The organism is Glycomyces artemisiae, from assembly GCF_003002955.1.
GTDB lineage: Bacteria > Actinomycetota > Actinomycetes > Mycobacteriales > Micromonosporaceae > Glycomyces > Glycomyces artemisiae.
This window is the reverse complement of record NZ_PVTJ01000004.1, coordinates 342,944-398,214: the sequence shown is the minus strand read 5'-3', so window position 1 is coordinate 398,214 and position 55,271 is coordinate 342,944. Positions and strand designations below refer to the sequence as shown.

The 55,271-nt window shown below is 69.5% G+C and carries 50 protein-coding genes, 2 tRNA genes and 2 pseudogenes (2 of these 54 running past the window's edge); 25 read left to right on the top strand and 29 right to left on the bottom strand.

Annotated features, from left to right (window positions below; genetic code table 11):
• Together B0I28_RS13205 and B0I28_RS13200 are read left to right on the top strand one after the other, a co-directional pair.
• A protein-coding gene (locus B0I28_RS13205; RefSeq protein WP_106364286.1) for a LacI family DNA-binding transcriptional regulator crosses the window boundary here: on the top strand, positions 1–634 show its 3' portion. It extends 368 nt beyond the left edge of the window; the window shows 634 of its 1,002 coding nt (coding positions 369–1,002); its start codon lies off the left edge, out of view; it ends in the stop codon at positions 632–634.
• 15 nt (positions 635–649) lie between these two features.
• Entirely contained in the window at positions 650–2,197 is a 1,548-nt protein-coding gene (locus B0I28_RS13200) for a glycoside hydrolase family 13 protein (protein ID WP_106364285.1), read from the top strand.
• Between the two features lie 54 nt (positions 2,198–2,251).
• On the opposite strand, the gene B0I28_RS13195 is transcribed toward B0I28_RS13200, so the two are convergent.
• On the bottom strand, positions 2,252–2,815 hold the full coding sequence (locus B0I28_RS13195) for a Uma2 family endonuclease (protein WP_106364284.1): 564 nt from the start codon (positions 2,813–2,815) through the stop codon (positions 2,252–2,254).
• 92 nt (positions 2,816–2,907) lie between these two features.
• The gene (gene fbaA, locus B0I28_RS13190) at positions 2,908–3,930 is read right to left on the bottom strand and encodes a class II fructose-bisphosphate aldolase (RefSeq protein WP_106364283.1); all 1,023 of its coding nucleotides are present in this window, start codon (positions 3,928–3,930) and stop codon (positions 2,908–2,910) included.
• A gap of 184 nt (positions 3,931–4,114) precedes the next feature.
• Here fbaA and B0I28_RS13185 point away from each other — a divergent pair, with 184 nt between their 5' ends.
• Positions 4,115–4,318 carry a hypothetical protein gene (locus B0I28_RS13185; RefSeq protein ID WP_106364282.1) on the top strand — a complete coding sequence of 68 codons (204 nt, stop codon included), beginning with the start codon at positions 4,115–4,117 and terminating at the stop codon, positions 4,316–4,318.
• A gap of 64 nt (positions 4,319–4,382) precedes the next feature.
• Here the strand turns inward: B0I28_RS13185 and B0I28_RS13180 are convergent, their stop codons facing one another.
• Positions 4,383–6,461 carry a S9 family peptidase gene (locus tag B0I28_RS13180; protein WP_106364281.1) on the bottom strand — a complete coding sequence of 693 codons (2,079 nt, stop codon included), beginning with the start codon at positions 6,459–6,461 and terminating at the stop codon, positions 4,383–4,385.
• A 150-nt stretch (positions 6,462–6,611) separates the two neighbouring features.
• On the opposite strand from B0I28_RS13180, the gene B0I28_RS13175 reads away from it, so the two are divergent.
• On the top strand, positions 6,612–7,532 hold the full coding sequence (locus B0I28_RS13175) for an ATP-binding cassette domain-containing protein (RefSeq protein WP_106364280.1): 921 nt from the start codon (positions 6,612–6,614) through the stop codon (positions 7,530–7,532).
• Positions 7,529–9,388 (top strand): YhgE/Pip domain-containing protein, encoded by a 1,860-nt coding sequence (locus B0I28_RS13170; RefSeq protein WP_106364279.1) that lies wholly within the window; start codon positions 7,529–7,531, stop codon positions 9,386–9,388. Before B0I28_RS13175 ends, B0I28_RS13170 begins: the two co-directional genes overlap by 4 nt.
• 52 nt (positions 9,389–9,440) lie before the next feature.
• On the opposite strand, the gene B0I28_RS13165 is transcribed toward B0I28_RS13170, so the two are convergent.
• Positions 9,441–10,187, bottom strand: coding sequence for a TetR/AcrR family transcriptional regulator C-terminal domain-containing protein (locus B0I28_RS13165; protein ID WP_106364278.1), 747 nt, complete (start codon positions 10,185–10,187; stop codon positions 9,441–9,443).
• A 102-nt stretch (positions 10,188–10,289) separates the two neighbouring features.
• Between B0I28_RS13165 and B0I28_RS13160 the strand changes: the two are divergent.
• Positions 10,290–10,661, top strand: a pseudogene (locus B0I28_RS13160) (VOC family protein); the annotation flags it as partial.
• A gap of 359 nt (positions 10,662–11,020) precedes the next feature.
• Here the strand turns inward: B0I28_RS13160 and B0I28_RS13155 are convergent.
• Positions 11,021–12,268, bottom strand: coding sequence for a glycoside hydrolase family 27 protein (locus tag B0I28_RS13155; protein ID WP_219926737.1), 1,248 nt, complete (start codon positions 12,266–12,268; stop codon positions 11,021–11,023).
• 283 nt (positions 12,269–12,551) lie between these two features.
• Between B0I28_RS13155 and B0I28_RS13150 the strand changes: the two genes are divergently transcribed.
• Positions 12,552–12,625 (top strand) — tRNA-Phe (locus B0I28_RS13150).
• Between the two features lie 184 nt (positions 12,626–12,809).
• On the opposite strand, the gene B0I28_RS13145 is transcribed toward B0I28_RS13150, so the two are convergent.
• Together B0I28_RS13145 and B0I28_RS13140 are read right to left on the bottom strand one after the other, a co-directional pair.
• Positions 12,810–13,931, bottom strand: coding sequence for a hypothetical protein (locus B0I28_RS13145; protein ID WP_106364275.1), 1,122 nt, complete (start codon positions 13,929–13,931; stop codon positions 12,810–12,812).
• 501 nt (positions 13,932–14,432) lie between these two features.
• Positions 14,433–15,686, bottom strand: coding sequence for a hypothetical protein (locus B0I28_RS13140; RefSeq protein ID WP_146148087.1), 1,254 nt, complete (start codon positions 15,684–15,686; stop codon positions 14,433–14,435).
• Positions 15,687–16,276: 590 nt separating this feature from the next.
• Between B0I28_RS13140 and B0I28_RS27265 the strand changes: the two genes are divergently transcribed.
• Positions 16,277–16,816, top strand: coding sequence for a PH domain-containing protein (locus tag B0I28_RS27265; protein ID WP_181245774.1), 540 nt, complete (start codon positions 16,277–16,279; stop codon positions 16,814–16,816).
• 128 nt (positions 16,817–16,944) lie between these two features.
• On the opposite strand, the gene B0I28_RS26895 is transcribed toward B0I28_RS27265, so the two are convergent.
• Together B0I28_RS26895 and B0I28_RS13120 are read right to left on the bottom strand one after the other, a co-directional pair.
• Positions 16,945–17,745 (bottom strand): J domain-containing protein, encoded by an 801-nt coding sequence (locus B0I28_RS26895; RefSeq protein ID WP_146148086.1) that lies wholly within the window; start codon positions 17,743–17,745, stop codon positions 16,945–16,947.
• Positions 17,746–17,872: 127 nt separating this feature from the next.
• Entirely contained in the window at positions 17,873–20,248 is a 2,376-nt protein-coding gene (locus B0I28_RS13120; protein ID WP_106364270.1) for an Hsp70 family protein, read from the bottom strand.
• Positions 20,249–20,501: 253 nt separating this feature from the next.
• Here B0I28_RS13120 and B0I28_RS13110 point away from each other — a divergent pair, with 253 nt between their 5' ends.
• The 3 genes and pseudogenes from B0I28_RS13110 to B0I28_RS13100 form a co-directional block, all read left to right on the top strand.
• Positions 20,502–21,824 (top strand): PQQ-binding-like beta-propeller repeat protein, encoded by a 1,323-nt coding sequence (locus B0I28_RS13110; RefSeq protein WP_146148085.1) that lies wholly within the window; start codon positions 20,502–20,504, stop codon positions 21,822–21,824.
• A 4-nt stretch (positions 21,825–21,828) separates the two neighbouring features.
• Positions 21,829–22,128, top strand: coding sequence for a hypothetical protein (locus B0I28_RS13105; protein WP_106364267.1), 300 nt, complete (start codon positions 21,829–21,831; stop codon positions 22,126–22,128).
• A 175-nt stretch (positions 22,129–22,303) separates the two neighbouring features.
• A pseudogene (locus B0I28_RS13100) lies at positions 22,304–22,702 on the top strand (DDE-type integrase/transposase/recombinase); the annotation flags it as partial.
• A gap of 835 nt (positions 22,703–23,537) precedes the next feature.
• Here the strand turns inward: B0I28_RS13100 and B0I28_RS13095 are convergent.
• The 3 genes from B0I28_RS13095 to B0I28_RS13085 all read right to left on the bottom strand — a co-directional run bounded on the left by B0I28_RS13095 (position 23,538) and on the right by B0I28_RS13085 (position 26,238).
• Entirely contained in the window at positions 23,538–24,251 is a 714-nt protein-coding gene (locus B0I28_RS13095) for a hypothetical protein (protein ID WP_219926736.1), read from the bottom strand.
• A gap of 295 nt (positions 24,252–24,546) precedes the next feature.
• Positions 24,547–24,951 (bottom strand): hypothetical protein, encoded by a 405-nt coding sequence (locus B0I28_RS26890; RefSeq protein WP_146148083.1) that lies wholly within the window; start codon positions 24,949–24,951, stop codon positions 24,547–24,549.
• A gap of 876 nt (positions 24,952–25,827) precedes the next feature.
• The gene (locus B0I28_RS13085; protein WP_146148082.1) at positions 25,828–26,238 is read right to left on the bottom strand and encodes a hypothetical protein; all 411 of its coding nucleotides are present in this window, start codon (positions 26,236–26,238) and stop codon (positions 25,828–25,830) included.
• A gap of 205 nt (positions 26,239–26,443) precedes the next feature.
• On the opposite strand from B0I28_RS13085, the gene B0I28_RS13080 reads away from it, so the two are divergent.
• Positions 26,444–27,019: a hypothetical protein gene (locus tag B0I28_RS13080; protein WP_106364263.1), complete on the top strand. Its 576-nt coding sequence runs from the start codon at positions 26,444–26,446 to the stop codon at positions 27,017–27,019.
• 1 nt (position 27,020) lies between these two features.
• On the opposite strand, the gene B0I28_RS13075 is transcribed toward B0I28_RS13080, so the two are convergent.
• The 6 genes from B0I28_RS13075 to B0I28_RS13050 form a co-directional block, all read right to left on the bottom strand.
• Positions 27,021–27,497 carry a MerR family transcriptional regulator gene (locus B0I28_RS13075; RefSeq protein ID WP_106364262.1) on the bottom strand — a complete coding sequence of 159 codons (477 nt, stop codon included), beginning with the start codon at positions 27,495–27,497 and terminating at the stop codon, positions 27,021–27,023.
• Between the two features lie 9 nt (positions 27,498–27,506).
• Positions 27,507–28,361, bottom strand: coding sequence for an SDR family oxidoreductase (locus B0I28_RS13070; protein WP_106364261.1), 855 nt, complete (start codon positions 28,359–28,361; stop codon positions 27,507–27,509).
• A 79-nt stretch (positions 28,362–28,440) separates the two neighbouring features.
• Entirely contained in the window at positions 28,441–29,625 is a 1,185-nt protein-coding gene (locus B0I28_RS13065; protein WP_106364260.1) for a sulfotransferase family protein, read from the bottom strand.
• Between the two features lie 326 nt (positions 29,626–29,951).
• Positions 29,952–30,857, bottom strand: a complete 906-nt coding sequence (locus tag B0I28_RS13060; RefSeq protein ID WP_106364259.1) for a haloalkane dehalogenase — start codon at positions 30,855–30,857, stop codon at positions 29,952–29,954.
• A 12-nt stretch (positions 30,858–30,869) separates the two neighbouring features.
• Entirely contained in the window at positions 30,870–31,304 is a 435-nt protein-coding gene (locus B0I28_RS13055) for a nuclear transport factor 2 family protein (protein ID WP_106364258.1), read from the bottom strand.
• A 54-nt stretch (positions 31,305–31,358) separates the two neighbouring features.
• Complete coding sequence (locus tag B0I28_RS13050) at positions 31,359–31,790, bottom strand: nuclear transport factor 2 family protein (RefSeq protein ID WP_106364257.1); 432 nt, start codon at positions 31,788–31,790, stop codon at positions 31,359–31,361.
• Between the two features lie 95 nt (positions 31,791–31,885).
• Here B0I28_RS13050 and B0I28_RS13045 point away from each other — a divergent pair, with 95 nt between their 5' ends.
• Complete coding sequence (locus B0I28_RS13045; RefSeq protein WP_106364256.1) at positions 31,886–32,380, top strand: MarR family winged helix-turn-helix transcriptional regulator; 495 nt, start codon at positions 31,886–31,888, stop codon at positions 32,378–32,380.
• Here the strand turns inward: B0I28_RS13045 and B0I28_RS13040 are convergent.
• Positions 32,349–33,740, bottom strand: coding sequence for an aldehyde dehydrogenase family protein (locus B0I28_RS13040; RefSeq protein WP_106364255.1), 1,392 nt, complete (start codon positions 33,738–33,740; stop codon positions 32,349–32,351). The two genes, B0I28_RS13045 and B0I28_RS13040, sit on opposite strands and share 32 nt — an antisense overlap.
• 150 nt (positions 33,741–33,890) lie before the next feature.
• Here B0I28_RS13040 and B0I28_RS13035 point away from each other — a divergent pair, with 150 nt between their 5' ends.
• Positions 33,891–34,988, top strand: a complete 1,098-nt coding sequence (locus tag B0I28_RS13035) for a calcium:cation antiporter (RefSeq protein WP_106364254.1) — start codon at positions 33,891–33,893, stop codon at positions 34,986–34,988.
• Here the strand turns inward: B0I28_RS13035 and B0I28_RS13030 are convergent.
• Positions 34,985–35,761 carry a TSUP family transporter gene (locus B0I28_RS13030; protein ID WP_106364379.1) on the bottom strand — a complete coding sequence of 259 codons (777 nt, stop codon included), beginning with the start codon at positions 35,759–35,761 and terminating at the stop codon, positions 34,985–34,987. The genes B0I28_RS13035 and B0I28_RS13030 overlap by 4 nt on opposite strands.
• 107 nt (positions 35,762–35,868) lie before the next feature.
• Between B0I28_RS13030 and B0I28_RS13025 the strand changes: the two genes are divergently transcribed.
• The 4 genes from B0I28_RS13025 to B0I28_RS13010 all read left to right on the top strand — a co-directional run bounded on the left by B0I28_RS13025 (position 35,869) and on the right by B0I28_RS13010 (position 38,996).
• Positions 35,869–36,459 carry a helix-turn-helix domain-containing protein gene (locus B0I28_RS13025; protein WP_181245772.1) on the top strand — a complete coding sequence of 197 codons (591 nt, stop codon included), beginning with the start codon at positions 35,869–35,871 and terminating at the stop codon, positions 36,457–36,459.
• 189 nt (positions 36,460–36,648) lie between these two features.
• Complete coding sequence (locus B0I28_RS13020; protein ID WP_106364252.1) at positions 36,649–37,068, top strand: Fur family transcriptional regulator; 420 nt, start codon at positions 36,649–36,651, stop codon at positions 37,066–37,068.
• Between the two features lie 72 nt (positions 37,069–37,140).
• Positions 37,141–38,574 carry a Na+/H+ antiporter NhaA gene (nhaA, locus tag B0I28_RS13015; protein WP_106364251.1) on the top strand — a complete coding sequence of 478 codons (1,434 nt, stop codon included), beginning with the start codon at positions 37,141–37,143 and terminating at the stop codon, positions 38,572–38,574.
• A gap of 32 nt (positions 38,575–38,606) precedes the next feature.
• The gene (locus tag B0I28_RS13010; protein WP_106364250.1) at positions 38,607–38,996 is read left to right on the top strand and encodes a DUF3151 domain-containing protein; all 390 of its coding nucleotides are present in this window, start codon (positions 38,607–38,609) and stop codon (positions 38,994–38,996) included.
• 58 nt (positions 38,997–39,054) lie between these two features.
• Here B0I28_RS13010 and B0I28_RS13005 read toward each other — a convergent pair whose 3' ends face one another.
• From B0I28_RS13005 to B0I28_RS12995, 3 genes are all read right to left on the bottom strand, one after another.
• Positions 39,055–39,537, bottom strand: a complete 483-nt coding sequence (locus B0I28_RS13005) for a Rieske (2Fe-2S) protein (RefSeq protein ID WP_106364249.1) — start codon at positions 39,535–39,537, stop codon at positions 39,055–39,057.
• 194 nt (positions 39,538–39,731) lie between these two features.
• Positions 39,732–40,859, bottom strand: coding sequence for an acyl-CoA dehydrogenase family protein (locus B0I28_RS13000; RefSeq protein WP_106364248.1), 1,128 nt, complete (start codon positions 40,857–40,859; stop codon positions 39,732–39,734).
• 13 nt (positions 40,860–40,872) lie between these two features.
• Complete coding sequence (locus tag B0I28_RS12995; RefSeq protein WP_106364247.1) at positions 40,873–42,396, bottom strand: acyl-CoA carboxylase subunit beta; 1,524 nt, start codon at positions 42,394–42,396, stop codon at positions 40,873–40,875.
• A gap of 156 nt (positions 42,397–42,552) precedes the next feature.
• Between B0I28_RS12995 and B0I28_RS12990 the strand changes: the two genes are divergently transcribed.
• Positions 42,553–44,619, top strand: a complete 2,067-nt coding sequence (locus B0I28_RS12990; protein ID WP_106364246.1) for an acyltransferase family protein — start codon at positions 42,553–42,555, stop codon at positions 44,617–44,619.
• 44 nt (positions 44,620–44,663) lie between these two features.
• On the opposite strand, the gene deoD is transcribed toward B0I28_RS12990, so the two are convergent.
• Positions 44,664–45,371: a purine-nucleoside phosphorylase gene (deoD, locus tag B0I28_RS12985; RefSeq protein WP_106364245.1), complete on the bottom strand. Its 708-nt coding sequence runs from the start codon at positions 45,369–45,371 to the stop codon at positions 44,664–44,666.
• A gap of 109 nt (positions 45,372–45,480) precedes the next feature.
• Here deoD and B0I28_RS12980 point away from each other — a divergent pair.
• The 3 genes from B0I28_RS12980 to B0I28_RS12970 all read left to right on the top strand — a co-directional run bounded on the left by B0I28_RS12980 (position 45,481) and on the right by B0I28_RS12970 (position 47,469).
• Positions 45,481–45,571: transfer RNA gene (locus B0I28_RS12980), tRNA-Ser, on the top strand.
• A 119-nt stretch (positions 45,572–45,690) separates the two neighbouring features.
• On the top strand, positions 45,691–46,617 hold the full coding sequence (locus tag B0I28_RS12975; RefSeq protein WP_106364244.1) for an endonuclease/exonuclease/phosphatase family protein: 927 nt from the start codon (positions 45,691–45,693) through the stop codon (positions 46,615–46,617).
• Positions 46,618–46,800: 183 nt separating this feature from the next.
• Positions 46,801–47,469, top strand: coding sequence for an ATP-binding cassette domain-containing protein (locus tag B0I28_RS12970; protein ID WP_106364378.1), 669 nt, complete (start codon positions 46,801–46,803; stop codon positions 47,467–47,469).
• A gap of 88 nt (positions 47,470–47,557) precedes the next feature.
• Here the strand turns inward: B0I28_RS12970 and B0I28_RS12965 are convergent, their stop codons facing one another.
• Positions 47,558–49,990, bottom strand: coding sequence for a transglycosylase domain-containing protein (locus B0I28_RS12965; protein ID WP_146148081.1), 2,433 nt, complete (start codon positions 49,988–49,990; stop codon positions 47,558–47,560).
• Positions 49,991–50,331: 341 nt separating this feature from the next.
• Between B0I28_RS12965 and B0I28_RS12960 the strand changes: the two genes are divergently transcribed.
• Positions 50,332–50,658 (top strand): WhiB family transcriptional regulator, encoded by a 327-nt coding sequence (locus tag B0I28_RS12960; protein ID WP_106364377.1) that lies wholly within the window; start codon positions 50,332–50,334, stop codon positions 50,656–50,658.
• Here the strand turns inward: B0I28_RS12960 and B0I28_RS12955 are convergent.
• From B0I28_RS12955 to B0I28_RS12945, 3 genes are read right to left on the bottom strand one after another with little or no spacing between them, the layout of a single operon-like run.
• Positions 50,648–51,892 (bottom strand): ArsA family ATPase, encoded by a 1,245-nt coding sequence (locus B0I28_RS12955; protein ID WP_106364242.1) that lies wholly within the window; start codon positions 51,890–51,892, stop codon positions 50,648–50,650. The two genes, B0I28_RS12960 and B0I28_RS12955, sit on opposite strands and share 11 nt — an antisense overlap.
• Positions 51,889–52,836, bottom strand: coding sequence for an ArsA-related P-loop ATPase (locus tag B0I28_RS12950; RefSeq protein WP_106364241.1), 948 nt, complete (start codon positions 52,834–52,836; stop codon positions 51,889–51,891). Before B0I28_RS12950 ends, B0I28_RS12955 begins: the two co-directional genes overlap by 4 nt.
• Before the next feature lie 14 nt (positions 52,837–52,850).
• Positions 52,851–53,426 (bottom strand): hypothetical protein, encoded by a 576-nt coding sequence (locus B0I28_RS12945; RefSeq protein WP_146148080.1) that lies wholly within the window; start codon positions 53,424–53,426, stop codon positions 52,851–52,853.
• Between the two features lie 115 nt (positions 53,427–53,541).
• Here B0I28_RS12945 and sp36 point away from each other — a divergent pair, with 115 nt between their 5' ends.
• Together sp36 and B0I28_RS12940 are read left to right on the top strand one after the other, a co-directional pair.
• A complete protein-coding gene (gene sp36, locus B0I28_RS27260; RefSeq protein ID WP_181245771.1) occupies positions 53,542–53,700 on the top strand; it encodes a Sp36 family protein in 159 nt (52 codons plus the stop codon).
• Positions 53,700–54,182, top strand: a complete 483-nt coding sequence (locus B0I28_RS12940) for a RidA family protein (RefSeq protein ID WP_106364239.1) — start codon at positions 53,700–53,702, stop codon at positions 54,180–54,182. Before sp36 ends, B0I28_RS12940 begins: the two co-directional genes overlap by 1 nt.
• A 55-nt stretch (positions 54,183–54,237) precedes the next feature.
• On the opposite strand, the gene B0I28_RS12935 is transcribed toward B0I28_RS12940, so the two are convergent.
• Positions 54,238–55,271: the 3' portion of a fumarylacetoacetate hydrolase family protein gene (locus B0I28_RS12935; protein ID WP_106364238.1), read on the bottom strand. 76 nt of this gene lie beyond the right edge of the window; only the last 1,034 of its 1,110 coding nucleotides appear in the window; its start codon lies off the right edge, out of view; the stop codon is at positions 54,238–54,240.

Below are 55,271 nucleotides of genomic sequence, written 5' to 3'. Positions count from 1 at the left end.
GCACGCGGACACGGCCGCGAGCACCGAACGCTACCAAGAGCTCAAGGACAAGCGGCTCCCGGTGGCCTTCGTCACCGGCCACCCCGAGGGCGTGGAGGCCGCCTCGTTCTCCTGCGACGACACGGTCGCGGCCCGCATCGCGGTCGAGCACCTGGCCGGCCTGGGCCACAAGAGGATCGGCCTCGTCTCGGGCCCGGACCGGTACTGGCCGGTGCGCCGCAAGATCTCCGGCTACCGCGCCGCCATGCAGCACGTCGGCCCCGAGCTCATCGAGCTGACCCTCTTCGGCGAGCAGGGCGGGCACGCCGCCGCGTCGCGCCTCATCGACCGCGGCGCGACCGCCGTGGTCTGCGGCTCGGACATGATGGCGCTCGGCGCGATCCGCGCCGCCGAGGAGCGCGGCCTCAACGTCCCGCAAGACTTTTCAGTCGTGGGCTACGACGACTCGCCGCTCATCGCCCACACCAACCCCCCGCTCACGACCGTGCGGCAGCCGGTGCGCGACATCGCCACCGCCGCCGCGCGGGCCCTGCTCGACGAGATCGCCGGGCAGCCCACCCCGTCGTCGGAATACCTGTTCCGGCCCGAACTGGTCGTACGCGGGTCCACCGGTGCGGCACCCCGAGAAGACTGAAAGGGAATCCCCCCGATGAGTGAACACTGGTGGCGCGACGCGGTCATCTACCAGGTGTACCCGCGCTCCTTCGCCGACGCGGACGGCGACGGCATGGGCGATCTGGAGGGCATCCGCTCCCGGATCCCCTACCTCGCGGCGCTCGGCGTCGACGCCGTGTGGCTGTCGCCGTGCTTCGCCTCGCCCCAGAAGGACGCGGGCTACGACGTGTCCGACTACCGCCGCATCGACCCGCGCTTCGGCGACCTCGACGACTTCGACCGGATGCTCGCCGACGCGCACGCCGCGGGCATCCGCCTCATCGTGGACCTCGTCCCCAACCACACCTCCTCGGAGCACGCGTGGTTCCAGGCCGCGCTCGCTGCGGCACCCGGCTCGCCGGAGCGAGAGCGCTACCACTTCCGCGACGTCGTCGATCCCGAGGTGCCGCCGAACAACTGGCAGTCGATCTTCGGCGGCCCGGCGTGGACGAAGACCGACGACGGCAAGCAGTGGTACCTGCACCTGTTCGACGCCTCGCAGCCGGACCTGAACTGGGACAACCCGGAGGTCCACGCCGAGTTCCAGTCGGTGCTGCGGTTCTGGCTCGACCGGGGCGTGGACGGCTTCCGCATCGACGTCGCGCACGGCATGGTCAAGGCCGACGGCCTCCCGGACACCGGCGGCGACGGCACGATCGAGATGATCGGCACGACGCAGGCCCCGTTCTTCGACCAGGACGGCGTGCACGACATCTACCGCTCGTGGCGCCCGATCATCGAGGAGTACGACGGGGACCGGATCTTCGTCGCGGAGGCGTGGACCGACTCGGCCGAGCGCCGCTCCCTGTACCTGCGGCCCGACGAGCTGCACCAGGCGTTCAACTTCGACCTCGTGCTCGCCCCGTTCAGCGCCGCGGACTTCCGCAAGGCCATCGACTCCGAGATCGCGAACAACGCGGGGGTCGGCGCGCCGTGCACGTGGGTGCTGTCGAACCACGACGTGCAGCGCCACGTCACCCGCTACGGCGGCGGCGAGCTCGGCCTGGCCCGCGCGAAGGCCGCGACGCAGCTGCTGCTGTCGCTCCCGGGCGTCGTGTACGTCTACCAGGGCGAGGAGCTGGGCCTGAACGAGGTCCTCGACCTGCCCGCGGAGGTCCGCGAGGACCCGACGTTCTTCCGCACGGGCGGCGCCCAGATCGGCCGCGACGGCTGCCGCGTGCCGCTGCCGTGGACCCGCGAGGGCTCCTCGTTCGGCTTCGGCGCCAATGGGTCCTGGCTCCCGCAGCCCGCGGACTGGGGCGCGCTCTCGGCCGAGGCCGAGGACGGCGTGCCCGGCTCGACCCTGGAGTTCTACCGCTCGGCCATCGCGCTCCGCAAAGCGCACAAGGCCACCGGCCTGACCTGGCTGGCCGACCCGGGCGAGGACGCGTTCGCGTTCGACAACGGCGCGCTCGTCGCGGTCGTCAACTTCGGCGCCGAGCCCGTCCCGGTCGCCGGGTACGGCACCGAGGTTCTCCTGGCCAGCAGCCCGATCACCGACGGCCTGCTCCCGGGAGGCTCGACGGCCTGGTTCAACAAGTAAGCGGCGCAAACGAAAACGGCCCGGAGCGTACGCTCAGGGCCGTTTTCGCGTCGCTCAGCGTCGTCGATCCGTCCGGATCTCCTCGTCGATGCGGACCGGCTCGTCGAGGACGAGGCGCCCGCGGTACTCACTGGCGAGTTCGTACTCGCCGTTATCGAGCCGGTAGTGGAGCAGCATCGGCGTGAACCCGTCGCATTCCTCCACACGCAGGTAGTGCGGGATCCCGGCTTGGGCGTACACGATCGGTTTCAACTCACGGTCGAAGGCCCGTGTCTCCTCCGACTCAACCTCCACCACCAGGGAGACGTCCTCGGGCCGGAACCACTTCGTATTCGGACCGTAGTCGAGTTCAGGGGCCACCAAGAGCAGGTCCGGCTCGGGCCCGTTCTGATCGTCGACCCTTATGGTCATGTCCTGCGCAACGAACCAATCGGATCCGCGAGCGGCTTCCAGCGCGATCCGGAGCCGGTGCACCGTCTGGCTGTGCCCGGCGCTCTGCGGTCGCTTCACGCGCCCGAGGGTCCCGGCGATGAGTTCGACATGTTCGGAGAGGCCGCTGCGGTCCAGGTCGTCGAATTCCCAGCCGGAGTCGCGCGGCGGCGGAAGTGCTTCGAACATCGGGGTCCTTTCGCGGAGGCGGACACCCGGATAACGACCGAGCCCGGATCGAGGAACGATCCGGGCCCTGTCGTTCGCCTTGCGGCGCCTGCCTACTTGATCTTGGTGCCCGCGGAGCGGAGCTGCTGGCAGGCCTCGATGATGCGGGCGGCCATGCCGGCCTCGGCGAGCTTGCCGTAGGCGCGCGGGTCGTACGCCTTCTTGTTGCCGACCTCGCCTTCGACCTTGAGCACGCCGTCGTAGTTCTTGAAGATGTGGTCGACGATCGGGCGGGTGAACGCGTACTGCGTGTCCGTGTCGATGTTCATCTTGATGACGCCGTAGTCGACGGCGTCGGAGATCTCCTGCGCGGTGGAGCCGGAGCCGCCGTGGAAGACCAGGTCGAACGGCTTGTCCTTGCCGGTCTCCTTGCCGATCTCGTCCTGGATCTCCTTGAGGATCTCCGGGCGCAGGTGCACGTTGCCGGGCTTGTACACGCCGTGGACGTTGCCGAAGGTCAGCGCGGTCATGTAGCGGCCGTTCTCGCCGGCGCCGAGGGCGGCGACGGTGGCGCGGGCGTCCTCGACGGTGGTGTACAGCTGCTCGTTGATCTCGGCCTCGACGCCGTCCTCCTCGCCGCCGACGACGCCGATCTCGACTTCGAGGACGACCTTCGCCTTGGAGGTGCGGGCCAGCAGGTCCTGCGCGATCTCCAGGTTCTCGGCGAGCGGCACGGCCGAGCCGTCCCACATGTGCGACTGGAACAGGGGCTCCTCGCCGCGGGCCACGCGCTCCTCGGAGATGGCGAGGAGGGGGCGGACGAAGCCGTCGAGGTGGTTCTTCGGGCAGTGGTCGGTGTGCAGGGCGACCTTGACCGGGTAGTTCTTGGCGATCTCGTGCGCGGCGGCGGCGAGCGCGGCGGCGCCGGTGACCTTGTCCTTGATGGTGGGGCCGGAGAGGTATTCGGCGCCGCCGGTGGAGACCTGGACGATGCCGTCGGACTCGGCCTCGGCGAACGCGGCGAGCGCGGCGTTGAGGGTCTGGGTCGAGGTGACGTTGATGGCCGGGTAGGCGAAGGAGCCGGCCTTCGCCCGGTCGAGCATCTCGTTGTATTCCTCGGGTGTTGCGATGGGCATGCTGCCTGCTCCTTTTACAAGTCGATAAGTGCTCCCCGACCGGGGGCCAGACCCAGACGCCGCTGTCTGAGGGCCTCGAACTGTTGCGTCGAGGTGAAGTATCGCCCACGAACATGTGAAGGCACGTCCCAGGCTACCTGGTGGTTCACTGGCCGGACGCGGCCCTCGGCACTACGGTTGGTTTATGAATTATCACCAGGAATGGGCGGAAGAAAACGACGAGCTGTCCGAGTTCGACCTCGCCGACTCCTCCGAACCTCCCGGGGACGACGACCCCGAGGCGCCGGTGACGGACCCGGACCCGCCGGACGAGGCCGACAGGGCGGACGCGGCCGACCAGCTCATCGAGATCCAGTTCGGCGAAGAGGAGAACGAGGCGCCCGAGTAGCGCCGACGGACAGGGCCCGGTCCCGCAGCTCGCTGCGGGACCGGGCCCCTGTGCATTCCGGTCGTTAAGCGGTACCCAGCCGGTCGAGGATCCATGCGAGGTTGAACGCCTCCTCCTCCCAGGCGTCGTAGCGCCCGGACCGGCCGCCGTGCCCGGCCTCCATCTCGGTCTTGAGGAGCACGTCCGATTCGGGGCTCTCCTGGCGCAGCTTCGCGATCCACTTGGCGGGCTCGTGGAAGCCCACGCGGGTGTCGTTGAGGCTGGTGACCGCGAGGATCGCCGGGTACTTCACGTCCGTGATGTTCTCGTACGGCGAGTACGACTTCATGTAGGCGTACACCTCGGGGGATTCGAGGGGGTTGCCCCACTCCTCCCATTCGATGACGGTGAGCGGCATCGTCGGGTCGAGGATCGTGTTGAGCGCGTCGACGAACGGGACGTCGGCGAGGATGCCCGCGAACCGCTCGGGGGCGAGGTTCGCGACCGCGCCCATGAGCAGGCCGCCGGCGGACCCGCCGCGGGCGACGATCCGGTCGGGGGCGGCCCATCCGACGTTCGCGAGGTGCTCGGCGCAGTCCACGAAGTCGGTGAAGGTGTGCTTCTTCTGCAGGAGCTTGCCCTGCTCGTACCACTGGCGGCCCATCTCGCCGCCGCCGCGCACGTGCGCGATGGCGAAGACGACGCCGCGGTCGAGCAGGCTCAGGCGCGCGATCGAGAAGTACGGGTCGATGGAGTGCTCGTAGGAGCCGTACCCGTACAGCAGGCACGGCGCGGTCCCGTCGGGCTCGACCCCGGCCTTCGCGACGATGGAGATCGGGACCTTCGTGCCGTCCTGGGCGGTCGCCCACTCGCGGTACTGCACGTAGTCGGCGGGGTCGAAGTCGCCGAGCACGGGCGTCCGCTTGCGCAGGTGCAGCTCGGCGGTGTCGATGTCGTAGTCGTACACCGAGGACGGCGTCACGAGCGAGGTGTACCCGAGGCGGATCTGCCGCGACTCGTAGTCGGGGTTCTCGCCCAGGCCCACGGCGTAGATGGGCTCGTCGAACGCGATCTCGGTCAGGTCGCCGTCCGCGTTCAGGATGCCGACCTGGGAGAGTCCGGCGCGGCGCATCGAGACGACGACGTGGTCGCTGAACGCGTCGGCCGACTCCAGCCGCACCGCCTCGTCGTGCGCGATGACCTCGTGGAACTGCGTCGTGTCGTCCACCGGGGTCCAGCCGAGCGTGAAGTTCTCGGCGTTCCGGTTGTGCAGCACCCAGAACCGGTCGCCCTGGTGGTCCACGGAGACCTCGACGCCCTGCTCGCGGCCGTTCCCGAACACGGTGAACTCGCCGGTGGGGTCGGCGGCGTCGAGGTAGCGGACCTCGGTGGTGATCTTCGAGCCGGACACGATGAACAGGTACCGCTCGGAGCGGGTGAGGTCGATGCCGGTCCAGAAGCGCTCGTCGTCCTCCTGGTGGACCAGGACGTCCTTGTCCTCGTGCTCGCCGAGGACGTGCCGCCACACCTGGTAGGGGCGCCACGCGTCGTCCACCTTGGTGTAGAAGAACACCGATCCGTCCAACGACCACGACCCGCCGTAGAACACGTTCGGGATGTCGTCGGGGAAGTCGTCCCCGGTGCGCAGGTCCCTGAACCGCAGCGTGTACCGCTCGTCCCCGGTGTAGTTGACCGCGTAGGCGAGCAGGTTCCCGTCGGGGGAGACGTCGAAGGTGCCCAGGGAGAAGAAGTCGTGGCCCTCGGCGAGCTCGTTGCCGTCGACGAGGATCTCCTCGCCTTCGACCGCGGTCCCGGCCTCCACCTGGGGCGGCGTGTCCCCGGCGGCCTTGACGCGGCACTGGATGCCGTACTGCTTCCCCTCCTCGGTGCGCCCGTAGTACCACCAGCCGCGCTTGCGGACGGGGACGGAGAGGTCGGTCTCCTGGGTGCGGCCCTTGATCTCGCCGAAGATCGCCTTGCGGAGCGCGGCGAGGTGGCCCGTCCGCGATTCGGTGTAGGCGTTCTCGGCCCGCAGGTAGTCGAGCGTCTCGGGGTCCTCGGGGTCCTTCAGCCAGGCGTACGGGTCGTCGACGGTGTCGCCGTGGTGGGTTCGCGCGTGTGCGCGGCGGGGCGCCGCGGGTTTCGCGGGTTGCGTTTCCGACATGCCTCAACAATAAGGGCCCGGCGCGGGACGCGCCGGTCACAGCGCGCCCGCCCGCAATCGATCATAAGTTACTCATGAGTAATATCCGTGCGGTTGGAATACCGCGAAAACGCCCGAACCAGGGCGCACCGGCCTGTGAGGATAGTGCCCATGAGCGACAGGAGCGACGGCGAGGGGCCCGTGCCCGGAACGTCCGCGAGCGAACCCGCCGAAACCGAGGCCGCGCGCCCCGAAAACGACACGCCCCCAACGGAGCCCATCGGCGCCGCCGTCGCCCCGCCGCCCGCCGACCATGCCCCCGTCGACCATGCGACCGCCGCCCTCGACCGCACCGCGCTCCTCGACCATGCCGCTCTTCTCGACCACGACGCCCTCCTCGAACACCCGAACGGCGACCCGTTCCTCGACGCCCGCGGCCTCACCGCCGCAGGCCGCCAGGGCGCCATCTTCACCGACGTCACGATCACCGCCCGCCTCGGCCAGGTCGTCGCCGTCTGCGGCGACGGCGGCGACGGCCGCTCCTCCCTCCTCCTCGCCCTCGCCGGGCGCTTCCGCACCACCGGCGGCACGCTCACCGTCGACCACCAGACCCGCCCCGCCCAGATCCGCCGCCGCTTCACCGTCGCCCAGGCCGGACCCCCGATCCGCTTCGCGCAGTACCACACCATCGCCTCCTGCATCAAAGAGACGACCACCGTCTCCGGCGGCGCCGCCACCCCCGCGAACATCCACGCCTGGCTCGACCGCCTCGCCGTCGGCGTCGACACCGGCGACACCTTCGGGTTCCTGCCCCGCATCGACCAGATCCGCTTCGCGATCGCCTGCGCCGCAGCGAGCCGCACCCCCGCCGTCGTCGTCGACGACGCCGACACCGGCCTCGACACCTCCGGCGGCGAACGCGTCTTCGAAGCCCTCCGCACCGTCGCCGACGCCGGCCAGCTCGTCGTCGCCGCCTGCACCCGCACCGACCCGCCCGCCGACACCGTCGTCGACCTCCGCGACCAAGACCACGCCCGGCACCCCCGCCGACGCCGGGGCCACCACGAGCGCAACGGAGGCCACCAGTCATGAGCCCCTTCAAACTCGCCGCCGCCGAACTCCGCCGCTTCCGCGGCCACCCGATCCGCACCCTCGCGCTCGTCGCGATCATCCTCATCCCGCTCGTCTACGGCGGCCTCTACCTGTGGTTCGCCTGGAACCCCTACGGCAAGCTCGACCAGATGCCCGTCGCAGTCGTCAACGAGGACACCGGCGCGTCCGTCGACGTCAACGGCGAAACGCAGCAGATCAACGGAGGCGACCAACTCGTCGACCAGCTCAAAGAAGACCGCATCTTCGACTGGCAATTCGTCAGCGCGAACAAAGCCGCCCAAGGCCTCAAGGACGGCGACTACTACATGGTCATCACCGTCCCCGAGGACTTCTCCACCCACCTCGCGAGCCTCTCCGGCACCGACCCCGAGCAGGCCACCGTCGAATTCGACCTCAACGACGCCAACGGCTACGTCGCGGGCATCATGGCCTCCACCGTCGAAGCCGAACTGCGCAACCAGATCAACACCGCCGTCTACGTCACCTTCGCCACCACCATCTTCGGCGACCTCGCCCAGCTCAACCAGGGCCTCAACGACGCCGCCGACGGCGCCGCCGAACTCGCCGACGGCGCCGCCACCGCCCAGACCGGCGCCGGCGACCTCGAATCCGGCCTCGGCGACCTCACCACCGGCGCCCAGCAGGTCGCCGACGGCGCCGCCCAAGTGAGCGACGGCGTCGACCAGGCCGTCGACGTCGCCCAGCCCGTCGTCCAGACCCTCGCCGACAACTGGACCCAGATCCAGACCGGCGCCTCCAGCGCCGCCGACCTCGCCGACCGCGCCGACACCGACCTCGACACCGTCTACGCCACCCTCTGCACCGACAACCCCGACGCGGACGCCGACGCCTGCGCGCGCCTCCAGACCTTCATCACCGACGCCGACGGCGCCAACACCGACATCCAGGCCGCCAACGACCAGATCCAGTCCACCTCCACCGACACCCTCGACCAGGCCTCCGAGGACCTCACCACGCTCCAGACCGGCGCAAGCGACGTCGCCGACGGCGCCTCCCAGGTCGCCACGGCCGCCGCCACCGCCGAATCCGGCGCGGGCGACCTCGCCGACGGCCTCACCGACCTCCACGACGGCGCGGCCACCCTCGCGTCCAAACTCGCCACCGCCGCCGAATCCGTGCCCAGCACCAACCCCGCCGACGACGCCGACAACGCCGAGGCCTACGGCAGCCCGGTCGCCGTCAGCGAGCAGAACCTCAACCCGGCTGAGACCTACGGGCGCGGCCTCGCCCCGTTCTTCATCGCGATCGCCTTGTGGGTCTTCGGCCTCATGGCCTACCTCGTCCTCTCCACAGTGAACCAGCGCGCCCTGGCCGGCCCGCTCCGCTCCGTCCCGATCGCCGTCGGAGGCTGGCTCCCCGGCGCGTTCCTGGGGGTCCTGTCGGCGATCGTCCTCTACCTCGCGGTCGAACTCGGCCTGGGCCTGAACCCCAAGGACGCGCTCGACACGGTCGGGCTGTCGATCCTGGTGATCCTGACGTTCACGGCGATGGCGCACCTGTTCAAGCTGGCATTCGGAACGGCAGGAAGCCTGCTCCTCGTCGTATTGCTGATGCTCCAACTGACGAGTGCCGGCGGTCTGTATCCCGTGGAGACGACGCCGAGGTTCTTCCAGGCACTGCACCCGCTGCTGCCGATGAGCTATGTGGTCGACGCGCTGCGGGTGACGATCAGCGGCGGCGAGACGTCGCACGTCGTCAAGGCCCTGGTGATCCTGGCGGTCTACCTCGTCGGCGCGCTGGCACTCTCGTCCCTTGTGGTGGCGGCGAGGCGGCGCTGGAAGCCCGACAGCCTGAACGAGCCGCTGCAAGTCTGAGCGAGGAGGCCCGGCCCGGACCGCACTCCGGGCCGGGCCTCCCTGGTCGTGGTCACTCGACGAGGAAGCTCAACCCGTCAAGCAGGCGGGCAAGCCCGAACTCAAACGCATGCTCAGCGTCGTACGCCGCGCCATGCGCCTCCCCGGCGGCCTGCCCGACCCGGACGGCAGTGGGAAACCGCTCCGGATCAAGCACCCTCTCCAGGAGCGGCCCGTTGACGGCCCACCACTCCTGGTCGCTCATCGAACTCGAAGCCCGCTCGGCATCGGCAAGGGCGGCATCGCGAGCCGCGGTCCTGACGAACCCGAGCAAGTAGGCGAGCACGTCATCCATGCCCACGGGATCGAGCCCAAGCCCTTCCAGCGCCCGAAGCTCATGCTCGTATTTCGCGCACTGCCCAGGCCCCAGCGGAGGCCGACTGGGCGAAACCGAAGCGGCCCAAGGATGCTCCCGGTACAACAGGTAGTTCTCCCGAGCGACGACCTCAAGCCGGGAGCGCCAATCCAACCCGTCCAGCCGCTGCCTCTGCATCCCCCCGAACAAGAAATCAAGCATCAAAGCGGTGAGCTCGCTCTTGCCGGGAACATACGTGTACAAGGTCATAGGAGCCTTCCCGAGCTCCTGGGCCAACCGCCGCACGGTCACGGCCTCCAGCCCCTCGGCATCGGCCAGCGCAATGGCGGCCGCGACCACCTCGTCAACGGTCAGCCCCTTCCGGGGCCCGCGGCTCGCTTCGGGTCCGGCTCTCCAGAGCAGCTCAAGCAGGTTCGGCTTCGGCGTCTCAGTGGCAGCACTCACGCGAAAAACCTTACCCGAAAAGTTGTACGCCGTACGACGTACTAAGTACAATATACAACGTACGAAGAAACGATCCACCGAAACACCCGTCAAGGAGCGCCCATGCGAATCACCTCGTCCGCCGTCTCGCTCAACGTCGCCGACCCGACCGCCTCCGCGGACTTCCTCAAGCGCCACTACGGCTTCACCGAGGACATGGCCGCTGACGGCTTCGTCTCCCTCTCCCGCCCCGACGCCGGGTTCAACGTCATCTTCCTGAAGACCGGCCTGCCCACCTTCAAGCCCGACAGCGCCAAGGGCCACGCCGACGGCCTCCTGCTCGCCTTCGTCGTCGACGACATCGACGCCGAATACGAGCGCATCCAGGCTGAAGGCGTCCCGATCACTACCCCGATCGAGACCGAGGAGTGGGGCGAGCGCTACTTCCAGACCGCCGACCCCAACGGCGTCATCATCCAGCTCGTCCAGTGGATGACCGACCCCGAAACCCCCGCCGAGTTATCCACACCCACCCCACCAGGCAAAATGCCAAACACTCACATAGTTATCCACAGGTGGGAAATCAAACCTTGGCAAGACTTTCCCGGCATGTGATTGTGGATAGCAAAAACACCTGTCTCTGGTGGTGGTGGAGAGGAGGCAGGTGGAGCTGGTTCCGGTAGGACTGGCGGTATTAGAGGGAGACCCCGGGGGCCGCCCCCGAAGACCGCGAGCGGGTGCATCCGCTCGCGGCTCCTACCGGAACACCACCTCGCGAGGTACGAATCGCGGGCGCACCGGCACCCAGCCGATGCGCCCGCACCAACACTCAGATAATCCAGAAACCAAGCGCCCTAAGAAAGCCGAAACAGGGCCGACCCGTGCGGCTGCAACTTCACCCGAAGCGCATCCCCGGGAACCAGGTCCGTCCGCCCCCAGCAATCCCGGATCCGGCCCGGCCGGGCCGTCCCCAGGACCGCCCACGGGACCTGGATCTCGGCGGGCTCGGGGCCGCGGTTGAACAGGGCCGCGAAGGCGCCGTCTTCGGAGGCCCAGGCGACGAGTTTGCCCTCGCGCCAGACCTCGCGGGACCCGGCGGGGTGGCGTTGGGCGGCGAGGACTTCGGGGTTGGTGAGGAGTTCGATCGTTTCAGCGCTGGAGTTGGGCAGGTCGGCGCCGACCATGAGCGGGGAGCGGGCGATGCACCAGAGGGTGAGCATCGTGCGCTGCTCGTCGGGGGTGAGGAGGCTCTCGCGGGGCTCGCCCACTTCGGCGCGGACGCCCATGCGGCCCAAGGGGAGCATGTCGGCATCGGGCCAGTGGCCCGGGCCGGCATGAGGGGCCCATTCGCGGAGGAGGTCGAACTGGGCGTTGATGTCGCGCCAGCGGTCCCACAGGTCGGCGGAGACGCGCCACAGGTGGGAGTGGGCCTTGAGGTGCTCGGCGTGGGCGGTGGAGAGGTTCATGCCCGGGGAGAGGCTGAGGAGGATGTCGCGGTCGACGCGATCGATCGCGTGCCAGAACGCCTCGACCTCGTCCTCCCAGTAGGGGGCGATCATGTCGTCGGCCTTCACGTAGTCGACGCCCCAGTCCGCGAACTGGCGGGCGAGGGAGTCGTAGTACGCCTGGCCGCCCGGGTGGGAGTGGTCGATGCCCCAGTTGTCGTCGACCCACGAGGAGAGCCGCTCCCGGTCGGGGATCTGCGCCGCCGAGTACTCGCTGCCCTTGATCGGCGTGTCCGCCGCGACGGCCTGGCGGGGGACGCCCCGGAGGATGTGCAGGCCGAACTTCAGCCCGAGGGAGTGCACGTAGTCGGCGAGCGGCTTGAACCCGGCACCGCCCGCCGCAGAGGGGAACCGGTTCGGGGCGGGCTGCGGGAGGCCGTACTCGTCGAGGACCAGCTTGGTCCCGGAGTTGTACCCGCCCGCGCGGGCGGCCGGGTCGTACCACTGGATGTCGACGACGACGTACTCCCAGCCGTGCTCGGCCATGTGCTCGGCGATGAACTCGGCGTTCGCGCGCGTCTCGGCCTCGGTGACCGAGGTCCCGAACACGTCCCACGAATTCCAGCCCATCGGCGGGACGGCAGCGAGTCGGGTCACGGAAACCTCCTCGGGGGGTAGGGTGCCCTGTACGCTACCCGCGCCCGCCGACTCGTTCCACCGTCGCATCGAAAATCCTTGCGGCGCTTTGACTTGGTTGAGCAGGAGATGGCCCGGCTTGCCCCCGGCCGGCCGGGGCCGCAGTCCGGCGGATCGCACCCGATCGGGTGCCTCGGGCCGCCCCGCCCGGCGGGGCGGACGTCACGTTCCGCGCAATACCACTTCGGTGGCCGGGCCCGGCATGTTGTACAGTGTTCACGGCAACGCGCAGTGCGTGTTTCCTGGCCAGGTAGCTCAGTTGGTACGAGCGTCCGCCTGAAAAGCGGAAGGTCGCCGGTTCGACCCCGGCCCTGGCCACCCTCATCACCAGGCGAAACACCCCGTCTGCCAGCACGAACACTGGAAGGCGGGGTTTCCTCTTGTCCGGCTCCGACCGGCTGAATCCGACTGGAAACGGCCCGATCTGTGGCCCCAGCGTGGCCTCGACATTTCAGTCAAATAGTACTAATCAGGCAAATAGTGCATATTGAATGTGAATGTTCTACCTTCGAAAGTATGGTTTTTGCGCCAGAAGGTGAAGCCAGACCATGTTGAGATCTTGCGGCCGGGCCGCGCTGTGTGTGATCGACATTCCTTCGGTCCCAAAGGCTTCGCTTCCAGCGATGAAAGGTTTCAGGTCTTCCGGCGTAAATTCGGGAGCTTCGGGCATGGTCGGCAAGGTTCGGAACGGGTCAATCTCGGCGGCGTGGGCCCTGGCCCACGCGAGCCAGGCCATGGCCCTCTCCCGGTCCGATTCGGGGGCGTCAGTGGCCTCGATGCGCTGTTCCAGCACGTCACAGTAGGCGCTGATCGCGCGAGCGCGTTCGAACGCCGCCACCTGCCGGTAGAGCGTCTCGGCATTGAACTGGGACAACGCTCGGGAGCGAGCGTCCGTTTCGGCCTTCTCGCGGGCGCGCTGCCGCTCAGCCGCCTCCTGTGCCTCGATCGCGATGCGCTCACGGTCTTCTGCCGCCCGAGTAGCGAGGCCATCGAGGACTTCGGGCAGGCGATCCTCCAGCGTGACCGTCTTGCGGTCAGCCCAACGGCATCGACTGCCCGATTTTGTATGGGGCAGCTCGATCTTGAGCGATTGCGATTTGACTGCATCGAGCGTCTGTGGGAACTCCTGATCGATGGTGACCTGGTAGGAGTACCCGTCGACGACCATCCAGATCCAGCCTTCACGATGCTCTGACTGTCGGCGGTGCCCGCTGTAGTGCGGCTCGGCCTCGCCCGAGCGATCCCGGACTTGCCAGCCGCGTTCTTCGGCGGCCGCAGCGAGCGCCTGCAGGAGCAGCAGGGCCCGGTGCCGGAGTGGCTTCGGCATGGCGAGCTTCGCGGCATTGTCACGGAGCTGGGCTATGACCGGGTGCAGGCGGTCCAGGCGCTGCGGCACCGGGACCGGCGTCAGCTTCGCGGCGCGCTTGCGAGCGGCATTGGGGTGGGCTCCTGCCATGAGCGTGATAGTCAGGTCGCCGCGTTCGGATCCGGTGCATTCGATGAACTGCCCGTCAGGGACCAGTTCGTATAGCTTTGCGTAGTGGATGGTCTTGCGCCAGTGCCCGCGCTCAGACTGATCCGGATCGGCGATGAGGATCCTGCGGTCCCGAACCAGACGCTCCACCAGCGACAGCGCCTCCTGGCGACGAGCCCCAGGAGCAGTGGGACGCGTTCGCGCGCTCAGGCCCGGACCCGACTTCGCATCCTCGCCGAGTACACGCCGCTGCTGCCTCGGCGGCGACCCGAATTCAGATGCCCGTCTTGTGTCCCCAGATTGGGCGCCGCCTTGATCGAGGAAGTCCCGGCCTGCCTCAGTGATCGACGCCCGCCACTTCCCGCCGGTCCTGCGAACCGTCACCAGGCCGCGGGAAGCAAGCGAGCGAGCCGTGATCCGCAAACCCACCCGGTCATCCCCGCTGAGATCATTCCCATTCCCGATCAACCGCAACGTCGAGCGCTGGCGCTCGTTCAGCGGGGGTGATGTTCGCGCCATTGAGGCTCCTCCAACTCGCCGGGTGCAGAAGTGCCCATGCTCGCAGCTCGCTCAGCCTGAGGGCGTTCTTTCACTGCCGCGTGTCGAGGTGCCCTGCGGTGACCTTTCAACCTCGCGATCTATTCCGCTGGGTTAGCTCTCGGCAGAGAAGAACTGTTTCGGCGTCCACAGCGCAACGTACCAGTCGGTGCCGGGAGTACCGGGCACGCTGATGGTGCCGTGCGCATCATGGTTGCTGAATCGGATGCGCAGGAGTCCGTCGTCGCCGTTCACCGCTGCCGCAGCTTCAGCGTCGGCGCAGTACGGGCGGTTGTAGTCGATCGAAGTGAGCGCCCAGTGGTGGAGGACCAGGTCCTCGCTGAGCGTGTCCTTGATCATCTGAATGGCCAGTCTCGTCCCCATTTTCTGGACGTCTTTAGGGGGAAGGAAGGCCATGACCTTGCCCCACTGGCGACGTTCCCAGGCTTCGAGTAGTGCGCGGGCCCGAGAAGTGACGGGGTCTTGGTCGAAGGTCGGCGCATCCGCGGTCAGGAGCCGTGCCGCAAATCCCTCCTTGTATCGGGAGCGCCGTCCGAGCTCCTGCAGTCCCTGGATGGCTTCAGGCCATCCGGGTTGGGGTTCAGGGGGTTCTGCCGCTTTCGTTGTGGCGGTGGCCCAGTCGGCGACGGCGAAGAGCATGTTCCATGCCTTCGTCGCAACTACGATGTTGTTGAAATTCACAACGGTGCCGTGGACGATCCCGTGCCGGAACACTTCGAAGACCTCTTCGTCGACCCGTCGCTTCTTCGAGGTGTTGAAGGTCTTTAGGACGTGGGTCAGGCCCATGTGGTGTCCCACCACGCTGTCCCAGGCCGTCATGTCCTCCGCGTCCCGAGCATGGAGCCCCTTACGCACCGCTGGTTGGAAGTCGTTGACGAATCCGTCCATGACCGCGATCAAGTGGAGGGTGCAGCTGTCGAACTGCCTGTCCTCGTAATGTTTAAGCGCCTGCCTGAGTTGTCGCATCCGGACCTGGAATCCCGGCTGCCGATTCAGTGTCGAGATCCACCACCTGAGCGTCCGGTGATCCTGATACAGCGCGATAAAGCGCCCCTCCGCCTCGGCCGAATCGGCGGATTCGTCCAGCAGCAAGCGAACATTCTTGGTGCTCAGCAGGGCATGGAAGATCCAGTTCCGCGCGCCGAGCTGTTCGTAGAAGTCGTCAACGGTACTGACGAGATGGTCCAGAAGTTGCTGATGCTCGGCGGCTTTGGCTCTCAGCTCGGAAGAGAACAGCGAGAGGACCTTCATGCCAAGCAGCTGCTGCGAGAGCTGTTGAAACGTCGGCAGATCACGGACCGAACCGTACGGTGTCGGTGAGGGGCTCATGGGATGAGAGGTGGTCATAGACCATGCTAGTTCTTTGGTTGTGTTCGTGCGGAGTCGATTCCTGCGCGATGTCAGCGCTCAGGTAAGGACTGGGTTGAGATCGTGGGCGAATGAGGGTACTGGGACCCGGGCTGTCGAGGCGAGGCGAGCAACCACCCTGGGAACGAGCCTCCCCACGTGGTGCTCGATCGGCTTCAACGTTGACTCTCAGTCGGTCAGTGAGTCTTTCCAGGCGGCCCCGCGTGGTACGGCATCAATCTCTCGAGCGTGAAGACCGTCCTGCGAGAAGCCGGCGCGAAGAAGTACTCGGCACCGATCTAGACGACCGGCGGCGGGCGCTCACGACCGTGGGCGCCCGTCGTCCTCTTCCTGTTTCGGCCGGATCGGTACTGACGCCTTCCCGAGGGTGTCCAATGGGCTGCTTCCGGACGTGGTCCGGCGCCTGCGCGACGAGCTCCCGGCTGCGACATTCGGCTTTTCGAGGACGACCTGCACCACTCCCGGTTCGGCGAGCTCGACATGTGCGCTGCGGTCATCGTGGCGAGAAGCATCTGTTGGGTACCTTGGGCTTTGACACCTCCGACCCGCCCCTTTCCCCTGGAGGCACCATGCCGTTCCCGGAGAACGTACTCGCCCCGAACGAAGAGATCCGATTCTTCAGACGTCCGCATTGGCTGGCCTTGCTGGGAGCCTGCGCCAGGATCGCCATCTGCCTTGCGGTCTATGCCATCGCCGCCTCGATCGCCGCTTCGGCGGAAAACCTTGACGGACCGGGACTCGCTCTTTTCGCCGCCGTAGTCACAGTCGACGGCGTCGTCCTTATCAGGAACGTCTTCGACCTGATTGCCATACCGCTGCGAATCCTGTCGACTCGCTACCTCGTCACCACCGACCGCGTGGTCCTCCAATGGGTGGTCCTCAGCCGCAAAGGGAGCGAGGTGCCGCTCATGCAGATCACGGCAATTGAGTATCATCAGTCGCCTATCGCGCGGCTGTTCCGCTACGGCGACCTCAGGTTCAAATCGTCGGCATCGGGGACCGAGGTTCGCTTTCGCTACATCCATCACCCGCGTCAAGTCCGCGCTGAAATATACCGGCTCATTGAAATGCGAGCTCCGAGGGCAGGGCGCGACGAATCGCAACTGTGACCTCCGGCGGAGGAGAGCGAACCGTCAACCGCTGTCCTGGACGCAGCACCGGTGTGGCCCTGACCGATCCACGACCGGTCCCACCGGTGGGAGGGGCCGAAGGTTTGGGCTGTGGAGCACCCGACTCTTCAGCTGCCGGTCCTTGAGGCGTTTTGGGCGATCGCGGTGAAGTTGCCGGTGAAGACCAGCAGGACTCCGATGACGGCGAAGATCGGGCCGGGCCGGGTTCCCTGTTCCACTCCGTAGTAGTCGAGGTAGGGGTCGTTGCCACCCATGGTCCCGAGGGATCCGAACGCGATCGGGAGCAGGAGCAGCGATCCGGCGATCCCGACGAGTGCCCAGACCAGGCCCTGGTTCGGGGTGGAACTGGCGAAGTACAACGCCCACAACAAAGTCACCAGGACCAACGAGATGGCGACCAGAGGCATGCCGGGCAGCGAGTCGGCTCCGAAGCTGTCCTGGGACGAGACCTGGTCCCAGTAGTTCCCGGTCCCGGAGAGCCTCGGATCCCAGGGCATGAAGGTGGCGATCGTGATCAGGAGCGCGCCAGACAGCGCCAGGACGGCTCCCGCAGCCGCGGGCCGACGCCTCGGCATGGGCGCCATCGCTGCGGGGTGCGGATAGTAGGAGGGGACGGCGGTGAATTGCCCGGTGGGGTAGGACATCACCGGTGGCGGTGCTACCGGTGGCGGTGCGGGTACGGGGTTCTCGGCGCGCCTGTTGTCGTACGCGGCTCGGCGCTCGGGATCCAGCAGTGTCTCGCGCGCCTGTACGAGGTCGGCGAGCACCTGACCTGCCCGTCCACGCACGGCTGGATCGCTGTCGCGGGCGAGGTGCGCCCAGGTTCGTTCTTGCTCGCGAAGGCGTTCCTCGATGGCGTCGGTGTCGGCGTCTTCGGGAAGGTCGAGGAGTTCGTACAGGTCCGGCATCGGCGCTCCTGAGGGATTTGCTTGCGGCAGTGCGGAACCTCCCATGTTATCGACCCGATGCGACAGTCGCTTGATGTCAAGTCCAGGGGTCGCGGCCGAGGGGCTCCACCGGCGTTCTGGTTTGGAGTTACAGGCTCCAGACCTGTACTTCACCGGCCATGGTGCCGGTGACGACGACCGAGTGCCCGTCGATCGCGCCGGTCGCCGTCGACGTCAGCGCCGCGTCCCCGGTGTGCGGAGCGAAGGTCTCGCCGATCGGTTCGCCGGTGTCCAGGTCGTGCAGGGTCAGGCCCTTGTCGCCTTGGAGGAGTGCGACGGCCTTGCCGTCCAGCTCGAACAGCTGAGCGGCATTGACCGCTTGATGCGATTCGTGCCCGGCGGTGCCGTACGGTGCGGCGGCGCTCAGGTCCCAGGCTTGGACGGAGCCGTCGCCGGTGACGGTGAGTCCCAGCACCTTCCCGTGGGCGCCGCCGAGGGCGAAGGCGATGACTTCGGCGTCCAGCTGGTCGAAGGTCCGTCCGGTGGTGTCGCCGGTGGCCGTGTCCGCTGTGAACATGCGGTTCTGGTAGGTGCCGACCTGGGTGAACGTGTCGTCGATGTAGGTCAGCCAGCTGAAGTCGGCGGCGGCGAGCGCGACGTCGCCGACCACCTCGCCCGTGAGCAGGTGGTGGACTTCGTGGTCGGTGACGTAGACGGGATCGGAGCCGCGAATACCGACCCAGTAGATCGTGTTGCGGCCCGATTCGCGGAAGGCGACCGGGTTGTCCGGGTCCTCGAGGTACCAGACCGCTTCGGTCGATGAGTCGCGGGAGAAGACCACGGATCGGCCTTCGTAGTCGAAGACCGAGAGGTGTTCGATGCCGTCCTGGTGGCCCTGGAAGGTGCTGATCGGTTCGCCGGTTGCCAGATTCCAGACTCGGATCAGGCTGTCCTCGCCGCCGGTCACCGCGACCGGGACGCCGTCGATCTGGCCGGTGCGCACGTGGTAGACCGCGCCGACGTGGGCCTGGCCCATGGTGACCACGAGATCGCCCAGGGCGGAGTCGGCCAAGGGGTCCTCGCTCGCGTCGGCCGAGCTGTCGTGGGTGGACAAGGTGTCCTCGGTCTGGGCGCCGCCGCCGGTGGTCAAGTCGCCGTCCTCCTTGTCGGGCAGGAACTGGAGGAGGACCAAGGCGGCCAAGGACAGGATGACCATGACCGCGGCGGCGCTGAGCACGGTGACGCCCGGTCTGGTCTTGAACCAGGAGCCGCTGCCGACGGGCGCGGCGGGGCGCATCTGCGAGTGGGGGCTTGTCGAGTGGCCCGGTGGTGCGCTTTGCGGGGTCGGCTGCGAAACCGGACGCGGCGCCGACGGGCTCGGCAACGGCATCGTCTGGGAGGTCTGCGGCGGCAGCGCCGGGCTCGGGACCGAGATCGGGGTGCTGATGGTGTGCTGGGCGACCAGGCCGCCTTCGGAGACGGCGAGTTCGGGCTGCTCGATGGCGGCCGGGGCGATGGCGAGCTCGCGGTGCAGGAGCGTCGCGACCAGCGGCATGCGGCTTGCCGCGCCGACCAGGAAGATCCCGGAGATCTGTTCTTTGGCCAGGCCGGATTCGCGGATGACGCCCTGGGTGATGCGGATGGTGCGCTCCACGAGCGGCGCGCAGACCAGTTCGAGCTCCCCGCGGGTGAGGTGGACGTCGATGTCGAGGAGCGGGATGGTCAGGTCGGTGGAGGCCGAGCGCGACAAGCGCTCCTTCGCTTGACGCACTTCGTCCATGAAGGCGATGCGGTGGCGCACCGCAGCGGGTTCGGCCGGATTGGTGAGGCGCTGCCAGCGATCATCGTCGGGTTGCACGCTCATCTCGAGGTATTCGGCGAGGGCCTGGTCGAAGTCGAGGCCGCCGAGGTCGTCCGCGCCGTCGACGGCGAGCACGTCGAAGCCGCTCGCACTGCGCCGCAACACGGTCGCATCGAAGGTGCCGCCGCCCAGGTCGTACACGACAACTCCGTTGCCAGGCCGAACATCGACGCGGAGGGACTCCATGAAGTACGAGACGGCCGCGACGGGTTCGGCGACGAGGTCGACAGCGCCGAGTCCGGCCGCTGCCGCGGCGTCGATGACGACGTGGCGGCGGGTGGGACCCCACGCGGCGGGAACGGTGACGGTGACCGGGCCGAGCGAGCCCAGGGTCTGCTCGCATTCGCGGGCGACACGCGAGAGGACAGCGGCGACCACGCTGGTGACGGGGATCTCGGTGTCGCCGAGGAGCAGCTGTGCGTCGTCGATGCGCCGCTTGGGGTTGGGCTCGAACCGCTCGGGCTTGCGGCGGCCGGAATGGACGGCGTCGGCACCGACGACCGGACCGTCTTCATCGTCGATGTACACCGCGGACGGCAGCTGCGGCGAACCGTCGAACAGCTGCTGGTGGACCCGCCCGTCCGCGCGCCGGATGGTCGCAACGGTGTGCGAGGTGCCGAAGTCGATGCTGATCGAGGCAGGTCGAGGGCTCGAGAGGGACATGGATCCACTGTAGTGACTGCTGGCCAGGCCGCGGGTGCTTTGGGCGGCAACCAGAACGGGACCATCCGGCAGCAGATCCGGCTGGACTTGGCGTCCGGAGCGTTCACCGCTTGGACGGAGCGGGCCAACCGGCCCAGCCTCGGGATGGGGGGCTGGTGCCGCATGCGGCGGCGGCTCTTGTTGCCGCTCATGTGGACACGTCACCGTATGCTGTCAGTCACGTGACTTACGCTACGGCGAAGGAGTGGACGGCATGGCGCTGCGGACAAAGGCCCGGCTGACCGGCGGGCTCACCATAGCTCTGGCGCTTCTGGGGGCGTGCAGTGAGCAAGGCACCATCTCCAGCCCCGAGGAGGTCGCCGAGGGCGAAACGGCTGCCTCTCCTGCAGAACCGGCACTCCCCGCGTTCGACCCGCCCACCGTCTTCGACCAAGCGAGTCAAGCGATGATCGACACGCCGTACCGGGAGGACAGCCTGCCGCCCCTGGTGCTGCACGGCACCGACGCGATCGTGGCCCACTCCGACGGCATCGCGTTCGTCGATGCCCTCAGCGGCGAAGAGTCCGTCTTCCTCACGCCGCCAGGGGCGCCTGCGGAAGGCGGCCCCGGACCGGCAGTGGCGCACATCGAGGATCCGCCGACCATCGTGGAGACCGGCGGCGCCACGCTGGCGCTGGTGCCGTTCATCGTCCACCGGGAGACCACGGGCACCACGGCTCCGGGCATCCTCCTCGAACTGGTCGCAGCCGACACGGACACCCGGGAGATCGTCTGGACCGCGCAGGTCGACCTGGCCGAGTACGACCCGGACTACGAGATGGACGTGCGCGTCATCGGGGCCGACGCGACCACGGCGATCCTCGCCGCCACCGGGGGCAGCGCCTCCAGCGACGACAACACCCAGACCATCGCCGTGGACATGGCCACGCGGGAGACCCGCTGGCGCCAAGACCACTTCACCCCGCATCTCTACATGGAGGGCACGGTCCTCGGCTGCGAGACGAACCCGGACGCGGACCTCGACGAGACCGCCTTCTCCTACAAGGCCCTCAACGGAGCCACCGGGATCGAAGCCTGGAATGTTCCTGACCGCGACTGCGGCTGGTCCTACGCCGCGGCACCGGGGATCGCGGCCGTGACCTTCCCCGAAACCTACGTGTGGTTCTCAGGCGAGGTCGAGTACGCGGAGTCCTTCCACCTCCTCGATGTCGCCAGCGGCGAGGCGATCAAGGTCTACGAGGAGTACACCGCCTACGGCTGCCTGTTCGACGGTGAGGCGGTGCTCGTGTGCGGAGGATGGAGCTACGACACCGGCACTCAGGTCGTCGGATATGACGCCCAGACCGGCGAGGTCGCCTGGTCGCTGCCCGACAGCGGGCGCATCGCCCCCGCCGTCACCGCCGTCTGGCACGGCGCCGTCTACGGGTCCACCGAGAACGGGGCGGTGGTCCTCGACGCCGCGACAGGCGCCGACATCGAGGTCGAGCCGGGCATGGCGCCCTACATCGTGAACGAGTACCTGGGCGTCGGCATGACCGAATCAGGTCAGGTCTTCACACAACCGGCTGTGGGGTGATGCCGTGTACTCCCCCTACTATCCCCATCCCTATCCGCCCCCGAAGCGGGGCAACGGCTTCGGTGTCACCTCACTCGTCTTCGGCCTGATCGGGCTCATCGTCTTCTCGTGGATACCCGTCCTCAACGTCTTCATCGGCATCCCCCTGGCACTGCTAGCCGTCATCTTCGGGATCGTCGGCCTCGCAACGTCGGGAAGCCGCGGCGGGGACGGCAGCGGCACCGGCGGCACCGGCCTGTTCCTCGGCCTGCTCACGATCATCATCGTTATCTGCATGTGGTCGTGGATATTCGAGGCGATCTGATGAGGTCCGGACCGGCGGTCCCCAGCAGTGGTCGCGCACACGCTCCCAGCCGGGACCGCAGGCGGCCCCTGCGAACCCCCTGAGCACCAAGGAATTCGCTTCACATCTCTTCTATCCTCGGACCCTGAGCGGTGTCGTGCTGTTGCGGGTTCCGGCGGGCAAAGTTGCGCAGATCCTCGACGACCACTCCCGGCTGGCCTACACCGAGATCCTGGCCGATGAGACCAAGGAGACCGCCACCGCTTTCATGGCTCGAGCCCTCGACCACTTCAAGCAGGCCGGCATCCACACTGAACGCGTCCTGACTGACAACGGCCCCTGCTACCGCTCACATCCCTGGCGGGACCTGCTGCACGCCAAGGGCATCGATCACAAGCGGACACGGCCCTACCGGCCCCTGGCCGTTGGCAAGGTCGAACGATTCCACCGCAACCTGGCTGACGAATGGGCCTACGCCTGCCGCTACCGGTCAGAACACGAGCGACGCGATGCCCTCCACCACCGCGGCCACACCGCGCTCGGAGGCAAACCACCCGCCACCCGCGTTCTCGACCTCACAGGGCAATACAGCTAGAGGTCCTCACTTCTGACTGATTCCAAGGTGTTGAGGGCACAGCCGAGGCGGGAGAAGGCTTCGCGGGTGTTGGCGCGACATTGAGGTCATTCAACCTGGCAGATAGCCGCGAACGGCTGGCGGTCTTCGCCACCCGCGAGATCCTGGCAGAACCGCGGTCAAGAGGCAGGGGCTCATCAATACAGCACCTCAGCCCCGTTTCGCAGGAGACTCGTCATGCCATTGCCCTCGGCCCGCCTAACCATCAACCCGAACGACTGCGGACGGGTGACCGGACGTTCTCGCGCCCGGCCACCGGACCTACTTCCAACCCCCAGGGTCACTGGAACTCTGACTGGAGCCGCCCCCAGTCAACGTCGCTGTTCGGATCCGTGATCACACCTCCACACACGCAGCAGACGGTGATGACCGCCGCGATGAGGAGCCAGAGGATGGGGTTGCAGCCACCCGGGTCCCCTGGTTGGCGATCAGTTGCAAGCAGTCCCATGATCCAATTCATCGTTACTCCTGAGAGGTAGCGTTCGAGGTCGAGACGGTTGGGAAACCGTCGAGGGCGGAGCGGCGCTGCGGCAGCCTCCACCTCCGGAGGAGAGTTGCGGTGGCGGCCTTGCAGCGGAATTAGGGCGGGAATACTCGGTTGCAGCCGGGAAGTGGCGCTCCGGCCATAGGGCGTGCATGCTCAAGGGGTAGGGTCGCCGTCGCTTCGGTGTGAACGCGGGCCGGTCGACGGTGCTGTATACCCCGTGGAACCCGTACTGCAGTTTTCAAGTTGCGCAAGTCGAACGGCTCCGGGGGGCGGAGCCCCGGCGTGCCCGAGCGCGGTGGCACAGTCAAGCTACTGCTGACTCCACAGCGTCACCTCGAAGTTGATCGCGGGAGTTTCCTCCGTGAAGGTGTCTCCTCGGTAGGTCACCTTCATCGCAGCGATGTTGCCTTCGCTGGTAATGACGCAGAGAACGTTCTTTTCGTAGAGCTCCCAGGCGTGACGGGGATTGTTCATGGGGTTCGATCGCACCGAATCCACACACGATTGCTCGCTCGGCGGACCGTCGATGAGATCACCCATCTGCGATGTGGACCAGCTGTAGATGCCGTTGTTCTCGTAGGTGAGGTCGTCGCGGTAGTAGTCGAAGTCGATGCCATCGGTGTCCTCCGGCTCCTCCAAGTAGACCTGCGGCGCCTCGCCGTCGAGTTCAACCCAGACCACTGCCGCGCCCGCGTCGTTGAGCTGCGGCAGCCCCAAGAACTCACCGTCGTACAGGGCGGGCACTCCTGGGGGCGTGCTTGGTCCAGAGCTTGGGTCGGGGCTCAGTTCGAACGGTGCGGCGGCCGAGGTTGCTTCTTCGGGGTTCGGTGACTCCGATGCCGCTGCCGAGGCTTCGGCGGGTGACGGCGTCGGACTCGTGGACGCGCCGGCATTCTCGACGACGTCCGCGCCGGAGCCGTCAATGATGATGACGATGACCGTGACGCAGACGCAGACCGCGACAAACATGACCACTGCCGCCAGCGGCCATGCCCACCAAGGCCGTTCCGGCTGCCTTGGCACGGCGATCGGAGGCGCCTCGGGCGAGGGTTGCTGCCGGGGTGCTTGCGGCGGGGCTTCTTGCGGAACAACAGTGGGGCCGGCCCCCAATGATCGAGTCTGCAACAGCCCCCGGCGGAGGCTCGTTCATCACGAATTCCTCGACTTGCTTGACGAACTCGCCTGCGCGGTCCACGCTCAGCCCGTCGTCGCCAGGGACAACGGGAGTGTCGCTATCTGCCATGTCGGCATCCTTTCAAGGGGTGACGCCAATGCGGTCGTAGCACCTTCGCGAAAGATGCATGCTGGTATTAAGGCTTCATAACCGTGATTCGTAATTTCCGCATCCAGCGCGGAGGAACGCCTCTTCTTCGGCACTCTCGATCCACTCGTACAAGAGACCATCACGGCCGACGAATCCGGTATGGTATTCGTCTTCTTCGGGGTGCTGAAAGACCACACACCAGGTCGCTTCATAACTGAAAGCGACAGGATCGGAAGACTCCTCTACCGACACCAGTTCGCACTCGTTCGAGCAGCCTCCGGCGTCATCGAGCCATAGCAATCCTTGAATTACTATATCGATCTCGTCGCTCACCGATTCATCAACTGCGATGGAATCGTGATTCTCCTCTTCGTCTCCGCACCCGCTTACAGCGACGACCATAAGGCCGGCAATGCCAATCAGCGCGAGCGATGCTGAATGGTGAAATCGGGCAGTCATGCGTAGATTCCTTCGAGGGCGAGGGGTCGGAAACGACATGAGCGTAGCAGGATGCTCAGAATTTCGCGGTACATGGAGACCATACTGAATAACCTTACGATGAAGTAACTACTAATGTTATTGGAGTGATTCTTGCGTGGCTTGAAGGAGCCCCTTTTAGCCTCCCAAGAACTGATGGTGCACAGTTCCTCACCGAGAGCTCCCTCCGCATCCAATCCGTTCCTGTCGCCGAGCCTCACACGCTTCGGACTCGACCGGCACCAGATGTGCAATTGGACCTCGGTCCGTCGTTCGAGCACCCTCGCAATTCTCACGGCCTGCGCTTCCGCCATTGCACACCAGAGCGCCCGCGACGCCGGTAGAGCGACCCAGGTCGTGTTTGGTAAGCCGCGGAGCCGGTTGAGGATGATGGCGACGTGGACGGTGGCCAGGTATCGGATGGCGAGCTTGTCGCACCGGGGCGCGGTGTTGCTTGAGGCGGGTGATGGCCGGTTCGACGCTGGCGCGGTCGAGGTAGCGGTCGGCAACGAATGCGGGTGGTCTGTAGCCTCGGGCCCCGGAATTCGCTATCTGGTGCGGTCGATCGGGTCCCGCACCACGTTCGTCATCCTGACCTTGTACTGCTTACATGAAGAGCCTTCTTGTTCTGTATGTCCGTTTGTGGAGCTTAGGGGATTCGAACTCGTGGCTGTTGATGGCGAGACAATCTCGGACTGGAGTGAATCGCAGGTCGGCGAGTTTCTGCGTGACTAGCGTGAGCGTCCGTCCGATAAGCGGAAGGTCGCCGGTTCGACCCCGGCCCTGGCCACACTTGTTTCCAGGTGTTTCTCCCCGTCTACCAGCGTCAATGCTGAGAGGCGGGGTTTCTTCTTGTCGCTATCGGGCGCGGGTCAGGGCGCTCAGGGTTGCGGTGACGTGGTCGGCGTGCTCAGGGGAGTGCATTCGCAGTTCTCGGAACTCGCGGTCCGGATCGCCGTCGTGCAGTTGGGAGAGCCACTCGATCAGGGTCGCGGTGCCCGCGGGGGTCGCGACGAAGGTCGTTCCGGCGAAGTCGGGGTCTGCGAGGTGCGCGGTGTCGCCGGTGAGGATTTCGGCGAGCGCCAGGGCGGTCATGTCGTAGAGGTACTCGTCGACTGCGGGATCGTCGCCGAGGAGGCCTGACTCTTGGGCGGCGGCCACCAGCTCGTCGGCCGTGACCTGCTCGCGGTCGCGGGTGAGCCCTTCGACCAAGTCGAGGACCTCCAGGCCCTCGTCGCTCTCAAGCGCCTTCACTCCCCATGAACCCATGGCGTCCAATCTATTCCGCGCTCTCGATCCGGCCTCGACTGGACCATCGTGCGCTTCACTGCCCCGGGGGGTCGGAATCGTTTGGTGGGAACCTAGAAAAAATCGGGGCATTCGGGGGTGACGGGGCGGGATTGTTGTGGGGAGCCTCCAATTCGTGTCCGATTTCAGTGATGGAGCGCTTGCGCAGGGTTGCGAGACTGGCTGCATGACCACTACTTCGAACACTGTCGACCGGTCCGGGACGGCGAAGTCCGTTGCGGGCTGGGTTGCGGCCCCGGTCGCCTGGATGCTGGCGCTGGTCGGCTGGCTTTTTCTGAGCGGGGGCACGATCGCGGTGCTCGTCGTGCTGCTGGCGATCCCCGCGCCGTGGCTGCTGTGGACCGCGTGGCGGATGCCGCGGCCGCGGGCAGGGACGTACTTCGCCGAAGCTGGGGCGCTGCTGACCGGGGCCGTGGCGCTGTACCTCACGGTGCTGGCGTTCATGATCGCCAGGGAGGGGCCGGCGCCGCTCGCATTCATGTTCATCTACTTCGGTGCGGCGGCGGTGTTCGTCGCCGCCGCGGTGCCGCTGCCGGGCCGGAGGATCGCCTACGGGGCGGCCGCGCTCGCGTGCGTCGTCATCGGGGTCGGGCTGCGGGTGCTGTCATCGGACACGTCGTACTACCCGGGGATCGACTGGGTGACGAAGGATGAGCTGTTCGCGTGGGCGTTCCTGGGGCTGCCCGCGCTCGGGGCGGCGCTCCAGGTCTTGTGGTGGCTGCGGCGCAGGAACCGCGCCTGATTCAGTCGATCGCGTCGGGGCCCGCGTCGCCGCCGTACGTGGCGATCTTGAACTCGGTGGCGGCGAGGGAGAGCGTGAGCTCCCGGATGCGGCGGCGGATCGTGTCGCGGTGCTCGATGAGCATGTCGAGGCGCTCCGGGACGGTGCCCGCGCCTTCGTCGACGAGCGCGATGTAGTGCTGGAGGTCGCGCATCGGCATGCCCGACAAGCGCATGCGGGTGAGGAAGACGAGGCGGCGGACGGCGGCGGCGTCGTAGACGCGGTGGCCGAGGCTGTCGCGGGAGACCTCGACGAGGCCCGCGCGCTCGTAGTAGCGGAGCGTGTGGGCCGAGACGTCGAGGAGGTCGGCAGCCTCGGCGATCGTCATCGACTCGGGGACGGCGGCCGGGTCGGCGAGGCTGCGGATCGCCTCGACCGAGACCGGGCCGTCGTCGCCGAGGGATTCGAGCGCCCTCGTCAGCAGTTCGTCGGTGGCCATGGGCCAAACCTAGACCGGCCGGACCGAAGGCGCCACGCCCTCGAAGTCGGCCGAGCGGGCGAGGTCGGCGAGGCGCTCGATCGAGTCGAGGTCGCGCTGGCAGGCCGCGTAGAGGCGGGTGACGGCCTCGGCGCCGAGCGGGAGGCGCAGGGGGACGTCGTCGCCGGTCGCGAGGTCGACGATGATGCGGGCGGCCCGGTCGGGGTCGCCTTCCTGGCGGCCGTCGACGCCCGCCATGTCGGCGCGGACGGCGGCGAGCGCGTCGCCGTAGGCGTCGGCGGCGTCGGTGAATTCGAGGGAGCCGTGGAAGCCGGTGCGGAAGCGGCTGGGCTCGACGATCATGACGCGGACGCCGAACGGGGCGACCTCCCCGGCGAGCGATTCGGACCAGCCTTCGAGGGCGAACTTGGACGCGGAGTAGGCCGCGACGCCGGGGAAGGAGATGCGCCCGCCCTGGCTGCTCATCTGCACGATCGTGCCCGAGCGCTGCGCGCGCATGGCCGGGAGCGCGGCGCGCACGAGCGCGGCGGGGCCGAAGAGGTGGAGGTCCATGAGGTCGCGCAGCTGGGCGTCGTCGACCTCCTCGACGGCGCCGACGACGGCCCGCCCCGCGTTGTTGACGAGGACGTCGACGCGGCCGAACCGGTCGAGGGCGGCCTGGACGAGGCCGGGCGCGGCGGCGGTGTCGGTGACGTCGTAGGGGACGGCGAGGAAGCGGTCGGCGCGGGCCGCGGCGAGGTCGGCGAGCGCTTCGGGGCGGCGCACGGCGGCGACGACGTTCGCGCCGGCGTCGAGTGCGGCGGCGGTGATGGAGCGGCCGAGCCCGCGGGCGGCGCCGGTGATGATCCAGGTCTGCTGTGTCATGCCCGGAACGCTATGGCTTCGAGCGCGCTCGAACGCAAACCGCTGTGGGGCGAGTCACGGCCCGGCGGTGCGGTGCCGCCTACCCGCGCAGCGCCGCGACCTGCTCCCGGTAGTCGCCGAAGGCCGCTTCGACGTCGGGTTTCCCGAAGCCGTAGCGGTCCATCGCGTACTCGTGGTCGGGGCGGTGCTCGTCGAGGATCGCGTTGAGGCCGTTGCGGTCCGAGACGGTCCAAAGGGCGCCGATGCGCTCGAACAGGCGCGGTGCGAACTCGTGTGGGTACCCGGTGAAGCGGTGGTAGTTCACGTCGGCGACCGCGTCGTCGGGGAGGGAGCGCCGGAGCTTGCGGCCGCGTTCGATCGACTCGGCGAGGACCGGCAGCCAGGTCCGGCCGATCGCGAGGGGGTCGACCTCCTTGCAGTGCAGGGCGGTGAGGCGTTCCACGGTCGAGCAGAACGACGGGACGGCCGCCACCGGGTCGCGGTGCATCCAGACGAACACCGCGTCGGGGAACACGTGCCGGATGACGTCGAGGTGGGCGACGTCGCCGGGGAACCGCAGGATCCAGCGCCGCGGCGGCGCGCCGTACTGGAGGACCTGGAGGACCAGCTTGAGGTACTCGTAGTCGCCGGTGGCGTCCTGCTGGTCGAGCCAGGTCCGGTACTCGGGCAGGGGCGCGGCGGCGAGGGGCGCGTAGGTGCGCCACAGGACGGCGGTGTGCTCCTCGGGCCGGTCGGCCCGCAGGGGGCGGGCGGCGTCGTAGTCGGGGGCGAGGCGGCGCAGGGCCGCGACCTGGCGTTCGATGGCGGTGCGGCCGCGGGCGGCGTCGTCGCGGGGGAGGCCGGTGCGCTGCATCTCCCACAGGTGCGGGGCGCGGTGGCCGGGGGCGGCGGCGAGGACGCGGTGGGCGAGGCCGGTGGCGGCGCGGGGCAGGCCCACGATGAAGATCGGCCGCTCGACCGGCGCGGCCCCGACCAGGGGGTTCTGGGCGTGGATCCACTTGACGCGCAGGCGGTTCTCCAGCCGGTGGACGGCGCCGCGGAGCTGGAGGGTCCAGCCCAGCGGGGTGAGTTCCGGTACGGCGGCGAAGCATTGGAGGAGGAACCCGAGGTCCTCGATGAACTCCCAGTCGCGCAGGTCGGGTTCGGTGTCCGCGGCGGCGACGGTCTCGCGGATGCACTTGCGCCACAGCGCGAGCGTCTCGGCGGGGTCGCGGCGGACCCGGGCGGACCGGCCGAGAGCGGCGTTCAGCACCATTCGTCGCATGGGGCGTCCTTGCGTCCTAAAAGGAATGGATTGTCACTCCCAATCGGTGCAATATTACCGATGCGCCCCTGTCGTGTACATACCCGGGCGCCGCAACCGAAACGCCCCCGTCGGACTGGAAGTCCCCATTAGACTCACGGTGTTCCGCTGTGGAGCCGTTTCCCTTGGGGGCGTAGGACATCGAACACGTCTCCCCAACGGTAGCGCGCGCAAGGCGGGTGATAGCCTGAGCGCAGACTTGTCTTCGAGGGGTATGGGCCCTGACCGGCGTCCGCGCCGGTCAGGGCCTGTTTTCTGTGTCGACTCCCCGGCGGGCGGGCGCGGCGTCACGCCGCGGGGGCCGCCGCCTCGTCGAGGGCCGCTTCGGATACGCGGTCGAGCAGGTCCCCCACCGCGTCGGCGATCGCCTCCGGGGCGTCCTCCGGCGCGTGGTGCCCGACCGTCTCGCCGATGCTCCGGATCTCCAGGGCCGCAGCGTGTTCGCGCGCCCACTCGATCATCGCGGGCGAGCCGAGCCCGTAGGGGCTCGCCGTCAGCAGCTGCTTCGGGACCTCGGGGGAGGACGCGAGCCACGCCCCGTACGCGTCGAAGCGCGCGGCCACCGCCGCGGGTTCGAACGGCTCGCCCTCGGCCTCGGCGAGCGGGATCTGCCTGGGCCAGGCCAGGAGCGGGCGGCGCGAGTCCGGGTCGGGGTACGGCTCGCGGTAGACCGCGAGGTCCGCGTCCGAGATGCCGCCGTTGGTGGCGCGCAGCGCGGTCTCGATGAACCAGTTCTCCTCCAGGGCCATCCGCTCGCCCGCGCCGGGCGTGCGGAGCGTGCGGAAGAACTCCACGGCCCCGGCCGGGTACTCGGCCCAGGTCATCGGCCGCAGGAACGTCTCCATCACCGAGATGCCGCGCACTCTGTCGGGATGCCGTGCGGCCCAGTCGAGAGCGAGCGAGCCGCCCCAGTCGTAGCCGACGAGCACCGGCCGGTCCGCGCCGACGGCGTCGAGGAACGCCTCCAGGTACGCGGCGTGGTCGGCGTAGTCGTAGGCGATCGCGGGCTTCCCCGAGGCGCCCATGCCGATGAGGTCCGGCGCGATGACGCGGGCGCGGTCGGCCAGGCGCGGCACGACGTGCCGCCAGATGTGCGAGGAGGTCGGGTTGCCGTGCAGGAGGACGACGGTCGTGTCGCCTTCGCCCGCTTCGGTGTAGGCGATGCGGGAGTCGAGGAGGTCGATGGTCTTCATGGTGTCGGCCTTTCAGAGTGCTCGGTCGATGGCGGCGGTCAGGGCGACCGCTTCGAGTGCGAGGCCGGCGAACCGCCAGCCCGCGGGGGTGCGCACGGCGCGGTAGCGGGCGATCCCGGCCGCGACCTGCGCGGTCGCGTCGTCGATCGCGAAGACCCCGATGTCGTGGGCGCGCACGTCGGCGGTGTCGCCGTCGAGGTCGATGACGAGGTTCGCCTTGTTGTGGAGGGTGCGGGCGAAGGTGCCCTGGCTGCGGCGCACGTGCTCGACGACCGCGTCGATGCCGTGCAGTTCGCCGCCGCGCGGGGAGGTGATGACGACGTCGCCGGTGAAGATCCGGTCGGTCTCGTCCCAGCGGCCCTCGTCGACCCACACGCTGTGGCGGGCGACGAGGTCTTCGAGCTCGGCCCGGTCGGCGAGGCGGCGGAGGATGTCTGCGCTGTCCATGGGGTCTCCTGGTTCGTTAGTGCGACTCATGGTGTTGGTGAAAAAGCAAGGGCCTCAGAGGGTCCGGGCGATGTCGGCGGTGCGCGTCAGGGGCGTGACGGCGATGCTCGCGAGGCGCCAGCCCTCGGGGGTGCGGCGGGCGTCGAAGCGGTAGCGGGCGTCGATGAACTGGACGGCCTCGCCGGTGGCGAACACGGCCTTGACGCCGCAGTCGACGACCGCTTCGTCCCCGGCGAGGTCGATCACGATGCCGTGCATGGCGTGCACGGTCCGCTCGTACCCGGCGTGCCGGGCGAAGGCGTGCTCGGCGACGGCCGCGGCGCCGCGGACCTCGCCGCCCGGGGTGCGGGCCACCGCGTCGTCGGTGAAGACCGCGGCGGTGGCGGCGGCGTCGCGCTCGTCGAGCCAGCGGCTCTGGCGGGCGAGGAGCTCGGTGATCGCGGCGCGGTCGGCGAGGTCGCGGACGAGGGTGTCGGTGTCGCTCATGAGCGGCCCCCTGATTCGTTAGTGAGTCGAACGTTTATGTCGCTAACGAATCTACATCGTTAGTGGGACTAACGCAAGCGGGGTAGGCTCTTCCCATGGACACCAGCGATGATCTGCGGTTCGACCGCGGCGACGGCACTCCGGGACGGCTGCGGCGCCAGCTCTCGCGACTCCTGGGCATGACGAGCGCGCAGGCGAGCCGCGTCGCCTCGGAGGCGCTCGCGCCGCTCGGCGCGCACAAGGCCCACTTCGTGGTCCTCGCCGTCCTCGCCGAGGGCGGGCCCGCCAGCCAGTCGGAGATCGCCGACCGCGCCCGGATCTACCGCTCCGACCTGGTGGCCGTCCTCAACGAGCTCGCCGAGGGCGGCTGGATCGTCCGCGCCCCCGACCCGGCCGACAAGCGCCGCAACACGATCACCATCACCGACCGGGGCCGCGGGCGGCTCGCCGAGATCGAGGCGGTCCTCGACGACGTCAACGACCGCGTCATGGCCCCGCTCAGCGAAGCCGAACGCGCGCAGCTGTTCTCGCTCCTCGGGCGCGTCAACGCCCACCTCGCTAGCGGAGGCGGCGCATCACCTGCTCCTTGAGGGCCGTGAACGGCGGGTACACGACCCGCATCGTGTCGGGCGCGAGCGGCTTGTCCAGCACCGACTTCGCGTGGGAGAACACCTCGATCGAGTGCCGCCCGTGGTAGGCGCCGAGCCCGGAGTTCCCGACGCCGCCGAACGGCAGTCCCGGGACGTCGATGTGCGCCATGGGGATGTTGAACCCGACCGCGCCCGAGGACGTGCGCGTCAGGAGCTTGCGGCGGGTCGCATCGGAGGCGGTGAACGCGTACAGCGCGAGCGGCTTCTCCCCGGCGTTGACGTACGCGATCGCCTCGTCGAGGGTGTCGACGGCGAGCACCGGCAGGACCGGCCCGAACACCTCCTCGCCCATGACGGCGTCCTCGGGGGAGACGTCGGCCAGGACCGTGGGCGCGATGTACCGGTCGGCGCGGTTGCGCCCGCCGCCGACGACCAGGCGGCCCTCGCCGAGGAACCGCTCCAGGCGGTCGAACGCGCGCTCGTCGATGATCCGCCCGTAGTCGGGGCTGTCGGCGGGCGCGTGCCCGTACATCTCCCGCACCGCCTCGGCGAGGTGCTTCTCCAGCTCGGGGCCGGTGCCGCCGACGGCGAGCACGTAGTCGGGGGCGATGCACGTCTGCCCGGCGTTCATGAACTTGCCCCAGGCGATGCGCCGCGCCGCGGTCGCCAGGTCCGCGCCCGGCTCCACGATCGCGGGGGACTTCCCGCCGAGTTCGAGCGTCACCGGCGTCAGGTGCTCGGCCGCGGCCTTCGCGACGATCCGGCCCACGCGCGGCGACCCGGTGAAGAAGATGTGGTCGACCCGCTCCGCGAGCAGCGCCGCGGTCTCGGCGGCCCCGCCCTGCACGACCGCGACGGCCTCGGGATCCAGGTACTCGCCGATGAGCCGCCCCAGCACCGACGCGGTCGCCGCCGCCGACTCGGAGGGCTTCACGACCACGGCGTTCCCGCAGGCCAGCGCCCCCGCGAGGGGCGCGAGGAGGAGCTGCACGGGGTAGTTGAACGGCCCGATGACGGTGACCACGCCGAGCGGCTCGCGCAGCACGTACGCCTTCGCGGGCTGGAGGTGCGGCGGCGTGTAGACCCGTTTGGGCCGCAGCCAGGACCGCAGGTGCTTGCGCAGGGCCCGCACCTCGGCGGACACGAAGTCGATCTCGGCGAGGAACGATTCGGGCGCGGCCTTCCCCAGGTCGGCGCGGAGCGCGTCGGCGAGCTCCTCCCCGGCCTCGCGGAGCATCCGGTCGAGGCCCTTGAGCTGCTCAAGGCGCCACGGGACGGGTTTGGTGCGGCCGGTGTCGAAGTGCGCCCGCAGGCGCGAGACGGTGTCCGAGGGGGACTCAGGTGTGAACTCGCTCGCCATGGGACGACTCTAGCGACTCCGGCCCTTCCGCGGCGCCGTGCGCCCGCGCCGCCTCGAACGAGCCACAAGGGACAGTACAGGTGTGTCATGGCGCATGGCCGCGCCGCGGTACCGGGAACATTGCGACGGTCCCATGACAGGATGTCGCGTATGAGCGCCGCGAAACGATCCCCGCTGCTGTCCTGGACCGTCATCGCGCCGATTGTCGGCATCGTCGTCCTGGCCTTCACCTGGGGCCGCGAATCCGAGACCGCCCTCGTCGCGGTCGCCGCCGCCGCCCTCATGGCGACGGTCCTGGCCGCCGTCCACCACGCCGAGGTGGTCGCGCACCGGGTCGGCGAGCCCTACGGCTCCCTCGTCCTCGCCGTGGCCGTCACGGTCATCGAGGTCGCCCTCATCGTCACCGTCATGGCCTCCGGCGGGCACGACGCCGAGACGCTGGCCCGCGACACCGTGTTCGCCGCGGTCATGATCACCACCAACGGCATCGTCGGCATCTCGCTGCTCATCGGCGCCCTCAAGTACGGGACGACCCTGTTCAATCCGGAGGGCTCGGGCGCGGCCCTCGCCACCGTCGCGACCCTCGCGGTCCTCGGCCTGGTCCTGCCGACGTTCACCACGAGCGCGCCCGGCCCCGAGTACACGGCCTCGCAGCTGGTGTTCGCGGCGGTCGTCTCGATCGTCCTGTACGGCCTGTTCGTGTTCACCCAGACCGTGCGCCACCGCGACTTCTTCCTCCCGATCACCGAGGCGGGCCCGGTCACCGAGGAGACCCACGCGGACCCGCCGTCGGGGAAGACCGCGCTGCTCAGCCTGGGGATGCTCATGGTCGCCCTGGTCGGCGTGGTCGGCCTCGCGAAGGTCGAGTCCCCGGCGATCAAGGCCGGCGTCGACGCCGCGGGCTTCCCCGCCTCGTCCGTGGGCGTCGCGATCGCGCTGCTCGTGCTGCTCCCGGAGTCGATCGCGGCGATCCGCGCGGCCCGCCGCGAGCGCATCCAGACCTCGATCAACCTCGGGTACGGGTCGGCGATGGCCTCGATCGGCCTGACGATCCCGGCGATCGCGGTCGCCTCGTTCTTCATGGACGGGCCGCTGCTGCTCGGGCTCGGCTCGACGCAGATCGTGCTGCTGGGCCTGACCCTCGTGGTCTCGGTCCTGACCGTGGTCCCCGGCCGCGCGACCCGCCTCCAGGGCGGCGTCCACCTGGCGCTGCTCGCGGCCTACCTGTTCCTCGCGATCAACCCTTAACGGGCCGCGGCCCACACGTCCCAGCCGAGCCGGGCCAGGAGCGCGAGCACCACGACGACGAGGACGATCCGCACGAACCGGGAGCCCTTCGCCATCGCCGTGCGGGCTCCGAACCACGCGCCCGCCATACAGCCCAGGCCCATGACCAGGCCGAGGATCCACCACACGTTGCCCTGGAGGGCGAACACGGTGACGCCGCCGATGTTGGTGGCGGCGTTGACGACCTTGGTGTGCGCGGCGGCTGTGACGTAGTCGAAGCCGATGATCGCCGTGAACGCCACGGACAGGAAGATCCCGGTGCCGGGGCCGATGACGCCGTCGTAGAACGCGACCGCGACGCCGGCGGTGAGCATGAGCGCGGCGGCGCGCAGCGGGGTCCGCAGCCGGGGCTGCGGTTCGAGGCCGAGCTGGGGGCGGGCGATGACCAGGACGAGGACGGCCAGGAGCACCCCGATGATGATGGGCTTCAACGCGCTCGCGGAGACCGCGAGGGCCGCGACGGCCCCGGCGCCGGAGCCGAGGAGCGCGAGGCCGACGGTGGGCCACAGCAGCCGGTGCTCCAGTTTGATCTTGCGGGAGTAGGTGATCGCGGAGATCGTCGTGCCGCACACCGACGCCATCTTGTTGGTGCCCAGCATGAGCTGCACCGGGGCTGTGGGGAACGCCACCAGGAGCGCGGGGAGCTGGATGAGGCCGCCGCCCCCGACGACCGCGTCGACCCATCCGGCGAAGACGGCCGCGACGATGAGCAGCGCGAAGAGGCCGGGGTCGATGTCGAAGGGCACCAGGCCAAGTTACTTGCCGCACGGCCAGTCGACACGCCGATGAGGTGAGGAACACGTGGCGGTGCGTAATCGTCTGATATCAACAGGTCATGGACATGACGAAGCCTATGACCCACTTGGTGAAACGCGGGTACGAGTATACGTTCGACCCCGACGAGCAGCAGCTGCGGAACCTTGAGGAGACCCTCGAAGCGGTTCGCGCCGTGTACAACTGGTCCCTGTCGGTGTTCCAGCGCGAGTGGCGCGCGAAGGGGGAGAAGATCTCCTACGCCGAGATCTCCGCGCGGCTGACCAAGTGGAAGAACCAGCCCGCGAACCGGTGGGTCAAGGCCTATTCGTCCGTGCCGCTCCAGCAGATCGCGCGCCAGCTGCACACCGAGTACCACGCGTTCCTCAACGGCCGCAGCCGCGAACCCGCGCCGAAGGAGCACGGCGAGCAGGTGCAGCTGGTGTACTCGCGGGCCGGGTACTACCTGAAGGGCCGCGAGGTGAAGCTCGCGAAGCACAAGGAGCCCTTGGACATCATGTGGGGCCTGGAGCGGCCCGGCCGCGACGACATCACCTCGATCACGGTGATCCGCGAGCACGACCGGTGGAAGCTGTGGATCGTGGCCGAGGAGTTCGTGGAGGTCCCGCGGCAGAAGCCGCCGGAATGCGGCGAGTGCGGGCGCGTCCTGGAGGACTAGGCCCGGTGCACCGCGGCCCCCGCGCGACCCGCGCGGGGGCCGCCGCGGTGTCCGCCCCGAGCGCCCGGCCGGGCCGCTTAGGCGAACCTTAGAAGCGGTCTAAAGTGAGAAGCCGTCCAGCATCAGTGGTGCGGGGCTCGTTTGTCCTGCTAGAGTGGGGTTCGACTTCCGGACCGTTGAGAGAACAGCATGAGCGACCTGGTAACCCGACTGCGGCGCCACAACTGGCGCATCACCCCTCAGCGACGCGTCATCGCCGAGACCCTCGAAGGTTCCCACGTGCACTACACGGCCGACGAGGTCCTCGAACGCGCCTGCGAGCGCATGCCCGAGATCTCCCGCGCCACGGTCTACAACACCCTGAACGAGATGGTCGCCCTCGGCGAGGTCATCGAGCTGTCCCTCCAGGGCCGGTCCAAGCGGTACGACCCGAACGCCGACCACGACCACCACCACCTCATCTGCGACGGCTGCGGCCTCATGAAAGACGTCCACGCCGTCGCCGACCCCATCGAGTGGCTCCCCGGCGACGAGCGCCACGGCTTCACCGTCACCAGCGCCGCCGTCACCTACCGGGGCCTGTGCCCCGACTGCCGCGCCGCCGCCTGACGCACCGGCCCGATGCCGTCACTGTTCGGTAGCACCCGGTGACTTCCTGGCCGCCCGGATAGGCTCTGGCGCATGACACTGCCCGAGGAGCCCTGGAAGTCCGACATCTGGAGGAACCGCCCCGCGTTCCTCTACTCGCGCCGCCCCATCGCCCGCTACGTCGGCCGCCCCGCCGCGGAGTTCCTCAAGATCGAGCCCGCCGCGGGCGTCGTCCTCGTCGTCTGCGCCGTGCTCGCCATGCTCTGGGCGAACTCGCCCTGGTCCGGGTCCTACGAGGCGGTGTGGGGCCTGGACATCACGTTCACGTTCGGGGACTTCAGCCTCCACCACACCCTCAAGGACTGGATCAACGACGGCCTCATGGCCGTGTTCTTCTTCGTCGTCGGCCTGGAGATCAAGCAGGAGATCGTCTCCGGGGAGCTCGCCAGCCCCCGCAACGCCGTCCCGCCGATCGCCGCGGCCGTCGGCGGCATGGCCGTCCCGGCGCTCATCTACGCGTCCCTGAACTCGGGCGGCGACGGCGCCCACGGCTGGGGCATCCCCATGGCCACCGACATCGCGTTCGCCGTCGGCGTCCTCGCGCTCTTCGGCTCCCGCATCCCCTCCGCGGCCCGGATCTTCCTGCTCACGCTCGCGATCGTCGACGACCTCGGCGCGATCGCCGTCATCGCCGTGTTCTACACCGACGACCTCGCCACCGAATGGCTCATCGCCGCCGCCGCCCTGGTCGCCCTCGCGGTCCTCATGCGCCTGCTCAACGTGTGGTCCCCGGCCGTGTACCTCGTCATCGGGGTCCTGCTGTGGGTCGCGATGCTCCAGTCCGGCGTCCACGCCACCATCGCCGGGGTCGTCATGGGCCTCATCATCGCCGCCCGGCCGCTCCTCGACCCGGCCGTCGCCCACGACGAGGCCCAGGAGCTCGCCAAGGACGGCCTCACCCTCGAAGAGACCGAGCGCCTCGTCAAGCTCACCCGGGACGCGCAGCCGCCCGCGGCCCGGCTCCAGCACCAGAACCACCGGTTCTCCTCCTTCGTGGTCCTGCCGCTGTTCGCGCTCGCCAACGCGGGCGTGCCGCTCTCCTCCGACCTCGTCGCCGCCGCGTTCGGGTCCACGGTGACGCTCGGGATCGTGCTCGGCCTCGTCCTCGGCAAGACCCTGGGCATCACGCTCGTGACGTGGCTGGTCGTGAAGCTCGGCCTGGGCCGGATGCCGCGGGGGACCTCCTGGCCGCTGCTCACCGCGATCGCCGCCGTCGCGGGCATCGGGTTCACCGTGGCCCTGTTCATCGCCGAACTGGCGTTCTACGGCGGCGACCCGGTCCTGGCGTACGAGGCCAAGATCGGCGTCCTCACCGCGTCGATCGCCGCGGCCCTGGTCGGGGGCGTCGCCGTGCACTTCACGGCGCCCCGCACGGCGCAGGAGGACGACGCCGACCCGGAGCTGGAGGACGCCCGCGAGGCGGGGTTAGGCTTGGCCCACTGCTTTTCACGAGCGACTCGACCCTAGAGTGAGGACCCGAATTGGCTCCGCAGAATCTGATGTCACAGCCTCCGGCGACGCTGCTGCCCGAGGACACCGAGGCCCGGACGTACCTCGACGCGCACACGCCCGAGGACACCGTCCGCCAGTTCCCGTGGTTCTGCGCCGCGTGGGCGCGGCTGGCGAAGAACGCCCTGGAGTCGGGCGACGACGTCACCGCCTACGCCTTCGCGCGCACCGGGTACCACCGGGGGCTCGACCAGCTGCGCCGCAGCGGCTGGAAGGGGCACGGCCCGATCCCCTGGGAGCACAAGCCCAACCGCGGGTTCCTCAAGTCCCTGCACCAGCTGTCCCGCGCGGCCGCCGCGATCGGCGAGGCCGACGAGGCCGCCCGCTGCGCCCAGTTCCTGCGCGACTCGGACCCGGCCGCGGCCGACGCACTGACCTAGCAGCGGAGCGAGAAGCGGCCGGGAAGCACTCGCTTCCCGGCCGCTTCGTCCCGCCCTGCTAGGCGAGGAAGATCTGGCCGTCCTCGACGTTGATGTCCACCGGGGTCAGGCCGGTCTCGGCCGGGCCCTTCTCCAGCTCCCCTTCGAGGGAGAACGTCGAGCCGTGGTTGGGGCAGATGATGTCGCCGGCGGCGTCCGGCGGGTTCACGATCGTCCCCATGTGGGGGCACGCGGCCGAGAACGCGAGGAACTCGTCGGCCGCGGGCTGCACGATCACGGTGTCCTGGACGACGATCCCGCCGCCCTCGGGGACGTCGGCGGTCGCCGCGAGCGCGTCGCCGCCCGCGCCGCTGGACGACCCGTCGCTCGAACCGCCGGTCGTCGCGTCCGAACCGGACGTCGTCGAGTCGTCGGACGGCTCGGCGGTCCCGCACGCGGCCAGGGCCCCGGCGGCCCCGAGCCCGGCCAGGCCGCACATCAACCCGCGCCGCGAGGCGATGACCCGCCGCGCGAGGTCGCTACCGGTCTTGCTGTCGGTCATGTCTGAGCTCCTTGTCCATGCGGCCCGTCCCCCGCGGCAGCCTGCGAGCCTGGGGAGGTTTCGGGCCGCGGCGGCAACGCTACTGCCGAAGAGCCGAGCTTGTCACGATTCGGGGCGGAAACTCAAGACCTTTAGTTGAAGTTTTCAGTAAACTCTCAGGCGGCGGCCGGGGCCCCGGCCGACGCCCCGAACCCCTACAGCCCCAGGGACCTCGCGATGAGCATCCGCTGGACCTCGTTGGTGCCCTCGCCGATCTCCAGGACCTTCGCGTCGCGCCAGGCCCGCGCCACCGGCGTCTCGTTCATGAACCCGTACCCGCCGAAGATCTGCGTCGCGTCCCGCGCGTTGTCCACCGCCGCGAGCGACGCGTGCAGCTTCGCGAGCGCCGCGTCAGTGCCGAACGGCTCCCCGGCCTCGGCCTTGAGCGCCGCGTCCTGCCACGCCAGGCGGGAGGTGTGCGCGCGGAGCTTCATGTCCGCGAGCATGAACGCGATCGCCTGGTTCTCGCCGATGGGCCGCCCGAACGCCTGCCGCTCCTTCGCGTGCGCGAGCGCCTCGTCCAGGCACCCCTGCGCGGAGCCGGTGGCGAGCGCCGCGATGGCGACGCGCCCGGAGTCGAGCAGTTCGAGGAACTGCACGAATCCGCGCCCCCGCTGCCCGATGAGGTTCGCCTCCGGGACGCGGCAATTGTCGAAGTACACGGGCCGCGTGTCGGAGGCCCGCCAGCCCACTTTGGAGTACTCGGGCCCGATCTCCAGGCCGGGCGTGCCCGGTTCGACGGCGATGCACGAGACCTCGCCGGGTCCGGTCTGCGCGGTGGCGATGACGAGGTCGGTCATCGCGGTGCCCGCGTTCGTGATGAAGCACTTCGCGCCGTCGACGACCCACTCGCCGTCCTCCAGGCGGGCCTTGGTGTCGGTGTGCCCGGCGTCGGTGCCGCCGCCCGGCTCGGTGAGCGCGAACGCGACGAGACCCTGCCCGGCGGCGAGGTTCGGCAGCCACTTCGCCTGCTGCGCAGGGGTACCGAACTTGGCGATGGCCTCGGCGCCGAGGGTCACCGACGCCTCGACGGTGACCGCGACGGACGCGTCGACGCGGGCGATCTCCTCCAGTGCGAGGCCGAGCATGAACAGGCCCATCCCGGCGCCGCCGTGCTCCTCGGGGAGGGTCACCCCGAGGACGCCGAGCTTGCCGAGGCCCCGGACGAGTTCGATCGGGAACTCGCCGCGCTCGTAGAAGTCGCCGATGACGGGGCGGATCTGCTCCTGGGCGTAGGCGCGCACGGCGGCGGCGAATTCGGTCTGCTCGATGTCGAGTTTCATTGCTGGCTCCTGTTCACACCGGTGTGATCGGGTGTCGGCGGTCGGCGAACCGGCGGTCCTTGTGGGTCAGCCGGCGGTACCGCGCGATGAGGTCATCGCGCAGCTCCTCGGGGGCGAGGACGTCGTCGACGACGAGTTCTCCTGCGAGCCTTCGCAGGTCGACGTCGGCTTCGTATTCGGCGCGGCGGTCGGCGACGAACCGCTCCCGCTGCGCGGGGTCGTCGATCGCGGCGATCTTGTTGGCGTACACGGCGTTCACGGCGGCCTCGGCGCCCATGACGGCGATCCGCGCGGTCGGCAGCGCGAGCACGGCGTCGGACCCGAACGCGGGCCCGGCCATCGCGTACAGCCCCGCGCCGTAGGCCTTGCGGACCACGACGCAGACCTTGGGGACGGTGGCCTCGGCGACGGCGGCGATCATCTTGGCGCCGTGGCGGATGATCCCGGCGTGCTCGACGGCGGAGCCGACCATGAACCCGGGGACGTCGGCGAGGAACAGCAGCGGCACGTTGAACGCGTCGCAGGTGTTCACGAACCGGGCGGCCTTGTCCGCGGAGTCGGAGAACAGGACCCCGCCGCGCACCGCGGAGTTGTTGGCGACGACTCCGACGGGCCGCCCGTCGAGGCGCGCGAACGCGGTCATGAGCTCCCCTGCCCACCGGGCCTGCACTTCGAGCACGGACCCCTGGTCGACGAGCCCGTCGAGGAACGAGTGCATGTCGAACGGCGCGGACTCGCTCGGCGGCACGACCGCGGCGAGGTCCACCGGGAGCGGCGGGCGGGCCGCGCGCACGGGCGCGGGCTGCGTCCAGTTCGACGGCAGGTAGGACAGCCAGCGGCGCACGTCGGCGATGGCCTCGTCCTCGTTGCGGCACAGGAAGTGCCCCACACCCGACAGCTCGGTGTGGACGCGCGCGCCGCCCATGTCCTCCAGGGTGGTCTTCTCGCCGGTGACCATCTCGACCATGCGCGGGCTGCCGAGGTACATCGACGCGTTGCCGTCGACCATGGCGACGATGTCGCAGAACGCGGGGATGTACGCGCCCCCGGCGGCGCTGGGCCCGAACAGGGCGCACGCCTGCGGGATCCTCCCCGAGGCGCGGACCTGCTCGTGGAAGATCCGGCCGGCGCCGCGGCGGCCGGGGAACAGCTGCACCTGGTCGGTGATGCGCGCGCCCGCGGAGTCCACGAGGTAGACGATCGGGTGCTGCTCCAGCTGGGCCGCCTCGATGGTGCGGATGATCTTCTCGACGGTGCGCGCGCCCCACGACCCGGCCTTGACGGTGGAGTCGTTCGCGACGATCCGCACCGGCCGGCCCTGCACTGTGGCGGACCCGACGACGACGCCGTCGGCGGGGAGGGTCGGGTCGGGGTTGGCCCAGAGGGCGTCCTCGCGGAACGAGTCGGGGTCGCACAGGCGGCGGATGCGCTCGCGGGCGTGGTACTTGCCCGCCGCGGCCGCCGCCTGGTGGTACTTCTCGGCCCCGCCGCGCTCGATGCGCTGCCGTTCGGCCGGGTAGTCCCCGCTGAAGTCCACGATGACGTCCTCCTTGACGATCCACCGACCTGAACGATCGTTAAGGTCATCGCTATTGTGTCCCGCCCGGAGCCCCGTGTCAACGCATCCGCGAACCGCCTTCTACGCTCGGTGGCGACACCCCGCAGCGACCGCCCCGCCACGCCCCGGAGACCCATGAGCGCCACCTCCACCGCCGACCCCGCGGCAGACGAACCGGCAGCCTCGGAACGCGCCGCCGCGCCCGCCCGGCCGCCGCGGCTGCGCGAGATCGACGGCCTCCGCGGCCTCGCCATCGCCGTCATCGCCGTCTACCACATCTGGTTCGACCGCGTCTCCGGCGGCGTCGACATCTTCCTGCTCATGTCCGGGTTCTTCATCACCGCCGGGTTCCTGCGCTCCGCCGACGCCGGGCGCGGCCTCGGCTACCTCCCGTACGCGGCCCGCATCGTGCGGCGCATCTTCCCGCCCGCGCTCGTCGTCGCCGCGGGCACCGTCCTCATGGTGCTGCTGTGGCTCCCCCGCGCCACCTGGGGCCAGCAGCTCGGCGACATCGCCGCCTCCGCGCTCTACTACGGGAACTGGAACCTCGCCGCGCACTCCGTGGACTACCTGTCCTCGAACAACGGCGCGAGCATCGTCCAGCACTACTGGTCCCTCGGCGTCCAGACCCAGTTCTACGTGCTGTGGCCGGTCCTGGTCGGCCTGGTCCTGTGGGCCGCCCGCCGCGCCGGGCTCCCGCCGATGCGCACCGTCGCCGCCGTCCTCGCCGCGGTGCTCGCCGCGTCGTTCGCGTTCGCGCTGTGGGAGACCGCCGAGAACCAGGCGTACGCGTACTTCGACACCCGCGCCCGCATCTGGCAGTTCGCCGCCGGGGGCCTGCTCGCGCTGGCGCTCAGGCCCTCGGTGCGCGGCTGGGCCGCGCGCCTCCCGCGCCTCGCCGCGGCCGCCCTCGGCTGGACGGGCGTCGCGGTCCTCGTGTTCGCGGGCGCGTTCCTCGAATCCACCCAGTTCCCCGGCTGGGCCGCGCTCGCGCCCGTCGCCGGGGCCTGCGCGGTCATCGTCGCCGCCACCGCCGCGCCCGGCAAGGGCGCCGGGCTGCTGCTGAACACGTGGCCGCTCCAGCGCCTCGGCACGCTCTCGTACACGCTGTACCTGTGGCACTGGCCGATCCTCGTCTGCTACCTGACGGCGACCGGCCGCGACACCGCCACGTTGACCGGCGGCCTGCTCATCCTCGCCGCGGCCACGGCGCTCGCCGCGCTCACGCACTGGGCCGTCGAGGTCCGCCTCCCCGCCTCGGGGCTCGGCCAGTCGACCGCGCGGGGCGCGTTCGCGCTCGGGGCCGCGTGCATCGCGCTCGTCCTCGCCGCGTGCGCGTCGATGAGCTGGTACATCGCGCACGAGCGGGCCCGCCTCGCCGAGGCCGCCGCCGACCCGGCCCTCTACCCCGGGGCCGCGGCCCTCGCCGAGGGCGCCGCGGTCCCCGAACTCGACTTCGCGCCCTCGACGCTCGACGCCGCCGAGGACTACGACCCGGCGCTCTCGGGGGACTGCAACCAGACCATGGAGGGCTACGAGCCGATCCGGTGCGACTTCGGGACGCCCGAGGCCGACGCCGCCGCGACGGTGGTCATGTACGGCGGCTCGAAGATCTGGCAGTGGCTGCCCGCGGTGCTCGCCGCGGCCGAGTCGCGGCACTGGCACGTCGTGGCGTACACGAAGAACGCGTGCATCATCGAGACCGGCCAGGAGGCCCTCGGCGAGGAGCGGTACCGGTCCTGCGCGGCCTGGAACGACGCCGTCGTCGCCGAGATCGGCGACCTCGCCCCCGACCTGGTGTTCACGTACGGCTCCCGCGTCGGGTACGAGGCGTACGAGACGTTCCCCGACTACACCGACCGGTACGAGCAGCTCCTCGCCACCGGCACGAGCGTCGCCGTCATCCGCGACACCCCGAGCCCCCGCTTCGACATCCCGCTGTGCGTGGACCTCCACGGGCCCGAGTCGCCCGAGTGCGCCGTCGACCGGGACGCCTACTACGACGAGGGCGCGTTCGCGGGGCTCGACGTCCCCGACGGCGTCCACAAGATCGACCTGACCGACGCGATCTGCGGCCCCGAGACCTGCGAGCCCGTCGTCGGCAACGTCCTCGTCTACCGCGACGACGCGCACATGACCAACACGTTCGCCGCGACCCTCGGCCCCTACCTGGAGGCCGAGCTCGCCGCGGCCCTCGGATAGCGCGCAGGCCCGGTCCGAGCGGACCGGGCCCTGCAAGACCTCGCTTACGCGGTGACGGCGTCGAGGGCGATCTCGACCATCTCCGAGAACGACTCCTGCCGGTCCGCCGCGGGCAGCTCCGTGCCCTTGAGGATGTGGTCGGAGATCGTGCACAGCGCCAGCGCCCGCGCCTTGAACTTCGCCGCGAGCGTGTAGATCGCCGCGGCCTCCATCTCGATCGCGAGGATGCCGTAGTCGGCGAGCTTCGCCTCCACGTCCGGGGCGTCCGTGTAGAACGTGTCGGAGGAGTACAGCTGGCCCACGTGCAGGTTCACGCCCCGCGCGGCGGCCGCGTCCACGGCGCTGCGCAGCAGCCCGAAGTCGGCGACGGGCGCGTAGTCGACGACCCCGTTGAAGCGGATGCGGTTCATCGACGAGTTCGTCGACGCCCCGATCCCCGCGACCACGTCCCGCAGCTCGATGTCATCGTGGATGGCCCCGGCGGAGCCGACCCGGACGACGGTCTTGACGCCGTACACGTCGAGCAGCTCGTGCGTGTAGATCGACGCCGACGGCTGGCCCATCCCCGTGCCCTGGACCGAGACGCGCTTCCCCTTGTACGTGCCGGTGTACCCGAACATGTTCCGCACCTGCGTGTAGCACTCGGCGTCGGTGAGGAAGGTCTCGGCGATCCACTTCGCGCGCAGCGGGTCCCCGGGCAGGAGGACGCTCTCGGCGATGTCGCCGGGCTCGGCGGAGATGTGTGCAGTCATGCCGCCCAGCCTCTCATAAACATCCCATGAATTCCCGGAGACCACCTGTGAGCTGAATCGCGCGATCCCGCCCGCCGGGCGGCCGTGCGCGTCCGGTAACCTTTTCGGCGGTAGCGTGTCCGAGCGGCCGAAGGAGCTCGCCTCGAAAGCGAGTGTCGGGTAACCCCTGACCGTGGGTTCAAATCCCACCGCTACCGCCAACGTCCGAACGCCGGGCCTCGCCGAGGCCCGGCGTTCGCCGTTCCTGGCGGCCTCCCGCTAGGCTGTCGAAACTCCACAGCGGCCGGTGCGGGCCGCCGACCGTGAAGGGCGGACCGGGATGGCCAAGACCGGGAAGATCTACAGCGGCATCGTCATCTTCTTGTCGCTGCTGCTGGCCGCGATCCTGCTGCTGCACCGCTTCATCCCGAACAACTGGTACAACCTCGGCAGCCTCATCGAGACGTTCCTGCCGTGGTTCGGCCTGGGCGTGCCGGTGCTCATCGTCCTCGCCGCGGTCCGCCGCAGGCCCCTCGCGATCGTCTGCGCGATCCTCCCGGCGCTCGTGTGGTTCCAGATGTACGCGGCGCTCATCCCCGACAAGCACGACGGCGACGGCGACTTCCGGGTCGTGGCCCACAACGTCAACGCCGAGAACACCGAGACCGAGGCGACCGCCGCGACGCTCCTCGCCGCCGACCCGGACGTGATCGTCCTGGTCGAGCTCACCGAGGACCAGCGGATGGCGTTCGGCGAGGTCCTGGAGGAGCGGTACCCGTACTCGGCGGCGTACGGGACGGTGGCCCTGTGGTCGGTGTACCCGGTGGCCGAGTCGAACGAGGTGGACCTCAACCTCGGCTGGGCGCGGGCGTTCCGCGCCGCGATCGACATCGACGGGGAGCCCGTCGCGTTCTACGTCGCGCACCTGTTGTCGGTGCGCGTCAACTCGGAGGGCTTCACGTCGGAGCAGCGCAACGAGACCGCCGAGCTCCTCGGGGAGGCCATCGCCGACGAGGAGCTCGACCGGGTCGTGCTCGCCGGGGACCTGAACGGCACGGTGCAGGACCGGTCGCTCGCCCCGATCACGTACCAGCTGGAGTCCGCGCAGGCCTCCGCCGGGAAGGGCTTCGGGTTCACCTGGCCCGCGGACACGCCGATGGCGCGGATCGACCAGGTCCTGTACCGGGGCCTGAACGCGACCGGCTCCGGGGTCCTCGACGCGACCGCCTCGGACCACCGGCCCGTCTCGGCCGATTTCGCGTTCTGAGCGGGCAACCCCGGACCGGGGCTCCGGCGTCTCACTGACGTGACCGAGAACGACGCCACGCTGATCCTGCCGACCGTGACCGCGGAGGGCGCCGCGGACGACACCGCCGTGTTCGCGCGCGTCGCCGAGTCGCCGGAGGCCGATGCCGGCCCGCGGGCGCTCATCGAGCTCGACGGCGTCGGCATGACCTACCCGGGCCCGCCGCCCGTGGAGGCGCTGAAGCCGGTGCGGCTCACCGTCGCCGACGGCGAGTACGTCGCGATCGTCGGCCCCTCCGGCTCCGGCAAGTCGACGCTGCTGAACCTGCTGGGCCTGCTCGACGCGCCCACGTCGGGCACGTACTGGCTCGACGGGCACGACACCTCGGCGATGAAGGAGTCGATGCGCACCCGCCTGCGGGCCGACAAGATCGGGTTCATCTTCCAGTCGTTCCACCTCATGGCGCACCGCACCGCGACCGAGAACGTCGCGATGTCCCTGGTGTACCAGGGGATCCCGCGGCGGCGCCGCCGCCAGATCGCCCGCGAGAAGCTCGAACTGGTGAACCTCGGCCACCGCCTCGACGCGCTCCCCACCACCCTCTCGGGCGGCGAGCGGCAGCGCGTCGCCATCGCCCGCGCCCTCGCGGCCGAGCCGAGCCTGCTGCTGTGCGACGAGCCCACCGGCAACCTCGACTCGCATACGGCCGAGGCGGTCCTGGCGACCATCGACGAGCTGCACGCCGGGGGCCTCACGGTCCTCATGATCACCCACGACCACGACGTGGCCGAGCGCGCCCAGCGCGCCGTCACCATCCGCGACGGCGAACTGCGCGAAGGCAACCACGTCGGCGCCCCCGCCGAAGCCCCCTGAGCCTTACACCCTCCCAAGGAAAACGAGGGCCCGCGCCGTGAGGCGCGGGCCCTCTCCCATTGGTGTGCGGGCCTTTCAGGGCCGCGGGTCAGTCGTCTCCGCGACCGCCGCCTCCGGGCCCGCCGGTCGTCTCATCGCCCGTGGGCTCCTCCTCGTAGCCGGAGCCGTCGGAGATGAGGATGTACACGGGGGCGCCGCCGGGCGCGGACCCGGACGGGGAGGTCCCGAAGGCCTCGCCCTCCTTGCAGTCGGACGCGAACTGGCCGCCCGCGATCGAGGCGTCGAACCCGGCGCCCGCGACGCGGGAGCGGGCCTCGTCGGCGTCCATGCAGCCGATGGACGGGATCGAGGTGAGGTTCTTGCCGTTGACCATGTCGCCGGTGGGTTTGGGCCAGCCCTCCTCTTCGAGGTCCTTGACGGCCTTCTTGAGGATCCACACGCCGACCTCCTTCACGGAGACCTTGAGGGACTCGCTGGCGACCTCGGATCGGAACGTCGCGTCGGTGTCGCCCACGAAGGTCGCGGTGGTGGCGTTCGGGGTCGAGCCGATGAACCAGTAGGAGCGGTCGGACTCGGCGGTACCGGTCTTGCCGAACAGCGGCCGGTCGAACCCGCCGGTGTAGGCGGCGGCGGTGCCGTTGCCGGAACACTGGGTGCCCTCGGCGTTCTGGCCGACGACGCAGCGCCCGGCGCTGACGGCCGCGTACGCGACCTCCTCGGAGAACGCCTGGTCGCACTGCGGCGCTGAGGCTTCGGTCCACTCTTCACCGGTGGCGTCGATGACCTGCATGACCGGCAGCGGGTTGCAGTGGAGGCCGCCCGCGGCGACCGTGGCGTAGGCCTCGGCCATGTCCAGGGGGGTCGTCGGGTCCATGCCGAGGGTGAACGAGCCGTAGTCGTCGACGTTCCCGTTCTCCTCGGCGGCGACGACGCCGCCGGGGGAGTAGAAGGAGATGCCGGCGCGCTTCGCCGCGTCGTAGGCCTTGCTGGTGCCGACCATCTCCTGGAGCTGCACGAACCCGGTGTTCGAGGACCTGCCGAACAGGCTCCACAGGTTCAGGGGCGCCGAGGAGGAGATGGAGTTGTTGGGGCACCAGACGTTCCGGCCGCCCCGGGAGCAGGTGACGTCCGGATCGGCGTCGTTGCCCGCGGGGTACTGCGAGACGTACTTGGACGGGTTGGGGATCGTGGTCTTCAGCGGCCAGCCCTCTTCGAGGGCGGCGAGCAGGGTGAACATCTTGAACGTCGAGCCCGCCGGGTAGCCGGAGACCTCGCTGTTCCCCGACAGCAGCGGGATCGTGGTGTTCGGGTAGTTCGAGGGTTTCGAGTCGTCGCCGTCGGTCCTCGGGCCGTTGTCGGTCTGGTCGAGGCTGTAGATGCGGTTGACGGCCATGGCCCTGATGTGGCCGGTGCCCGGGGTGATGGTCACCGATCCGAGCGCTTCGGGGCTGTCCACGTCGACTTCGTCGGAGAGGCGCTCGGTGGCCTGGTTCTGGAGGTCGGCGTCGAGGGAGGTGACGATCTTGAAGCCGCCGCGCTTGAGCAGGGAGATGCGGTCGCGCTCGGTCTCGCCGAACAGCTCCTGGTCGCCCCACCAGGCCTTGAAGTAGTCGCAGAAGAAGCCCCAGTTGGCGGTCGCGACGTCGACGCACTCGCTGCGGACGGGCCGCGGGTTGAGGCCGAGGGGCTGCTCCTTGGCGGTGTCGGCCTGGTCCTGGGTGATGTAGCCGAGGGAGGCCATGCGGTCGAGGATCCAGTTGCGGCGCTCCACGATCTGGGTGTCGTCGCCCTCGCCGTCGAGGAGGCCGTCGGCGTAGGAGGGGAACTTCGGGAGCGAGGCCAGGGTGGCGGCCTCCCACAGCTCCAGTTCGCTCGGCGGCTTGTTGAAGTAGGAGTAGGAGCCGGCGTGGACGCCGTACGCCTGGTTGCCGAGGTAGATGACGTTCAGGTACCCCTCAAGGATCTCCTCTTTGGACATCGAGTCCTCGATCGCCATGGCGTACCGGGCTTCGCGGAGCTTGCGCTCGTACGTGTCCTCGGACGCGGCGATGACCTCGTCGATGGTTGAGGCCGAGTAGATCAGGGTATTGCGCACGTACTGCATGGTCAGCGTCGACGCGCCCTGCGAGTCGCCGCCCTGGTTCGCGACTGCGGCGCGGATGATGCCGGCCCAGTCGACGCCGTTGTGCTCGTAGAACTTCGAGTCCTCGGCGGCCAGCAATGCGTCGATCATGAGCGGGGACACTTCGTCGAGGGTCACCTCGCGGCGGTTCTCCTCGTAGAAGGAGGTGATCAGGGTCTCGCCATCAGATGCGTACACATAGGACGTCTGCGGGAGCGTGGGCTTCGTGAGCTCCGTCGGCAGCGACTCGAACGACTGGATGCCGTTCTCGGCGGCCATGCCGAACAGCCCCGCCAGGGGGAAGGCGGCCGCGGCCGCGAGGATTCCGGCGAGGACACCGCACACGAGCAGGGCTACGGCATCCCCGAGGGGACTGCGGTCGCGTTTCAAGGTCTCCACCGCCTCAGATTAGAACGGACGTCGGGAAGGGGCGGGGACTGCCGGGCACGTGTGCTGAGCACGGCCTCGGAACCCGTCGCAACGGCGCCCAGGAGTGGTACGCCGCGAACGCGGATCGAGGGTGCCCCCGTATTGGAATCGTTATTATCGCGAGTCGCATTCGCTTAGCGAACCGTAGGGGTGAAGCCGTCCCATGGAGTCCGATTTTCGTCTCGGAGAGTAGTCAAACACTTACAAGAGGTGTAGGGTCCGTTCTGACGGCGACGTTGTGTGATCGAGAGGTCACTCGACTGTAGTCGTCGGGGGGTATGAAGGGTAGATCTCACGGGGAGGTCATGCAGATGGGACTGCTGATCGACTGGACGACCAAGGCGCTATGTCAGGACGGCGATCCTGATGCCTTGTTCGTGCAAGGGGCGGAGCAGAACAATGCGAAGAAGGTATGCCGCGGCTGTCCGGTCCGGCTCGAATGCCTTGCCGACGCACTCGACAACCGCATCGAGTTCGGCGTGTGGGGCGGCATGACCGAAAGGGAACGGAGAGCACTGCTGCGCAAGCACTCGGACGTCCGCTCGTGGAGGGCGGTCTTCGAAGTCGCCCTCGATGAAGAGCAGCGCAGCGCCCGCAAGAGCAGCCGGCGCCGGATACCGGTGAACCTCAACTTCTGACCGGCAGGCCGCGCATCCGCGGCCCAGACAAGCTTTCGCGCCCGGACGGCCAGCCGTCCGGGCGCGTTCGGTTTTCCACAGCCTGTGGACAACGCCGTTCCGCGGATAACTCCGAGTGCACGCCCGCCGCGGCCGCGCCGAACGACCGCAGGTCCTCCAGGTCCACGACCTCCACTCCCAGCGACGGCAGCCACCGCTGCGGCACCTCCGGGCACGCCGCCGCGTACCGCGCCGCCACCCGCTCCTCCGCGGCCCGGCGCCGGGCCAGGTCCGCGTGCGTGCGCAGCACCGCCGCCACCGGGTCCTCCGGGTCGGCCTCCTCCAGCTGGGCCGCCGCCCCCAGCGCCCGCTCCGCCGACAGGTCCGCCGAGACCGGGGTCAGGCGGTTGAGGATCATCCCGTCGAGCGGCATCCGCTCCTCGGTGAGCCGCCGCGTGAAGTACACGGCCTCCCCGACCGCCGCGGGCTCAGGCGCCGCCACGACCAGGAACGACGTCTGGTCGTCCTGGAGCGCCCGGAACGTCGCCTCCGCCCGCTTGCGGAACCCGCCGAACGTGTCCTCCAGGCTCGCCGTGAACTCCGCGACGTCGGTGAGCAGGTGCCCGCCGAGGACCTTGTTGAACACCCGCGTGAACACCGCGGCGCTGGCGCCCATGAGCGACAGCATCGAGCGGCGCGCGCCCGGCGTCGAGGCCGACAGCAGCCGGATGACCCGGCCGTCGAGGAGCCGGGCCAGGCGCGCGGGCGCGTCGAGGAAGTCGAGGGCCGAGCGCGACGGCGGCGTGTCGAGGACGATGAGGTCCCACCGGCCCGTCGCCCTCAGCTGGCCGAGCTTCTCCATCGCCATGTACTCCTGCGTGCCCGAGAACGTCGAGGACACCGCCTGGTAGAACGGGTTCGCGAAGATCTCCGCGGCCCGGTCCGCCGAGGTGTGCGAGGCCACGACCTCGTCGAACGTGCGCTTCATGTCGAGCATCATCGCGTCGAGCGACCCGTCGCGCACGCCCGCGACCGGCCGGGGCGTGTTGTCGAGCGCCTCCATGCCGAGCGACTGGGCCAGGCGCTTCGCCGGGTCGATCGTGAGCACCACGGCGCGCCGCCCGTGGACTTCGGCGGCCCGCAGCGCCAGCGAAGCGGCCGTGGTGGTCTTGCCGACGCCGCCCGAGCCGCAGCAGGCGATGACGTGCTTGCCCGCGTCGCCCAGGAGGGCGTCGACGTCGAGATCGGTGCTCATGCCTCGCCTCCGAGTGCGCGCGCCAGCTGGTAGAGGCCCGACAGGTCCACGCCCTCGGGCAGGAGCGGCAGCTCCTCGACCGGCCGCCCGAGTTGTTCGAGCCGGTCGCGGTAGGCGTCGACGGCGCGCAGCTCCTCGCGCGCCGACCCGTACTCGGCCATGAGCCCGGCCAGGAGCGCGGGCTCGGGGCTGATCCCGGCGCGGGCCAGGCCCGCTTCGAGCTCGTCTTCGGTGACCTCGCCGGACTTCGCGCCCGCGACCTTGTTCAGCACGATCCGGCCCACCGGCAGGTCCGCGGCCGCGAGCTCCTTGTACGCGTCGACGGTCTCCTGCACGGGCATCGCCGCGGGCGTCGTCACCAGGTGCACGTTCGTCAGCGACGAGTGCAGCATCCGCGCCACCGACCTGGAGTGCTTCCCGATCGGCCCGGTCTTCGCGAGCCGCCCCGATTCGACCGTGACGTTGAGGAACTTGACGATCCGGCCCGTCGGGGGCGCGTCGAGGACGACCGCGTCGTACGCCATCCGCCCCGACTCGGCCCGCGACACGGCCTCCTTGAGCTTCCCGGTGAGCAGGATGTCCCGCAGGCCCGGCGCGATGGTCGTCGCGAAGTCGATCGCCCCGAACTTCTGGAGCACCCGCCCGGCCGAACCGAGCCGGTAGAACAGGGCGAGGTAGTCCAGGAGCGCCTCGTCGGCGTCCACGGACTGCCCGAAGACCTCACCGCCGCCCGCGCCCGCCGCGAGGTGCCGCTCCTCGTACCCGAGTGACGCGGCCCCGAACAGCGGCGCGATGCCCTGCCTGCCCTCGACCTCCACGAGCAGGGCCCGCCTGCCGGGCCCGGCGAGGGAGAGCGCGAGCGCCGCGGCGACCGAGGTCTTCCCCGTGCCGCCCTTCCCGGTGACGATGTGCAGGCGCGGCACCGGGAGCGCAGAGGCAGTCATTCATCGGAGTCTAGTCATCCGGCGGCGATCCCGCAGATGAGCCATTGCGGGTCGCCTTCCTCGGCCACGAGCGTGAACGCCCAGGTCGCCGGGGACGCGCCGCCGTCGATGCCGATCTCGGCGGTCACGGTCGCAGCACCGACGGTGCGGCCGGTCTCATCGACCTCGCCCCATTCGAAGCCGCGGTCGGCGGCGTCGGCCATCGCGGCGACGGCCGAACCCAGGTCGCGGTCGGCCTTGTCGGTGCACAGCCAGGCGGCCGCGGCCTCGGCATCGCGGTCGTCCAGGAGCGCGCCGAGGAACGCCGAGACGGTGCGCTCGGGCGAGTCGGTGACGTCGCCGGACGCGTCGCCGATGAACAGGCGCGTGGCGCCGAAGACGAGCGCGGCGCAGAACAGGACGGCCGCCACGGCCGTCACGACGGTCCACAAGAGACCGGACTGCGGTTCGGGTGAAGGCGGCGGGCCGGTCGGCCTCGGCGGCGCGGGCTCCTGGCGCGGGACGCGGCCCGCGGACGTCGCCTCGGCGGCGCCGGACTGCGCCTTCGACGACGGTGCTCCCGACGGATGCGCCGCAGTGTCTGACGACATGGGGACTCCCTGGTTCACTGGTGCGGCACGGGGCCGCGGGACTCTTCGGGGAGGCGACGCACTCTGAGCGTAGCGGTGCGCCGCGGGCGAATCAAGACGCCGTACTGTGGGCGGCATGGAGAAATGGGAGTACCTCACGGCGCCGCTGCTGATCCACAACACGAAGATGATCCTCGATACGTTCGGGGACGACGGCTGGGAACTGGTGACGGTCCTGCCGGGCCAGAACTCGGAGCAGCTGGTGGCGTACTTCAAGCGCAAGAAGGAGCAGTAGTGGCCGACGTGGAAGCGGCGCTCGCGCGCCTGGGCCTGGAGCTGCCCGCGGTCGTGCCGCCGGTCGCGGCCTATCAGCCCGCGGTCCGCTCGGGGGACTACGTGTACACCTCGGGCCAGCTGCCGATGGTCGACGGCGCGCTCGCCGCGACCGGGAAGGTCGGCGCGGAGGTCGACCCGGAGGCCGCGTACGGCCTGGCGCGGATCTGCGCCCTGAACGCGCTCGCCGCGGTCGCCTCCGTGGCGCCGCTGGACGAGGTCGTGCAGATCGTGAAGGTCGTGGGCTTCGTGGCGTCGGCGCCGGAGTTCACCGGCCAGCCGAAGGTCGTCAACGGTGCCTCGGAGCTCCTCGGCGACGTGTTCGGCGAGGCCGGGACGCACGCGCGAAGCGCCGTGGGCGTGGCAGTGCTGCCCTTGGACGCGCCGGTCGAGGTCGAGCTGGTGGCCCGGCTCGCCCCGAGCGCGAAGACGGTGCTGGTCTAGGAACATCGACTCGTACCGGTCGGTCCCGCGCAGGGACCGACCGGTTCTTCGTTCATCAGGTGATGGACGGGAGCACGCGGGTCTCGACCTCGCCGAGGGCGATCGTGGTGCCGCGCGGGCCGGGCGCGGAGGCGGTGACCTTGACGACGTCGCCGTTCTCCAGGCGCCACTGGCCGGTGACGGCCTCGCCGGAGCCGTACATGAGGCCCGGCCGCAGGACCGCGCCGCCGGCGGTGAGCTGCGCGAGCTGCTGCGCGGGCGTCCAGCAGGCCTCCGCGAAGTCCGCGCCCGCAACAGCCACGCCGTTGACGTGGATGTCGAGGTGCAGGTCGAAGCCGTACCGGTCGGACTCCTTCAGGTAGGAGGCCATGTCGGGCGCGGGCTGCGGCGCGGCGGTGCGCGCGGCGCTCAGCGCCTCGATGGGCGTGATCCAGGCGCTCATCGACGTCGCGAAGGACTTGGAGGCGACGGGGCCGAGGCCGTCGGTCTCCAGCTCCTGGAAGTCGCGGGCGGTCCAGTCGTTGAGCAGGACCGCGCCGAACACGTAGTCCTCGAACTCGTCGGGGGACACCGGGCGGCCCAGCTCGGACTCGCCGCCGATGATGAACCCGACCTCGGCCTCGATGTCGAGCGCGCGGGTGGGGCCGAACACGGCCTGGCCGTCCTCGCCGAGGCGGTGCCCGGCGGGCCGCACGAGGTCCAGCCCGGAGGGGATGAGCGTCGACGGCCGGCCGTTGGAGGCGCGCGGGTAGACCCGGTCGGAGTCCTTGGCGCGCATGGTGAAGTCGACGTAGTCGGTGACCAGGAGCGGGGCGTGCATGACCGCCTCGCCGATCGGGGTCAGCCAGTTCGAGGCCACGTCCTGGAGGCTCGGCTCGGTCAGGGCCTCCTGGACCTGGGCCCGGACCTGCTTCCAGGCGGCCTTCCCGAGCGACAGGAGCCGGTTCAGCGCCGGGTCGCGCAGGGCGGTGCAGGCCGCGCAGGTCTGGCAGTCGCCCGACAGGACCGCCTTGTGCATGTCGAGGATGTGGTCGCCGATGCGCACGCCGATGCGCGGCAGGGTCTCGTCGGCGGTCGAGAAGACCCCGA

What these genes read in the sequence shown, in the direction of transcription:
- B0I28_RS13040 (WP_106364255.1), bottom strand. Translation starts at nt 33,740, where the DNA reads ATGGCGAGCGAGTTCACACCTGAGTCCCCCTCGGACACCGTCTCGCGC.
- B0I28_RS13120 (WP_106364270.1), bottom strand. Translation starts at nt 20,248, where the DNA reads ATGTCCCTCTCGAGCCCTCGACCTGCCTCGATCAGCATCGACTTCGGC.
- B0I28_RS12970 (WP_106364378.1), top strand. Translation starts at nt 46,801, where the DNA reads ATGACCTACCCGGGCCCGCCGCCCGTGGAGGCGCTGAAGCCGGTGCGG.
- B0I28_RS13070 (WP_106364261.1), bottom strand. Translation starts at nt 28,361, where the DNA reads ATGACACAGCAGACCTGGATCATCACCGGCGCCGCCCGCGGGCTCGGC.
- B0I28_RS12960 (WP_106364377.1), top strand. Translation starts at nt 50,332, where the DNA reads ATGGGACTGCTGATCGACTGGACGACCAAGGCGCTATGTCAGGACGGC.
- fbaA (WP_106364283.1), bottom strand. Translation starts at nt 3,930, where the DNA reads ATGCCCATCGCAACACCCGAGGAATACAACGAGATGCTCGACCGGGCG.
- B0I28_RS13080 (WP_106364263.1), top strand. Translation starts at nt 26,444, where the DNA reads ATGACCACTACTTCGAACACTGTCGACCGGTCCGGGACGGCGAAGTCC.
- B0I28_RS13200 (WP_106364285.1), top strand. Translation starts at nt 650, where the DNA reads ATGAGTGAACACTGGTGGCGCGACGCGGTCATCTACCAGGTGTACCCG.
- B0I28_RS13020 (WP_106364252.1), top strand. Translation starts at nt 36,649, where the DNA reads ATGAGCGACCTGGTAACCCGACTGCGGCGCCACAACTGGCGCATCACC.
- B0I28_RS13195 (WP_106364284.1), bottom strand. Translation starts at nt 2,815, where the DNA reads ATGTTCGAAGCACTTCCGCCGCCGCGCGACTCCGGCTGGGAATTCGAC.
- B0I28_RS12950 (WP_106364241.1), bottom strand. Translation starts at nt 52,836, where the DNA reads ATGACTGCCTCTGCGCTCCCGGTGCCGCGCCTGCACATCGTCACCGGG.
- B0I28_RS13140 (WP_146148087.1), bottom strand. Translation starts at nt 15,686, where the DNA reads ATGACCACCTCTCATCCCATGAGCCCCTCACCGACACCGTACGGTTCG.
- B0I28_RS12955 (WP_106364242.1), bottom strand. Translation starts at nt 51,892, where the DNA reads ATGAGCACCGATCTCGACGTCGACGCCCTCCTGGGCGACGCGGGCAAG.
- B0I28_RS26895 (WP_146148086.1), bottom strand. Translation starts at nt 17,745, where the DNA reads ATGCCGGACCTGTACGAACTCCTCGACCTTCCCGAAGACGCCGACACC.
- B0I28_RS13025 (WP_181245772.1), top strand. Translation starts at nt 35,869, where the DNA reads ATGACGAAGCCTATGACCCACTTGGTGAAACGCGGGTACGAGTATACG.
- B0I28_RS13000 (WP_106364248.1), bottom strand. Translation starts at nt 40,859, where the DNA reads ATGAAACTCGACATCGAGCAGACCGAATTCGCCGCCGCCGTGCGCGCC.
- B0I28_RS13060 (WP_106364259.1), bottom strand. Translation starts at nt 30,857, where the DNA reads ATGAAGACCATCGACCTCCTCGACTCCCGCATCGCCTACACCGAAGCG.
- B0I28_RS13085 (WP_146148082.1), bottom strand. Translation starts at nt 26,238, where the DNA reads ATGGGTTCATGGGGAGTGAAGGCGCTTGAGAGCGACGAGGGCCTGGAG.
- B0I28_RS13010 (WP_106364250.1), top strand. Translation starts at nt 38,607, where the DNA reads ATGTCACAGCCTCCGGCGACGCTGCTGCCCGAGGACACCGAGGCCCGG.
- B0I28_RS13055 (WP_106364258.1), bottom strand. Translation starts at nt 31,304, where the DNA reads ATGGACAGCGCAGACATCCTCCGCCGCCTCGCCGACCGGGCCGAGCTC.
- sp36 (WP_181245771.1), top strand. Translation starts at nt 53,542, where the DNA reads ATGGAGAAATGGGAGTACCTCACGGCGCCGCTGCTGATCCACAACACG.
- B0I28_RS13180 (WP_106364281.1), bottom strand. Translation starts at nt 6,461, where the DNA reads ATGTCGGAAACGCAACCCGCGAAACCCGCGGCGCCCCGCCGCGCACAC.
- B0I28_RS13050 (WP_106364257.1), bottom strand. Translation starts at nt 31,790, where the DNA reads ATGAGCGACACCGACACCCTCGTCCGCGACCTCGCCGACCGCGCCGCG.
- B0I28_RS13185 (WP_106364282.1), top strand. Translation starts at nt 4,115, where the DNA reads ATGAATTATCACCAGGAATGGGCGGAAGAAAACGACGAGCTGTCCGAG.
- B0I28_RS26890 (WP_146148083.1), bottom strand. Translation starts at nt 24,951, where the DNA reads ATGACTGCCCGATTTCACCATTCAGCATCGCTCGCGCTGATTGGCATT.
- B0I28_RS13065 (WP_106364260.1), bottom strand. Translation starts at nt 29,625, where the DNA reads ATGCGACGAATGGTGCTGAACGCCGCTCTCGGCCGGTCCGCCCGGGTC.
- B0I28_RS13170 (WP_106364279.1), top strand. Translation starts at nt 7,529, where the DNA reads ATGAGCCCCTTCAAACTCGCCGCCGCCGAACTCCGCCGCTTCCGCGGC.
- nhaA (WP_106364251.1), top strand. Translation starts at nt 37,141, where the DNA reads ATGACACTGCCCGAGGAGCCCTGGAAGTCCGACATCTGGAGGAACCGC.
- B0I28_RS27265 (WP_181245774.1), top strand. Translation starts at nt 16,277, where the DNA reads ATGCCGTTCCCGGAGAACGTACTCGCCCCGAACGAAGAGATCCGATTC.
- B0I28_RS13005 (WP_106364249.1), bottom strand. Translation starts at nt 39,537, where the DNA reads ATGACCGACAGCAAGACCGGTAGCGACCTCGCGCGGCGGGTCATCGCC.
- B0I28_RS13045 (WP_106364256.1), top strand. Translation starts at nt 31,886, where the DNA reads ATGGACACCAGCGATGATCTGCGGTTCGACCGCGGCGACGGCACTCCG.
- B0I28_RS13035 (WP_106364254.1), top strand. Translation starts at nt 33,891, where the DNA reads ATGAGCGCCGCGAAACGATCCCCGCTGCTGTCCTGGACCGTCATCGCG.
- deoD (WP_106364245.1), bottom strand. Translation starts at nt 45,371, where the DNA reads ATGACTGCACACATCTCCGCCGAGCCCGGCGACATCGCCGAGAGCGTC.
- B0I28_RS12945 (WP_146148080.1), bottom strand. Translation starts at nt 53,426, where the DNA reads ATGTCGTCAGACACTGCGGCGCATCCGTCGGGAGCACCGTCGTCGAAG.
- B0I28_RS13110 (WP_146148085.1), top strand. Translation starts at nt 20,502, where the DNA reads ATGGCGCTGCGGACAAAGGCCCGGCTGACCGGCGGGCTCACCATAGCT.
- B0I28_RS12975 (WP_106364244.1), top strand. Translation starts at nt 45,691, where the DNA reads ATGGCCAAGACCGGGAAGATCTACAGCGGCATCGTCATCTTCTTGTCG.
- B0I28_RS13075 (WP_106364262.1), bottom strand. Translation starts at nt 27,497, where the DNA reads ATGGCCACCGACGAACTGCTGACGAGGGCGCTCGAATCCCTCGGCGAC.
- B0I28_RS12990 (WP_106364246.1), top strand. Translation starts at nt 42,553, where the DNA reads ATGAGCGCCACCTCCACCGCCGACCCCGCGGCAGACGAACCGGCAGCC.
- B0I28_RS13175 (WP_106364280.1), top strand. Translation starts at nt 6,612, where the DNA reads ATGAGCGACAGGAGCGACGGCGAGGGGCCCGTGCCCGGAACGTCCGCG.